General features: G+C 64.3%; 36 protein-coding genes and 1 rRNA gene. 9 read left to right on the forward strand and 28 right to left on the reverse strand.

Translation table 11 applies throughout. The features are described from left to right. Positions 1-356: 356 nt before the first annotated feature. The 4 genes from B0G57_RS31485 to B0G57_RS29030 all read right to left on the reverse strand — a co-directional run bounded on the left by B0G57_RS31485 (position 357) and on the right by B0G57_RS29030 (position 6,385). Positions 357-1,187, reverse strand: a complete 831-nt coding sequence (locus B0G57_RS31485) for a hypothetical protein (protein WP_199189657.1) — start codon at positions 1,185-1,187, stop codon at positions 357-359. Between the two features lie 12 nt (positions 1,188-1,199). Beyond that, the gene (locus B0G57_RS29020; RefSeq protein ID WP_020566423.1) at positions 1,200-1,802 is read right to left on the reverse strand and encodes a hypothetical protein; all 603 of its coding nucleotides are present in this window, start codon (positions 1,800-1,802) and stop codon (positions 1,200-1,202) included. 43 nt (positions 1,803-1,845) lie between these two features. Continuing rightward, positions 1,846-2,640 (reverse strand): TIGR04255 family protein, encoded by a 795-nt coding sequence (locus B0G57_RS29025; RefSeq protein WP_018442606.1) that lies wholly within the window; start codon positions 2,638-2,640, stop codon positions 1,846-1,848. 574 nt (positions 2,641-3,214) lie between these two features. Next, positions 3,215-6,385: a multidrug efflux RND transporter permease subunit gene (locus B0G57_RS29030; protein WP_018442607.1), complete on the reverse strand. Its 3,171-nt coding sequence runs from the start codon at positions 6,383-6,385 to the stop codon at positions 3,215-3,217. A gap of 217 nt (positions 6,386-6,602) precedes the next feature. Between B0G57_RS29030 and B0G57_RS29035 the strand changes: the two genes are divergently transcribed. The 7 genes from B0G57_RS29035 (at position 6,603) to B0G57_RS29065 (ending at position 13,259) form a co-directional block, all read left to right on the forward strand. Then, positions 6,603-7,898, forward strand: coding sequence for an HlyC/CorC family transporter (locus B0G57_RS29035; protein ID WP_018442608.1), 1,296 nt, complete (start codon positions 6,603-6,605; stop codon positions 7,896-7,898). Positions 7,899-8,005: 107 nt separating this feature from the next. Further along, positions 8,006-9,235: a GspE/PulE family protein gene (locus tag B0G57_RS29040; RefSeq protein WP_026230031.1), complete on the forward strand. Its 1,230-nt coding sequence runs from the start codon at positions 8,006-8,008 to the stop codon at positions 9,233-9,235. Between the two features lie 49 nt (positions 9,236-9,284). Beyond that, a complete protein-coding gene (locus B0G57_RS29045) occupies positions 9,285-10,517 on the forward strand; it encodes a type II secretion system F family protein (RefSeq protein ID WP_018442610.1) in 1,233 nt (410 codons plus the stop codon). A gap of 54 nt (positions 10,518-10,571) precedes the next feature. Then, positions 10,572-11,468: a prepilin peptidase gene (locus B0G57_RS29050; RefSeq protein WP_026230032.1), complete on the forward strand. Its 897-nt coding sequence runs from the start codon at positions 10,572-10,574 to the stop codon at positions 11,466-11,468. A gap of 7 nt (positions 11,469-11,475) precedes the next feature. After that, the gene (coaE, locus tag B0G57_RS29055; protein ID WP_018442612.1) at positions 11,476-12,123 is read left to right on the forward strand and encodes a dephospho-CoA kinase; all 648 of its coding nucleotides are present in this window, start codon (positions 11,476-11,478) and stop codon (positions 12,121-12,123) included. 89 nt (positions 12,124-12,212) lie between these two features. Next, on the forward strand, positions 12,213-12,968 hold the full coding sequence (zapD, locus tag B0G57_RS29060) for a cell division protein ZapD (RefSeq protein WP_018442613.1): 756 nt from the start codon (positions 12,213-12,215) through the stop codon (positions 12,966-12,968). Positions 12,969-13,055: 87 nt separating this feature from the next. After that, a complete protein-coding gene (locus B0G57_RS29065) occupies positions 13,056-13,259 on the forward strand; it encodes a DNA gyrase inhibitor YacG (protein ID WP_018442614.1) in 204 nt (67 codons plus the stop codon). A gap of 23 nt (positions 13,260-13,282) precedes the next feature. Here B0G57_RS29065 and B0G57_RS29070 read toward each other — a convergent pair whose 3' ends face one another. From B0G57_RS29070 to secA, 4 genes are all read right to left on the reverse strand, one after another. Beyond that, positions 13,283-13,708, reverse strand: coding sequence for an NUDIX domain-containing protein (locus B0G57_RS29070; RefSeq protein ID WP_018442615.1), 426 nt, complete (start codon positions 13,706-13,708; stop codon positions 13,283-13,285). Then, entirely contained in the window at positions 13,705-14,565 is an 861-nt protein-coding gene (locus tag B0G57_RS29075; protein ID WP_018442616.1) for an ATP-binding protein, read from the reverse strand. The genes B0G57_RS29070 and B0G57_RS29075 overlap by 4 nt, the downstream gene beginning before the upstream one ends. A 62-nt stretch (positions 14,566-14,627) precedes the next feature. Beyond that, positions 14,628-15,857, reverse strand: a complete 1,230-nt coding sequence (gene argJ, locus B0G57_RS29080) for a bifunctional glutamate N-acetyltransferase/amino-acid acetyltransferase ArgJ (protein ID WP_018442617.1) — start codon at positions 15,855-15,857, stop codon at positions 14,628-14,630. A gap of 225 nt (positions 15,858-16,082) precedes the next feature. Continuing rightward, positions 16,083-18,920 (reverse strand): preprotein translocase subunit SecA, encoded by a 2,838-nt coding sequence (secA, locus tag B0G57_RS29085; protein WP_018442618.1) that lies wholly within the window; start codon positions 18,918-18,920, stop codon positions 16,083-16,085. Positions 18,921-19,161: 241 nt separating this feature from the next. On the opposite strand from secA, the gene B0G57_RS29090 reads away from it, so the two are divergent. After that, the gene (locus B0G57_RS29090; protein ID WP_018442619.1) at positions 19,162-19,662 is read left to right on the forward strand and encodes a DUF721 domain-containing protein; all 501 of its coding nucleotides are present in this window, start codon (positions 19,162-19,164) and stop codon (positions 19,660-19,662) included. 102 nt (positions 19,663-19,764) lie between these two features. Here the strand turns inward: B0G57_RS29090 and lpxC are convergent, their stop codons facing one another. The 19 genes from lpxC to B0G57_RS29190 form a co-directional block, all read right to left on the reverse strand. Next, positions 19,765-20,682: a UDP-3-O-acyl-N-acetylglucosamine deacetylase gene (gene lpxC, locus B0G57_RS29095; RefSeq protein ID WP_026230033.1), complete on the reverse strand. Its 918-nt coding sequence runs from the start codon at positions 20,680-20,682 to the stop codon at positions 19,765-19,767. A gap of 633 nt (positions 20,683-21,315) precedes the next feature. After that, on the reverse strand, positions 21,316-22,524 hold the full coding sequence (ftsZ, locus tag B0G57_RS29105) for a cell division protein FtsZ (RefSeq protein ID WP_018442621.1): 1,209 nt from the start codon (positions 22,522-22,524) through the stop codon (positions 21,316-21,318). Positions 22,525-22,629: 105 nt separating this feature from the next. Beyond that, complete coding sequence (ftsA, locus tag B0G57_RS29110; RefSeq protein WP_018442622.1) at positions 22,630-23,862, reverse strand: cell division protein FtsA; 1,233 nt, start codon at positions 23,860-23,862, stop codon at positions 22,630-22,632. Positions 23,863-23,888: 26 nt separating this feature from the next. Further along, entirely contained in the window at positions 23,889-24,650 is a 762-nt protein-coding gene (locus B0G57_RS29115; protein ID WP_018442623.1) for a cell division protein FtsQ/DivIB, read from the reverse strand. Positions 24,651-24,660: 10 nt separating this feature from the next. After that, positions 24,661-25,599, reverse strand: coding sequence for a D-alanine--D-alanine ligase (locus B0G57_RS29120; RefSeq protein ID WP_035469223.1), 939 nt, complete (start codon positions 25,597-25,599; stop codon positions 24,661-24,663). 1 nt (position 25,600) lies between these two features. Next, complete coding sequence (gene murC / locus B0G57_RS29125; protein WP_018442625.1) at positions 25,601-26,992, reverse strand: UDP-N-acetylmuramate--L-alanine ligase; 1,392 nt, start codon at positions 26,990-26,992, stop codon at positions 25,601-25,603. Continuing rightward, the gene (gene murG / locus B0G57_RS29130; RefSeq protein ID WP_018442626.1) at positions 26,989-28,095 is read right to left on the reverse strand and encodes an undecaprenyldiphospho-muramoylpentapeptide beta-N-acetylglucosaminyltransferase; all 1,107 of its coding nucleotides are present in this window, start codon (positions 28,093-28,095) and stop codon (positions 26,989-26,991) included. Before murG ends, murC begins: the two co-directional genes overlap by 4 nt. Next, positions 28,092-29,384, reverse strand: coding sequence for a putative lipid II flippase FtsW (ftsW, locus tag B0G57_RS29135; RefSeq protein ID WP_018442627.1), 1,293 nt, complete (start codon positions 29,382-29,384; stop codon positions 28,092-28,094). Before ftsW ends, murG begins: the two co-directional genes overlap by 4 nt. Beyond that, the gene (gene murD, locus B0G57_RS29140) at positions 29,381-30,925 is read right to left on the reverse strand and encodes a UDP-N-acetylmuramoyl-L-alanine--D-glutamate ligase (protein WP_018442628.1); all 1,545 of its coding nucleotides are present in this window, start codon (positions 30,923-30,925) and stop codon (positions 29,381-29,383) included. The genes ftsW and murD overlap by 4 nt, the downstream gene beginning before the upstream one ends. 19 nt (positions 30,926-30,944) lie before the next feature. Continuing rightward, positions 30,945-32,114, reverse strand: coding sequence for a phospho-N-acetylmuramoyl-pentapeptide-transferase (gene mraY / locus B0G57_RS29145; protein ID WP_018442629.1), 1,170 nt, complete (start codon positions 32,112-32,114; stop codon positions 30,945-30,947). A gap of 13 nt (positions 32,115-32,127) precedes the next feature. After that, positions 32,128-33,582: a UDP-N-acetylmuramoyl-tripeptide--D-alanyl-D-alanine ligase gene (locus tag B0G57_RS29150; protein WP_018442630.1), complete on the reverse strand. Its 1,455-nt coding sequence runs from the start codon at positions 33,580-33,582 to the stop codon at positions 32,128-32,130. Beyond that, entirely contained in the window at positions 33,579-35,120 is a 1,542-nt protein-coding gene (locus tag B0G57_RS29155) for a UDP-N-acetylmuramoyl-L-alanyl-D-glutamate--2,6-diaminopimelate ligase (protein ID WP_018442631.1), read from the reverse strand. Before B0G57_RS29155 ends, B0G57_RS29150 begins: the two co-directional genes overlap by 4 nt. Further along, positions 35,117-36,946, reverse strand: a complete 1,830-nt coding sequence (locus tag B0G57_RS29160; RefSeq protein ID WP_018442632.1) for a peptidoglycan D,D-transpeptidase FtsI family protein — start codon at positions 36,944-36,946, stop codon at positions 35,117-35,119. The genes B0G57_RS29155 and B0G57_RS29160 overlap by 4 nt, the downstream gene beginning before the upstream one ends. Further along, positions 36,943-37,326: a cell division protein FtsL gene (ftsL, locus tag B0G57_RS29165; RefSeq protein WP_018442633.1), complete on the reverse strand. Its 384-nt coding sequence runs from the start codon at positions 37,324-37,326 to the stop codon at positions 36,943-36,945. Before ftsL ends, B0G57_RS29160 begins: the two co-directional genes overlap by 4 nt. Then, the gene (rsmH, locus tag B0G57_RS29170) at positions 37,323-38,264 is read right to left on the reverse strand and encodes a 16S rRNA (cytosine(1402)-N(4))-methyltransferase RsmH (protein ID WP_018442634.1); all 942 of its coding nucleotides are present in this window, start codon (positions 38,262-38,264) and stop codon (positions 37,323-37,325) included. The genes ftsL and rsmH overlap by 4 nt, the downstream gene beginning before the upstream one ends. Before the next feature lie 25 nt (positions 38,265-38,289). Next, complete coding sequence (gene mraZ, locus B0G57_RS29175; protein ID WP_020566426.1) at positions 38,290-38,718, reverse strand: division/cell wall cluster transcriptional repressor MraZ; 429 nt, start codon at positions 38,716-38,718, stop codon at positions 38,290-38,292. Between the two features lie 385 nt (positions 38,719-39,103). Continuing rightward, entirely contained in the window at positions 39,104-39,730 is a 627-nt protein-coding gene (gene coq7 / locus B0G57_RS29180) for a 2-polyprenyl-3-methyl-6-methoxy-1,4-benzoquinone monooxygenase (protein ID WP_018442636.1), read from the reverse strand. Between the two features lie 170 nt (positions 39,731-39,900). After that, positions 39,901-41,616: a long-chain fatty acid--CoA ligase gene (locus B0G57_RS29185; protein WP_018442637.1), complete on the reverse strand. Its 1,716-nt coding sequence runs from the start codon at positions 41,614-41,616 to the stop codon at positions 39,901-39,903. 133 nt (positions 41,617-41,749) lie between these two features. Continuing rightward, positions 41,750-43,828: a molybdopterin-containing oxidoreductase family protein gene (locus B0G57_RS29190; RefSeq protein ID WP_018442638.1), complete on the reverse strand. Its 2,079-nt coding sequence runs from the start codon at positions 43,826-43,828 to the stop codon at positions 41,750-41,752. Positions 43,829-43,988: 160 nt separating this feature from the next. Here B0G57_RS29190 and B0G57_RS29195 point away from each other — a divergent pair, with 160 nt between their 5' ends. Then, positions 43,989-45,188: a M20 aminoacylase family protein gene (locus B0G57_RS29195; RefSeq protein ID WP_018442639.1), complete on the forward strand. Its 1,200-nt coding sequence runs from the start codon at positions 43,989-43,991 to the stop codon at positions 45,186-45,188. Between the two features lie 102 nt (positions 45,189-45,290). Here the strand turns inward: B0G57_RS29195 and rrf are convergent. Further along, positions 45,291-45,381: ribosomal RNA gene (rrf, locus tag B0G57_RS32500) — 5S ribosomal RNA — on the reverse strand; the annotation flags it as partial.

Raw genomic sequence — 45,381 nt, forward strand, 5'->3', positions numbered from 1 at the left:
ATCTCGTATCTCCCTCGTTACCCGGTAACTATCGATTCGAAACATGTTACCCGGTAACGCGAAATCTACCGATGTGTGGCAGATTTAGCGCTTACAGTTCAACGAGGTTGGCCGAAGCGCCAGCGCCTGTAACGTGCGACGCCGCGTGCGACCCATACGAAGGCATCTAGTCTTGGCGCAATCGGCGACCGCGTCGCGTGCGTGCGACCGGCCCTGAGGCGAGACGGCGGGGCATCAGGCTATTGGCCCGAACGGCCGGAGCCCAGCGACTGTGCAAGGGCCTTTCCCACCACTTTTGAGAATTCCCAAAGATGGTGGGAATCCTTGATACAAACGGCAGCTGAGTTTGTCCCGTGTCACTCAGCCAGCACAGGCTGTTGAGGGTCAGCGGCGAGGCTGATGTGCTCCAGCCTCCAACGCTTCAGCTGCTTGAACATCTGATAGGTGAGCGCTGACTCCGACATCGGTTCGCAGGAACGCAGTTCGATGTGCTGCCATTTCTTTGAGGGGGCAAAAAGCTTTTCCCTGAAGGCGGTCTCGATGGTATCGGCAGCCGTAGTTGCCGCCTTTTCCGCCGCAAAAAAATCGGGGTCCGCCTGGTGCAGGATAGTGATGTCGAGCTTATAGGTGTCGTCCGGACCGTTCCGAGTGACTTCCGCGCCTTCGTCCACGTCGAAGAAGACGCCGATAATCAATTCCCCATGCGGCTTGACCGCCTTCGCGATTTTCTCCGCCAGTTTGGTTTCCTTGGTCAATCGACGCTCGAATTCATCCGCAAAGGCAGAGCGCCGGTACCGACTGGCCAGCCACATCTGCCAGACGGCGTGGTCCTCGGAACGAAGTCGGACGTCGGAGCGAGGCAGATATTCATTTAGCTTGAGCTTGACGACATCAACCTTGGCTGTCGCCTCGAACTCCGCCCAGAAGGGAGCATCGCCCGCAAACTCGATGTGAAGCTTGCGAGCGTTTTTGGCGTGGGTGCAGTTGCCATCCTTCGCGGCCAGACAACCCACGACGACCTCAACGACCGGCTCGAATTGCGGGTCCTGCGCGAGGTCACAGTCGTGAGTGGCAACGACGACTATCGTCTGGTCGGGGTCTTCCGCATGGCGAAGCCCCAAAGCATCAATGGCGTCGTCGCCGAGAGGAAAACCCTGGCGCCACGGTGTATCACGATTCCACTCCACCACGTCGCACCTTTACACCTGGTCGTTAGATGGGGGAAGGTCAAAGTCAGCAGTAGCTGGCGTCTTCGCGCGGTTGGCAAATCGAGCGTTCATGCGCTCGCGTTGAGCGACCTCGCGCCGGTGAGTCTGCACCAGCATTAGCGCCGCGTCACGTGCGGAGTCCCCTGCCTGTGCAACTTGCATGAGTGTCCGCCCGTTGGCGAACTTCCGCTTAAGCAATGCCGCATTTACGGCGACTCCCTCGTGGGCCAGCACATCGGCCGCCTGAGCAAGGTCCTGCAACCTGGCAGCATTTTCCTCCGCAACTTGCTCGCCATTGAGCCAGTTGTAGACCGACTGACGGGACACACCGAGAGTCGCGGCAAGGTCCGACACCGCCGGATGCAAAACTTCGCGAATCCGTGCAAGGTCTTCGGCGGGCGTCCGGACATCGTCGACCACCGCTACTTCGACGCCGGGAGTCGCATACAGGGCATGCTGCCCGCCTCGCTGGAGGTGTTCGGGTGACAGGTGACCGCCCGTGCCGATTACCGACAGCGCTGCGCCGGCCGCTACGAACCATCCCACCAGCCGAACAACGTTCGAAGTGTCGCCGGTTGCTGCCGGATGGTCCATTACCCATCCTCCGTACGTCGTTGCGCTGCTCATGATTCCTCCCTCAGGCCCAAGCGGCCAACGCGTGCTCGGTCACGATGGCTTTGAAGCACTTATCAATTTCGTCGTGAAGGGCTTTCAGCTGCGTCTCAACATTGCCCAAGTCGAATGCTTCTCGCTGAGTCGTAGAAGCATCGGTGTCGATTATGGCGTGCAAACCGGCCCCCTGCGTGAATCGCGGGTCGATTTTGGGGGCGAGTGCGGTTAGTTCAAGCGGCAGACCGACTAGCCCGTGCCGAATGAGCACGCGGGAGACAAGCTGGCCTGCAGGTGTCGCGACGATGGTTTCACTGACTGAGTGCTGGTGCTGAACATCCCCTCGCAGCGACAAACCAAGAACCTCCGGCACGAGGAAGTCTCGGAGCGACTCCCTTTCTTCTGACGGCCGTACAGCATCCAGGTAGCGCAGCCCGATTCGCTCAATAAAGTCGAGACGAAGGGCGTCATGCACGACGCCCAAACCCGCCAATAGCGCTCCTGAGAAAGCCTCGAACGTTTCATAAGCCGTGGTCTGAAACGACAAGGCGTTCGTCTCTAACACAAACCGCCTGTTGCCCGAGATATCACCGAACTGGTACCTCGACTGAGGCGTGACGGTCGGCGCCGTAACCCGACCGGGCTCCCCGCCGCCGAAGGGCAGCACCAGACGCTGGACGACCTCCGGCTTGTAGTCCGGATAGTGTCGCTCGCGCATCTTGGCCTGAATCGCGGGAATATACGCGTCCAAATCCAGGACGGGGTTGAACTGGACCTGAGCCACGGTGTAGTAGACCGGCGCATTGTTCAGTTTCTTTCCCATGACATCCTCAACGGTTGACTTGACAGGCAGGTTGACACTTTACACTGTACTTTACAGGTTAGCCATCGAAAAGTACTTTTGGCATCTCGTATGGTCGCGCGCCCTGCTGTGGTTTCGAAGCTAGCTGCCTCCGGCGCCAGACGCGCTCGCTCGCTGGGGGCAAATCGGTGGCAATTCTGATTCATTGCCGTGCTCGAAAAAACTGGTGGCAAATAAGTGGCAATTTTGTCCCGATTGCCACCAGCATCGCTGTCTATTGCGTGACCGTTGACTCCAATAAGTCATTGATTTGAATGAATCCCCCTCACCCCGGGGTACGGATATCTGAAGCGAAAGGGCGTTCGGGACGTAGAGGCCGGAGGTTCGAATCCTCTCACCCCGACCAGGTTCCCTTCAGAAACAGCGAGTTGCTTAACTCGCTGTTTTTGTTTTGTGCGGAGATCAGTGGCAGTCGCCCCGCAACAATTGCATTTCGCTGCCTACTTCGGCACCCAACGGCGCCTGCTACCTCGATGTCCCGAAGACATCTCTACGAAAAAGGGCGCTTTCGCGCCCTTTTCCCATTCGCGGATCGTCACGACGCCTCGACCTCAGGACCGGGTAGCGCCTCAGCATCGTCGCCTTCACGCTGCGGCCGATCGGCAGCCTCCTCCTGCACGGCTCGCCGCCGCTGCGTGACGCGCATCACAAAATAGAAGGCCACTGGCGTAAAGACGAGTCCGAGCAACGTCGCGGCGATGACGCCGCCGAACACGCCAGTCCCAAGCGAATGCCGGCTTTCCGCACCCGCGCCCTGCGAAAACACGAGCGGCACGACGCCGAGCAAAAACGCCGCCGATGTCATCACGATCGGCCTGAAGCGCATCGCCGATGCTTCGACGATTGAGTCGACAAGCGGCATGCCGCGCGCATGCAGATCGCGCGCGAACTGCACGATCAAAATCGCGTTCTTCGCCGCCAAGCCGATGACCGTCACCATGCCGATCTTGAAATAGATATCGTTCGGCAGACCGCGCATGAACATGGCCGCCACGGCACCCGTCATCGCGAGCGGCACGACGATCAGCACCGCGAACGGAATTGTCCAGCTCTCGTAAAGCGCGGCCAGCACCATGAACACGGCGAGCATCGACAAGCCAATCAAGAGCGGCGTCTCACGCGTCGCCGCTGTTTGAGCAAGCGACGCATCGGCCCAGTCATACGCGATGCCCTCGGGCAGACGGGCGGCGAGCCGTTCCATCTCGGCCATCGCCTCGCCCGAGCTGTAGCCGTCCGCCGCGCGGCCCGTCACGTCGAGCGACGGGTAGCCGTTGTAGCGCGTGAGCATGGTCGGCCCGCGCGTCCAATCAAGCGACGCAAAGGCCGCAAACGGCACCATCTGTCCACTCGCGTTACGCACATCGAGCTTGAGCAGATCGGCATCGGTCGCGCGCATCGACGCGTCGGCGCCGACCATTACGCGCAGCATGCGCCCGCCTGCCGGAAAGTCATCGACATATGAGGTGCCGAACGTGTTGGCAAGCACATCGTCGATCGCGTCGAACGACACGTTCATCGCGTAAGCCTTCGCGCGGTCGATGTTCAGTACGACGCGCGGCGCGTCGGGCAGCGTCTCGGAATGCACGTCCGCGAGAACGGGACTTCGCGCGGCCAGTTGCAACAGCTGCTCGCGTGCCGTATTGAGCACGTCATTGCCAGCGCCGCCCCTGTCCTCGAGATGGAACGTAAAGCCGTCCGACTTGCCGAGCCCTGGCACCGAGGGCGGCAACTGTGCGATTACCCGGCCCGCGGCAATCTTGTCGAACTTGGCATTGAGCCGGTCGCGCAACGTCTGTGCGTCGATGTCGCGATTCTTCCAATCCTTCATGTCGACAAACGCCATACCGACGTTCTGCCCGCTACCGTTGAAACTCCAGCCTATGACCGTCGTGACGTTCGAGATCGCCGATTCCTGCCGAAGGACATCTTCGACTTCGCGAATGACCGAAAACGTACGCCCTTGCGTAGCCCCCGGCGGAAGCTGGACCATGACGTGCAGCTGACCTTGATCCTCGGTGGGCAGGAATCCGTCGGGCAGCGATGCATACATCAGCGCCGCCGCACCGATCAACGCAACATGAACCCCGAAGACGGGCCGTGAACGCCGGAGCAATCGCGCGACCAGATTCCGGTAGCGGCCCGAAGCGCGATCGAACGACGCCACGAAACGACCGCCGAAACCCTTGGCATGATCGGCCGCCGGCTTGGGCGCCATGCGCAAGCTCGCGCATAGCGCCGGCGCGAGCGAGAGCGCCATGAACGCGGAAACGAGGATGGCCGCGATCATCGCAATCGCGAATTGCCGATAGATGCCGCCCACGCCCCCCGCGAAGAAAGCCATCGGCACGAATACGGTCGTCAGCACCGCCGTCACTCCGACTATCGCGCCGCCGATCTGCGTCATCGCCTTTTTCGTCGCCGCTCTCGCGCTCAAGCCCTCTTCCCGCATGATGCGTTCGACGTTCTCGACAACGACGATCGCGTCGTCGACGAGAATGCCGATCGCGAGCACGAGGCCGAACAGCGTAAATACGTTGATCGACAGCCCGCATACGGCCATCGCGGCGAGCGCGCCCATCAGCGCGACGGGAATCACGACACTCGGCACGAGCGTGTAGCGCAAGTCGCGCAGGAAAAGCCACATCACGCAAAAGACGAGCACGATCGCCTCGAGCAGCGTGACGACGACCTCGTCGATCGCAATCTTGACGAAGTGCGCGCCGTCGTACGGGATCGAAACGGCGACGCCGGGCGGTAGCTGTTTCGAGATCTCCGCGAGGCGCGCGCGAATGGCTTTCGAAGTCGCGAGCGCATTGCCGTCGGGCGCGAGCGAGATGCCGACCGTCGCCGCGTCGTGACCATTCAGACGCGACCAGAACGTGTAGTCGCTGCGGCCGAGCTCGACGCGCGCCACATCGCCGAGCCGCACGAGCGCACCGTTCTGCTGGGCTTTCAGCACGATATTGGCGAATTCAGCAGGGGTGCGCAGTTGGCCGCGCACGCTGACGGAGGCCGTGATCGCCTGCCCTGGCCCCGACGGAGTGTTGCCGATCGCTCCCGCCGTGACGGCCGCGTTCTGCGCGCGAATAGCTGCGTTGACGTCCGCCGGGGCAAGACCATACTCGCGCAGCTTCATTGGGTCGAGCCAGATCCGCAGCGCCTCGTCGGCATCCCAAAGCTCGGCATTGCCGACACCGGGCGCGCGCTTCAACTCGCGCAGCACATAGCGGCTCAGATAGTCGCCGAGCGCCGTGGAATCGCGCGTGCCGTCGGTCGAAACCAGACTCACGAGCATGAGGAACGTATTCGTCGCCTTGAAGACGCCGATACCCTGTTGCACAACCTGCTGCGGCAGCCGGGGCTCGACCTGCTTCATGCGATTTTGCACGCCGACCATCGCAATATCGGGATTCGTGCCTGGCGCGAAAATCGCGTCGATTTCGAGGTTGCCGAAACCGTCGCTCGATGTCGCGTAGTACTGCAGGCCGTCGACGCCATCGAGACTCTCCTCGATGACGCTGGCGACGTTGCTGTCGACCACCTCGGCGGAAGCCCCCGGGTACGACGCACTGATGACAATGCGCGGCGGCGTGAGCTTCGGGTATTGCATGACCGGCAACATCGGCATCGCGAGCACGCCGGCCAGCACGATTCCGAGCGCGACGATCCACGCGAATACAGGACGGTCGATAAAGAAAGAAGGCACGCGCTCACCTCACCGTGAAAGTAAATGGCGGGGCATTCGCAAAACGTGAACTTGCCGTTGCTCGGTGGATGCTAGCGAGCCAAATTACCGCCGTCAAACAAAGTTTGATGAAAACAAATCTTGTCTTCCCAGCCTTGGCCACTCGGCCAGTCGGGCTGACGAAAAGGTCTCTGCTATATTCTGTGCATCCTTATCCCTTCCGCTTTTTGCGTAACGCGTGGAACAAATTCCTTTATGGGCGCAGATCGGCGCCGTCATCGTTCTGCTCTTCTGCTCCGGCTTCTTCTCGATCTCCGAAACAGCCATGATGGCGTTGAACCGCCATCGCCTGAAACATCTCGCCAACAAGGGCGCGTTCGGCGCCAAAACGACGCAGGGCCTGCTCGCGCGCACCGACCAGCTGCTCGGCGTGGTCCTCATCGGCAACAATCTGCTCAACACGATCATCCCGGTGCTGACCACCTCGATCGCCCTGCGCACGTTCGGCAACGACAACGTCGTGCTTTCGGTCGCCACGGGCATCGTCGCGTTTCTCATCATCGTATTCGCCGAAATCACGCCGAAGATCGTAGGCGCCACTTATCCGGACAAAATCGCGCTCCCGGCCAGTTTCGTCATCGCGCCGCTCATGCGCGTGCTGAAGCCTGTGATCTGGTTCGTCAATCTGTTTTCGAACGCGATCCTCTTCGCGCTGCATATCAATCCGAGGGGAGGACGGGAACAACGGCTCACCACCGACGAGCTGCGCACGATCGTGCTCGAATCGGCCAGCTACATGCCGACCAAGCACCGCAGCATCCTGCTCAATCTGTTCGATCTCGAAGACATCACAGTCGACGACGTGATGATCCCGCGCCGGCGCATCGAGGCGCTCGATTTCAACGCGCCGTTCGACGAGATCCTTCATCAGCTCGAAACCTGCTATCACAACAAGCTCATCGTCTACGAGGGCGACATCGATCGTGTACTCGGCGTCCTCCACGTGCGCAAGACGCTCGCCGCTCTGCACAAGCAGGAGCTCGAGCGCGAATCGCTGCGCGAATTGCTCGCCGAGCCGTACTTCGTGCCCTCGGGCACGCCCGTCTTTCAGCAACTGCAATTTTTTCAGGAGTCGCGGCAGCGCACGGCGCTCGTCGTCAACGAGTATGGCGAGCTGCAAGGACTCGTCACGCCCGAGGACATCCTCGAGGAACTAATCGGCGAGTTCACGACGTCGATTCCGCGCGGCGTCGGCTCGCGACGCGGCTGGAATGAGCAAGGCGAGTGCATCGTCGCCGGCAGCATGCCACTGCGCGAGCTCAATCGCTGGCTTCAGCTTAGCTTGCCGACGGATGGCCCTAGGACATTGAACGGCCTCCTTCTCGAGACGCTCGAGGAGATTCCCGAAGGCGATGTCTGCGTGCAGATCGGCGAGGTGCAGATCGAGGTCTTGCAAAGCGACGACCAGACCATCCGCACGGTCAAAGTCTTCAAGCCCAGGGGCCTCGCCGTCGCGAAAAGCGCGCGCGCCTGAGTGCCGCCGCGAAAAGCGGTCCTGGCCATCCGGCCGAGTACCGGCCCGCCCCCGATCGCGCGATGATCGCGCCATCGTGTTTCAACGGCGGCGGTTGCCGACATTCGATGTCTTCCTCGCTTCTCTCTTCTTCGATCGCGGCCGCATTGCCGCAGTCGTCCGGAATGGATGACGCACCCGCGGTCCGGCTCCTCGCCGAGACCCTCGCGCAGGCCTGCGCACTCGGCGCATCGGATATCCACGTCGAGCCCGGCGAGCGCGGCTGGCGCATTCGACTGCGCGTCGATGGCACGCTGCACGAATCGGCCCGGCCGCCCGCGCATCTGCGCGACGCTTTCGTCACGCGCGTCAAAGTGCTGGCCCGCCTCGACATCGCCGAACGGCGCGTGCCGCAAGACGGACGGCTTCGGCTCGCCTCGGCGGCGGGCAAGACGGAAGATTACCGGGTGAGTTCGCTCCCCACCCTCTTCGGTGAAAAGCTCGTGCTGCGGCGTCTCGATACGTTGCCGGACGAGTTTTCGCTCGATGCGCTCGGCTTCACGACGCAGCAACGCGCCGTCGTCGAGGCCGCGATCCGCACACCGCACGGCCTCATTCTCGTGACGGGGCCGACCGGCAGCGGAAAAACGCTTTCGCTGCATTGCTTCATGCAGATGCTCAACGCGGAGTCGCGCAACATCTGCGCAGTCGAGGATCCGGCCGAGATTCAGCTTGCCGGCATCAATCAGGTCAATGTCCGGGAGAAGGCCGGACTGACGTTCGCCGTGGCGCTGCGCGCGTTTTTGCGGCAGGACCCCGATGTCATCATGGTTGGCGAAATCCGCGACGGAGAAACGGCGGACGTGGCGTTCAAGGCCGCGCAAACGGGGCACCTCGTCCTCTCCACGCTGCACACGAACGACGCCGCAGGGGCGATTGCACGCCTTCTCGACATCGGCGTCGCCCCCTATAACCTCGCCGCCGCGCTGAAGCTTGTAACGGCGCAGCGCCTCGTTCGGCGCCTTTGCACAAGCTGCAGAAAACCTGATCGAGCGGCGGATGCCTCGCTGCGCGCGGCAGGATTCGCGCAAGACAAAATCCGCGGCTGGACGCCTTATCTCGCCTGTGGCTGCGAAGACTGCCACGGTATCGGCTATAAGGGCCGCGTCGGTATCCACCAGGTCATGCCGGTATCGCCTGCCATGCGCGAGCTCATCATTGCGCGCGCAACGGGCGAGCCGTTAGCGCGCCAGGCCCGCGCGGAGGGGACCGAAACACTTCGCCAGGCGGCGCTTGCCCGCGTGCGCGACGGCACGACGAGCTTGACCGAGGCGGTCGCCGCGACGGAGGCCGGATGAGCGAGCGCACGCTCGCATTCCGTTGCTGGGCGGCGGGACGGGAGGCGATATGAACGCACGGGGCGAGTTGCTAGAAACAAGCGCGGTCCGCGCCGAGCGGCGCTTCGCGTGGCAAGGCATCGAACTCGACGGCCGGCGCCGGCGCGGCGTGGTCGTAGCTGTCGATTCAGCGGCGGCACGAGTGCGGTTGCGCAGGCGCAACGTCGTCGTGCTCGCGCTCGCCGAGCGCGGCGAAGCCCCTCGACCGAAAGCGACCCAGCGCGAGGTTACCGGCTTCACGCGGCAACTGGCGAGCCTGTTGCACGCGGGTGTGCCGCTCGCGCAAGCGCTCGATCTCATCGCGCAAGCGTCAGACGCAAGCGGCATGACGCGCATCGCCGAGGCGCTCGCACGCGGCATCACGGACGGAACCCGGTTCGCGGCGGCACTCTCGTCGTTCCCTATACAGTTCGACGCCTTTTACTGCCAGCTCGCCGCAGTCGGCGAGGCGTCGGGGTCGCTGGCCGCGACGCTCGGGCGGCTCGCCGAAGAGCGCGAGCGCGCCGCGGACTTACGTGCCAAAGCGCGGGCCGCGCTCGCCTATCCGATGGCCGTATTGCTTTTTGCAATCGCCGTCACAGCCGCGTTGCTCGTCTGGGTCGTACCGACGTTTCAGCAAGTCTTCGACAGCTTCGGAAGCAGCTTGCCCGCCCCCACGCGCATTGTCATAGCGATGTCCGAGGCGCTCGCTGAGGCAGGCGGCGCGATTGCCGCTGCGATCGCGGCGTGCTATCTGCTCGCGGCGCGCCTCGTGCGAACCTCGCGGCGCGCACGTCTTGCGTTGCATGAGATGGCCTTGGCCGCACCGATCGTGGGACCGCTTTGCACGGCGCTTGCCGCCGCACGCTTTTGCCGCGCGCTCGGCACGCTGCTCGCCGCGGGCACGCCCCTCGCCGAGGCGCTCGGCGCGCTCACGCAGGCAACCGGCAACGTTCATTTCGATCATGCGGGCACCGAAATCGCGGCCCGCCTGGCCCGCGGAGAACGGCTCGCTGCCGCGATACGAGCCGTGGGCCGTTTCCCACGCTCGATCGTCGAAGCCATCGCGATCGCCGAAGAATCGGGCGCGCTCGATAGGATGCTGCTCGACATGGCCTCGCTCGCCGAGCGCGAAGCGCGTCAAAAGCTGACCCTGCTTACTGCGCTGGCGGAGCCGGTCGTCGTCATTGTGCTGGGCGCGCTCGTGGGCGGCCTGGTCGTCGCGCTCTACCTGCCCGTCATCGAGCTCGGCAACGTGGTGTAGCATCCAGCCCATTCGACCCTCTGCTCGTCGCCACTGCCATCCGTGTACACCTTCATGTTCAGCACCCCGTTCTCGGAGCCGACCTCGAGCTTCGGCGTGGCCCTCGCCCATTTGCCGCCCGGCTGGCAATACGCCTTCGCGATCGTTTTCGGCCTGGTGATCGGGAGTTTTCTGAACGTCGTCGCGCATCGGCTGCCCGTCATGCTGGAGCGCGCCTGGCGCCTGGAAGTCAGCGAGGCGACGGGCGAGCCCCCGGATGCGGACGGACTGCCGGCCCGCTACAACCTTTGGGTGCCGCGCAGCGCCTGTCTTCACTGCGGACATGTGCTGCGCGCGTGGGAGAACATCCCGCTGCTCAGCTATCTGCTGCTGCGTGGACGCTGTTCGGCATGTCGGGCGCCGATCGGCGTCCGCTATCCCGCTATCGAGCTCGCGAGCGGTGCATTGGCGGCCCTCGCGCTCTTCCGCTTCGGTCCGTCCGGCGCCGCGCTCGCGGCTTTCGGGCTCTGCGCGGCGCTGCTTGCGATGAGCGCGATCGATATCGAGACGCGTCTGCTGCCCGACTCCCTCACGCTGCCGCTGCTGTGGGCCGGACTTATCGTGAATTTCGCCGATACCTTCGCTAACTTGCGCGAAGCCGTTGCCGGTGCCATCGTGGGGTATCTGTTCCTGTGGGGCGTCTATTGGGTGTTTCGGTTCGTGCGCGGCATCGAGGGCATGGGGTACGGAGACTTCAAGCTGCTCGCGGCGCTCGGGGCGTGGCTCGGCTGGGCGGCGCTGCCGCAGGTCGTTCTCATCTCGGCCGTGACAGGGGCGCTCGTCGGACTCCTGGCGACCGGGCTCGGCCGGATGCGCTTCCAGGAGCCGCTGCCGTTCGGCCCGTTTCTCGCGGCGGGCGGCGCGGCGACGCTCTTTTGCGGAACGCCGCTCTTTCACTTGTTCGGGACCTGAGGTGACGATGCGCTCGGTAGATGCTGATCGTTTCATCGTCGGGCTGACCGGCGGCATCGGTAGCGGCAAGACCTTCGTCGCCGATCTGTTCGCCCTGCATGGCGTCACGATCGTCGACACGGACGCGATCGCGCACCGTATCACGGCACCGCGGGGGGCCGCGATGCCGCGCATCGCGCGCGAGTTCGGCGAGGCATTCGTCGCGCCCGACGGCTCGCTCGATCGCGCGAAGATGCGCACGCTCGTGTTTGCGGATCTTCAAGCGAAAGCGCGCCTCGAGGCCATCACGCACCCGCTCATTCGTGAAGAAACACGGCGCGAGGTCGCTGCGGCAAGCGGTCATTACGTCATCACGGTCGTTCCGCTGCTCGTCGAAGCGGGCGAATGGCGATCGCGTTACGATCGGGTTCTCGTCGTCGATTGCAGCGTCGAGACGCAGATCGCGCGAGTCATGCGGCGTAACGGGTTCGCGCGCGACGAAGTCTTGGCTATCATCGCGCGTCAGGCCACCCGCGAAGCCCGGCTTGCAGCCGCCGACGACGTACTGGTCAACGAGGATCGGACACCGGAAGCCCTCGCCGACGAGGTACGTCGATTGCACGAAAGCTATTTGTCGTTGGCGAAAAGCACGTCCCGCCGGCACCCCGGTTCGTAAAAAGCGCTCGATTCCGCGATTGCGACGGTCAATGCACGGCATTAGAATGTCCTGCAATCCATCACCCACGACGCCAGAGGCGAGCGCGCTTGATCCTTTACGAGTATCCGTTCAACGAGCGAATTCGCACGCTGCTGCGTCTCGAAGATCTGTTCGAGCGCTTCACGTTCTTCCTGAGCCAAGACGACGCGAGAGAGCACCACGTCGCGCTGACGACGCTGTTCGAAATCGCCGAAGTCACGGGGCGGGCGGACTTGAAGTCGGACCTGATGAAAGAGCTCGAGCGCCAGCGCCAGACTTTGGCGCCGTTTCGCGGCAATCCCGGCATCGAACAGAACGCGCTCGAAACGGTGCTCACCGAGATCGAGCAGACCCTGAACGGCCTAGCGCAGATGCAGGGCAAGACGGGCCAGCACCTGACCGACAACGAGTGGCTCTCGAGCATTCGCAGCCGCGCCATCATCCCCGGTGGGACGTGCAAGTTCGATCTGCCGTCGTACTACGCCTGGCAGCAGACGCACCCTGACCAGCGCAGGCAAGACATCGCCAAATGGATCATGCCGCTTTTGCCGTTGCGCGATGCGGCGATGATCGTCCTGCGCCTCGCCCGCGAATCGGGGCAGGCGTCGAAGGTCATGGCAACGCAGGGCAGCTATCAACAGATGCTGTCGGGTCGCACCTATCAATTGATGCAGGTTCGGGTTTCACCGGAGTTGCGCGTCATACCCGAAGCGAGCGCCAATAAATACATGCTCTGGGTGCGCTTCACCGTGCAGGACGGCGACATGCGTCCGCGGGCCGTCGATGTCGACGTGCCGTTCCATCTGACGCTTTGCAGCCTCTGAAGCGTGCGGGCAGAATAGCCGGTTCGCCGGTCGCGGCCCCGCTCGACACGGCTCGACCGAACCTGTTTTTCGACGATTGCTTGAGCGATGATCACCGTTGTGAAATGCCCGACATGCGGCAGGGAAGTCCGCTGGGTACCTGAAAACCGCTTCCGCCCCTTTTGCTCCGAGCGATGCAAGCAAATTGATCTCGGCGCATGGGCCGCCGAGCGGTACCGGATCGGCGGGGCGGACGACGATGAAGCGCCGTCGGCCGACGATGCCCCGGGCGGCGACGATTTGAAGAACTGAAGCGCTAAGCGAGCCGCGCCAGCTCAGTCCGCCGCCAAGAGCTGGAGCACGGGAATCGCCGCCGGTAGCAGCGGCGAGACTGCCACGGGCAAACCCTGCCAGCTGAATGCCTGCCCCTCGCGGCCATGGGGCTCGCCGCGCCAGCGAGTGACTTTGCAGAAGTAGAGGCGCACGTAGGCGTGCGGGTAATCGTGCTCGAGCGTGTGCCAGAGATGGCATTCCTCGACGAAGATGCCCAGCTCTTCATGCAGCTCGCGCGCGAGCGCCGCTTCGACGGTCTCGCCGATCTCGAGCTTACCGCCAGGAAATTCCCAATAGCCCTCGTACGGCTTACCAGCCGGACGCTGCGCGAGCAAGTAGCGACCGTCCGGCTGCACGAGCACGCCGACCGCCACCTCGGTGACCGGCCTCGGCGACTTTTCACCCGGCATCGGGGCTGCGCTCGTCATTTCTTGCCCGACCGATCGCGCGCGAACTGCCAGGCCACACGTCCGGACCGCGAGCCGCGCTCGAGGGCCCAGACGAGCGCGTCGCCGCGAGCCGCCTCGATTTCCGCATCGTCGCAACCGAAATGGCGGAGCCAGTGCGCGACGATCGTCAGATAGTCGTCCTGCTTGAACGGATAGAAGCTGACCCAGAGGCCAAAACGTTCGGACAGCGAAATTTTTTCTTCGACGACTTCACCCGGGTGAATCTCACCGTCCGCCGTGTGCTTGTACGTCTCGTTGTCGCTCATGTACTCGGGCATCAGATGGCGGCGATTCGAGGTCGCGTAGATCAGCACGTTGTCCGACTGTGCCGAAACCGATCCGTCGAGTGCCACTTTCAGCGCTTTGTAGCCCGATTCGCCTTCTTCGAACGACAGATCGTCGCAAAAGACGATGAACCGCTCGGGGCGCGGCGCGATAAGTTCCGTGATGTCGCCGAGGTCATGCAGGTCGTCCTTGTCGACCTCGATGAGGCGCAGGCCATCGGCCGCGTACGCGTTCAGGCATGCCTTGATCAATGACGACTTGCCCGTGCCGCGGGCACCCGTCAGCAGCACATTGTTCGCGGGCCGCTTGGCCACGAACTGGCGCGTGTTCTGCTCGATCAGAGCCTTTTGCCGATCGATGTTCTGCAAATCGCCGAGCGTAATCGGCGAAATCGCCTGGACCGGCTGCAGATAGCCGCGCCCTTGGCGCTTGCGCCAGCGAAAGGCCACCGCGGCCGACCAGTCCACGTCGGGCGCGGCCGGCGGCACCATCGCCTCGAGGCGGCCGAGCAGGGACTCAGCGCGAGCGAGAAACTGTTCGAGTTTGTCCATGAGAGAAAGAGCCTGCGTGCCGCGGCGGCATGGGAAAAAACCCGCCGCCGGCGGCTTCGAGCTTACGAGCGGTAGTCGGCGTTGATGCTCACGTATTCGTGCGACAGGTCGCACGTCCAGACCGTCGCGTCGGCCGAACCGCGGCCCAGCAGGACGCGGATCGTGATCTCGCTTTGCTTCATGACGCGCTGGCCGTCCTCCTCACGATACTCCGGGTGGCGGCCGCCCGCCTTCGCGACATGAACATCGTCGAGATAGAGATCGATTTTCGCGACGTCGAGATCGGTCACGCCGGCGTAGCCGATCGCCGCGAGGATTCGCCCGAGATTCGGATCCGACGCGTAGAACGCCGTTTTGACGAGCGGTGAGTGACCTATCGCATAGGCGATCTGGCGGCACTCGGCAACGCTCGTTCCGCCCTCGACGCGCACGGTGATGAATTTGGTCGCCCCTTCGCCATCGCGCACGATCAATTGCGCGAGTGTCTGCGCGACTTCCACGACCGCGTTGCGCAGCTCGGCATAAGCCGGCGTTGTCGTCGACGTGATCGGCGGCAGGCTCGATTTGCCGGACGCGATCAGGATGAACGAGTCGTTGGTCGACGTGTCGCCGTCGATCGTGATGCAGTTGAACGAACGATCGGCGACCTCCTTCACGAGTGCGTCGAGCACGGGCTGCGCCACGGCCGCGTCGAACGCCAGAAAGCCGAGCATGGTCGCCATGTTCGGCTTGATCATGCCCGCGCCCTTGCTGATGCCGGTGAGCGTCACGCTATGACCCTCGATGCTCACCTGGCGTGAGGCGGCTTTCGGCTGCGTGTCGGTCGTCATGATCGAGTGCGCCGCCTCGTACCAGTGTGCGGCCCGCAGATTCGACAAGGCAACCGGCAAACCGGCCTTCAGTCGGTCGATCGGCAGCGGCTCGAGAATCACGCCCGTCGAAAACGGCAGCACCTGCTCGGGCGCGATTCCCGCGAGGCGCGCGAACTCGGCGCAGGTCTCGCGCGCGTGCGCGAGACCGGGCTCGCCGGTGCCGGCGTTGGCATTGCCCGTATTGACGACGAGCGCGCGAATCCCGTTGCCTTTCGCCAGGTGCTTGCGGCAGACCGTCACCGGTGCCGCGCAAAACCGGTTCGTCGTAAAGACGCCCGCCACCGTCGCGCCTTCCTCGATCGACATCACGAGGACGTCCTTGCGATTCGGCTTGCGAATGTTGGCCTCGGCCCACCCGAGCGTGACGCCCGCGACGGGATAAAGTTGCTCGGGATCGATCGAAGGAAAATTGACAGCCATCGTCTGAAGACCTATCGGAAGCCGTGAAAGGTGAAAACGTCTCGCGCCCTCAAGGGGCCAAATGAGTGCATGCGGGTGATTGCCAACGCCTCGGGCGGGCCGCCCCTAGCGAGGCGTCGCCCCCTCGCGCCCCGAAGGGCGCACCCTTTTGGGGGCTCCCTGAGGAAGTCCCCTTGCGGGAGGGGGCAGCGAACGCAGTGAGCGTGGGCGCAGCCCTCATCAACTTCATGCCAGCCTGCCGTGGCATTGTTTGTACTTCTTGCCGCTTCCGCACGGGCACGGATCGTTGCGCCCGACTTTCGGCACGCTGCCCGCGGCGGATTGCGCGCCTGCGGTGGCATGAGCACCGTGGCTCATCGCCTCGCCGACCATCTGGGCCGTTGCGTCGGCCGCCGTGGGCGCCGCGACCGCGGCCGCGGCCGCGGCCGTCGCCGTCGCGGCCTCATCGGCGAATTCGGCGTGGCGGAACTCGACGTTCTCGATGTGGCCGCCCTGCTCTTCGTATTGCTCCGTGGCCTCCTCGAGTTGCTCGGGCGACTGGATCCGCACGTTCATCACGATGCGCGTGACCTCGGTCTTGACAATATTGAGCAGCGCCTCGAAGAGCTCGAACGCTTCGCGCTTGTACTCCTGCTTGGGGTTCTTCTGCGCGTAGCCGCGCAGATGGATCCCTTGCCGCAGATGGTCGAGCGCGGCGAGATGCTCGCGCCAAAAGCGATCGAGCGTTTGCAGCATGATCGAGCGCTCGAATGCACTGAACGCTTCGCGCCCGACGAGGGTGACCTTCGCCTCGTAGGCTTCGTCCGCGGCCGCGAGCACGGCTTCGACGATGTCTTCGGCATCGAGCGACTGCGACTCGCTGATCATCTCCTGGACCGCGAGATCGAGCTGCCAGTCACTGCGCAGCGCCTCTTCGAGTTCGGGCGCCTGCCACTGTTCTTCGATGCTGCCCGCGGGGATGAATTGATGGACCACGTCCGTAATCACGGCATGGCGCATTGCCGCGATCGTTTCGGTGATGTCGTGCGCCTCGAGCAACTCGTTGCGCTGCTGATAGATAACCTTGCGCTGATCGTTCGCGACGTCGTCGTACTCGAGCAGTTGCTTGCGAATATCGAAGTTGCGCGCCTCGACCTTGCGCTGCGCCGATTCGATCGAGCGCGTGACGATGCCGGCCTCGATCGCCTCGCCTTCGGGCATGCGCAGGCGGTCCATGATCGCGCGCACGCGGTCGCCCGCGAAAATGCGCAGCAGCGGATCCTCGAGCGAAAGATAAAACCGCGACGAACCCGGGTCGCCCTGACGGCCCGCGCGGCCGCGCAGCTGGTTGTCGATGCGGCGCGACTCGTGCCGCTCGGTGCCGACGATATGAAGGCCACCCGCTGCCTTCACCTGATCGTGCAGCGCTTGCCACTCGTCATAAAGTGCCTGGGCCCGGGAAGCCTTCTCCTCGGGAGAGAGCGACGGATCGGCCTCGAGTAGCGCGGCTTGCTTCTCGGCATTGCCGCCCAGCACGATGTCGGTGCCGCGGCCCGCCATGTTCGTGGCGATCGTGATGCGCTTCGGCCGCCCCGCTTCCGCGACGATCCCGGCCTCACGCGCGTGCTGCTTCGCGTTCAGCACTTCGTGCGGCAAACCCGCCTTCGTCAGCAGGTTCGAGAGCAGCTCTGAATTCTCGATCGAAGTGGTGCCGACGAGGACCGGCTGCCCGCGCTCGTAGCATTCGCGGATATCGCGGATTACCGCGTCATAACGCTCCTTTGCCGTCTTGTAGATCTGATCCTGCAGATCGATTCGCTTCGGTGGCCGGTTCGTCGGAATGACGACCGTCTCGAGGCCATAGATCTCGTTGAACTCGTAGGCCTCGGTATCCGCTGTGCCCGTCATGCCCGAGAGCTTCACGTACATGCGGAAATAGTTCTGGAACGTGATCGAGGCGAGCGTCTGGTTCTCGCTCTGGATCTTCACGTGCTCCTTCGCCTCGACCGCCTGGTGCAGCCCGTCGGACCAGCGGCGGCCCGGCATCAGCCGGCCCGTGAACTCGTCCACGATGATGACTTCGCCGTTCTGCACCACGTAGTGCTGGTCGCGGAAGAACAGCGTATGCGCGCGCAGTGCCGCGTAGACGTGGTGCATCAGCGTGATGTTCTGCGGCGCGTAAAGACTTTCGCCCTCGGCGATCAAGCCCCACTCGAACAACATCCGCTCGGCCTTCTCATGGCCCGATTCGGTCAGATAGACCTGGCGCGACTTTTCGTCGAGCGTGTAGTCACCGGGCTTCTCGACGCCCGTCCCGTCGGCGCGCTCCTCGCCGATCTGCCGCTCGAGCAGCGGCGGCAGCGCGTTCATGCGGACATATAGATCCGTATGGTCTTCGGCCTGCCCCGAGATGATCAGCGGCGTACGGGCCTCGTCGATGAGGATCGAGTCCACTTCGTCGACGATCGCGAAGTTGAGCGAGCGCTGCACGCGCGCGCTCGTCTCGTAGACCATGTTGTCGCGCAGATAGTCGAATCCGAACTCGTTGTTCGTGCCGTACGTGATATCGGCCGCATAAGCCTCCTGCTTGGAGGCATGATCCATTTGCGACAGATTGACGCCGACGCCGAGGCCGAGAAAGTTATAGAGCTTGCCCATCCACTCGGCGTCGCGCTGAGCGAGGTAGTCGTTGACCGTCACGACGTGTACGCCGCGGCCCGAGAGCGCATTGAGATAAGCGGCGAGCGTGGCGACGAGCGTCTTGCCCTCACCCGTGCGCATTTCGGCGATCTTGCCGTAATGGAGTGCCATGCCGCCGATCAACTGCACGTCGAAGTGCCGCATCTTCAAGACGCGTCGGCTCGCCTCGCGACAGACGGCGAACGCCTCGGGCAGCAGCTTGTCGAGCGATTCCCCGCTCGCCACGCGCTGGCGGAACTCGTCCGTTTTGGCGCGCAGTTGCTCGTCCGTCAATTGCTCGATCTGCGGCTCGAGCGAATTGATCACCGCAACGGTCTTTAGGTACTGCTTGATCAGCCGCTGATTGCGGCTGCCAAAAATCTTTTGGAGAAAACCGGTGGTCATCGGTCGGTTTGCGTCGCGGCTTCGGTCGGTCCGCACGCGAAGTGCGGCTCGCGGAGAGGGCTCCGCGGGATGCCGAATCGTATGGCCTCGGCGGCTTATCCATGAGTGAATTCGAATCGCGGATTTTAGCACGCGAGACTTAATGTGCCGTGTCAGTAGCGGGGCAGGCCGGACGCGGCCGCGCCCCGCTCTGGCGGCGGCGAGCGCGGCGTGAAGCGACGGCAAAGGTACAATCGCGCCCATGAGCCGTTTTTCGCGATCATCCCCCCCCGCCGGGCCGGCCCGGCCGCAACCGCTCGCCGAGGTGCTCGGCCGTACCGATGCGTTCGCGGCGCTGCGCGCCGGCGTCGAGCAGATTTCGGCGCTCGAGCGCGATCTCGCGCAATTGCTGCCCGACTATCTGGCAACGAGCGTGGAGCCCGGCTTCATCAAGGACGGCGCGCTGACGCTCTTCGCCGCGCATAGCGCGCTCGCGGCGCGGCTCAGGCACCTCGAGCCCCGGCTCGTCGCCGAATTGCAGCAACGCGGCTGGAACGTGCGCACGCTTGCCGTGAAGGTGCGGCCCAAGACCGAGGCGCGGGCCCCGCGACCGAAAGAGGCACGCATGACGCCGATCGGCGCGGCGGCATTGCGCACGCTGAGCGAAACACTGCCGCCCTCGCCACTGACGGCCGCGCTCGCCCGCATGGCGGCGCGCCACGGCGCGGGCCAATCCGCCGGCGACGGCAAGAAAAACAAATAGGCGGCGATGCTCGGAGCAAGGCCGCCTTTGTGTGTCACGACTATCGCCGAATCAGTGGCTCAGCACTGTCGCAAAGCGTGCAACAGGCAATCCGCAGGGCTTTCAGGCGAATGCCGTCTGTGCGTCGTAGCCGAACCCGCGCGGCGCGTGTTGCGCATCCTCGAACGCGACGATCTCATAAGCGTCTTCGCGAGCGAGCAGCTCGCGCAGCAACGCATTGTTGAGGCCATGCCCCGATTTGTACGCGGTGTAAGACGCCAATAGCGGATGGCCGATGACATAAAGATCGCCGATCGCATCGAGCATCTTGTGCTTTACGAACTCGTCGTCGTAACGAAGTCCGTCGTTATTGAGGATGCGGTATTCGTCGAGCACGATCGCATTGTCCATGCTGCCGCCGCGCGCGAGGCCGAGCTCACGCATCATTTCGACTTCGTGCGCAAAGCCGAAAGTGCGTGCGCGGGCAATTTCACGAACATACGACGTCGTCGCGAAATCGACTTCGAGCGCCTGTCCCGTCTTGTCGACAGCCGGGTGATGGAAATCGATCGTGAATTTGAGCTTGAAGCCGAAATAGGGCTCAACGCGCGCGAACTTGTCGCCGTCGCGCACTTCGACAGGCTTCGTCACCTTGATGAACTTCTTCAGCGCGTCCTGCTCCTGAATGCCGGCCGACTGCATCAGGAAGACGAACGATGCCGCGCTGCCGTCCATGATCGGAATCTCTTCGGCCGTCACGTCGACATAGAGATTGTCGATCCCGAGGCCGGCGCAGGCCGACATCAGATGCTCGACGGTCGAAACGCGCGCGCCATCCTTTTGCAGCACGGAAGCAAGACGTGTGTCGCCGATCGCGAGCGCCGAAGCCGGAATATCGACGGGGCTCGGCAAATCGACGCGCGTGAACACAATGCCGGTGTTCGCGGCAGCGGGACGGAGCGTCAGATCGACCTTGCGTCCTGAATGGAGGCCAATGCCGACTGTCTTGACGATCGATTTGATAGTGCGTTGCTTCAGCATGGTCATTCGTCGATTGGAAATATCAATCGCGCTTCTTGTTTCATAGTACGGATTATACCGTATTGGCGTGCCGCTGTCTTGCTGCCGTACGTATCAGTGTGTTTCTTCCCGTTACCCGAGGGCGTAACGGCATCCGGCGCCCGGAACGGAGGCATTCCCGGGCGCCGGCGATTCGCTGGCGGTACATCGAACGTTAGAAAGCGACTCGAAAGAGCAGGGCAGACGTGGCCTCGGCGCAACGCTTTGCGCCGGTTTTTTCGTCGAAGCGACGGCCGTCGACGTCTTCCGTCCGCGCGATCGCACTCCGCGCATCTTGCCCGAGATGCGCGCCTTTCGCACGGCAGGGAGCCTCGACGCAGACCGCGCGCCGCCAACCTATCTTGCGGCCCGCTGCCAGATCCGTCTGTCGCAGGGCGCTTCGCAGACTCGCGTGCGCCGTGCGCCGCCGCGCGCCGCCACCGGACGCATACGAGCCGACAGCCTGCCGACCCGCTTCGCCGATGTGCCGCGCACGGTCGCCCCGGCCGCGCGTCCGAGAAGACGCGGCCGTCTTGCGCCGTTGCCGTTCAACATGCTCAGCCCTTCGTGCGCTCGCAAGCGCTCATCGCGCGACGCCGTCCGGCGCCGCGCGCGTCAGTCCGCCTGCTTGCGCAAAAACGCCGGGATGTCGTACGTGTCGACGCCCTTTTCCTGCAGCGCCTGCACGTGCGAAGCGGCGGTTTCGCGCGAGTTGCGCCAGACGGCCGGCGTGTCGAACGCGCCGTAATCGGCCGACGACGTCGCGTGCGGCGTCGCATAGCCGTGATGCACGGCGCTGACGGGCTGGTTGTCCGTGCCCGTGCGCAGGAGCGTCATCGGTGCCGATTGCTGCTTTTTCGCGGCGCTCGCGGCGGTACGGCCAAGACCCGTCGCGACGACGGTCACGCGCAACGCATCGCCCATCGCGTCGTCGTAGACGGCGCCGAAGATGACGGTCGCGTCTTCAGCCGCGTAGCTCTTGATCGTGTTCATGACTTCGCGCGTTTCCGACAGGCGCAGCGAACGGCTCGACGTGATGTTGACGAGCACGCCGCGCGCACCCGACAGATCGACGCCTTCGAGCAGCGGGCTCGCAACGGCCTGCTCGGCGGCGAGCCGTGCCCGATCGACGCCGGCCACGGTCGCCGTGCCCATCATCGCCTTGCCCTGCTCGCCCATCACCGTCTTCACGTCTTCGAAGTCGACGTTCACGAGACCGTCGACGTTGATGATCTCCGCAATGCCGGCCACCGCGTTGTTGAGCACATCGTCAGCGCACTGGAAGCACTTGTCCATTTCGGCGTCATCGCCCATCACCTCGAACAGCTTGTCGTTCAGGACGACGATCAGCGAGTCGACGTGATCCTCCAGTTGCTGCGAACCTGCTTCCGCCACGCGCATCCGCTTGCCGCCCTCGAACTCGAACGGTTTGCTGACGACGCCGACGGTCAGGATGCCCATCTCCTTGGCGATTTGCGCGACCACGGGCGCCGCGCCCGTACCCGTGCCGCCGCCCATGCCGGCCGTGATGAAGACCATGTGCGCGCCGCGCAGCGCATCGGCGATCCGCTCGCGCGCCTCTTCGGCCGCCGCGCGCCCCATCTCGGGCTTCGCACCGGCGCCGAGGCCCGTGTTGCCGAGCTGGATCACGTGCGACGCGCGCGAGCGCGCGAGCGCCTGCGCATCGGTGTTCATGACGACGAAATCGACGCCTTGCACCCCCTTGTTGATCATATGCTGCACGGCGTTGCCGCCGGCACCCCCAACGCCGACCACCTTGATGATGGTGCCGCTGGTTTCCGTTTCCAACATCTGGAATTCCATATTGCCTCCGTCAAGAAAAAATCCCGCTCTCGGCCGTTATTCGGCAAGGGATCGGGCAATCCCCTGTCGCGCGCAAGCCGCCGGCGCCGGCGCGAATTCAAAAATTCAAAAATTGCCCAAAAACCAATCCTTCATGCGCGAGAAGACCTGCCCCATCGATCCCGACTGCACGGCGACCTTGCGGCCGCGCATGCGCTGCGACGAGCCTTCGACGAGCAGCCCCATCGCCGTCGAATAGCGCGGATTGCGCACGACGTCGGCCAGGCCGCCCGCGTACTCGGGCACGCCGATGCGTACCGGCTTCAGGAAGATGTCCTCGCCGAGCTCGACCATGCCCGGCATCATCGATGCGCCGCCCGTCAGCACGACACCCGAGCTCAAGAGCTCCTCGTACCCGGACTCGCGCACGACCTGATGCACGAGCGAGAAGAGTTCTTCGACGCGCGGCTCGATGACGGCCGCGAGCGCTTGGCGCGACAGCGTGCGCGGCCCGCGCTCGCCGAGCCCCGGCACTTCGATCATTTCGTCTGGGTCGGCGAGCGCCTGCTTCGCGATGCCGTAGCCGACCTTGATGTCCTCGGCGTCGGGCGTCGGCGTGCGCAGCGCCATCGCGATGTCGCTCGTCACCTGGTCGCCCGCGATCGGGATCACGGCCGTATGGCGAATCGCGCCCTCGCTGAAGATCGCGATGTCGGTCGTGCCGCCGCCGATGTCGACGAGCACGACGCCGAGCTCCTTCTCGTCTTCGGTCAGCACCGCGAGCGACGACGCGAGCGGCTGCAGGATCAGATCGTTGACCTCGAGGCCGCAGCGGCGCACGCACTTGACGATGTTCTGCGCGGCCGACACGGCACCGGTCACGATGTGCACCTTCACCTCGAGGCGGATGCCGCTCATGCCGATCGGCTCACGCACGTCTTCCTGCCCGTCGATGATGAATTCCTGCGTGAGGATGTGCAGCACCTGCTGATCCGTGGGAATGTTGATCGCCTTGGCCGTTTCGATCACGCGCGCGACGTCCGTCTGCGTGACCTCCTTGTCCTTGATCGCGACCATTCCGCTCGAGTTGAAACTGCGGATATGACTGCCCGCGATGCCGGTAAAGACGTTTGTGATCTTGCAATCGGCCATCAGTTCCGCTTCTTCGAGCGCGCGCTGGATCGATTGCACGGTGGCCTCGATATTGACCACCACGCCTTTCTTGAGCCCCTTCGATTCGCTTTGCCCAAGACCGATCACTTCGTAATGGCCTTCGCCCCGAAGCTCGGCGACGATCGCGACGACCTTGGCCGTGCCGATGTCGAGAGCAACCAGCAGATCTTTGTAGTCTTTACTCATAGCGTGCTCATGTGTGGTTCTTTCTCTTACTTCTTGGGCTGCGCGGCGCTCGATGCATCGCCGATGAAACGCATCCCCGCCGCGCGAATCGCAAAGCCGTTCGGATAGCGCAAGTCCGCATATTCGATGTCGTTCCCCCAGCGCGCCGTCACTGCCTTCCATGCCGCGGTCAACCGCCGGCTGCGCTCCTCGAGCGTCGACGCGTTACGCTCACGGCCGTATTCGATCTCGGTGCCGTTCGACAGTTTCACGGTCCACGCATAACGCGGCGACAGCGTCACTTCCTCCGGCGTCGCCCCGATCGGCGCCAGCCACTGCTTGAATTCGAAGTAGCGCGCGACGACTTCCTTCGCCGTGCCCGGCGGACCGTCGAACGCGGGCAGTTCGTTATCGAGCTCGCCCTGGTTCGCCGTGAAAAGCTCCCCGTCGGCGGAAACGAGCTGATCGCTGCCCCACGTTCCGAGCGGCTTGTACTCCTCGAGGGTGACGGCGAGCGCGTTCGGCCACACACGCCGCACGCTTGCGCGTCGCACCCACGGCATCTGCTCGAACGCCTGCCTCGCCGCGTCGAGATCGACCGTGAAAAAGTTGCCCTTCAGGTGGCCGATCACACTCGCGCGCACGGTCGGCGTGTTGATGTGATCGGTATCGCCGCCGATGAGAATGGCGGAAAGCGCAAACGACGGACGTTGCGCGAGCCAGATCCCGCCCGACGCGACGAGCGCGGCGAGCGCCAGCGCATAAAGCGCGTTGGCGGCGAGATTGAGCTGGCGAACGTTGTTCCACATGATGTGTGCGTCAGTCCTTGTCGAGCGTCAGCGCGAGCACCTCGACGACGAGCGCCTCGTAGCTGATGCCGACCGCGCGCGCCGCCTTCGGCGGCAACGAGTGATCGGTCATGCCAGGCGCCGTGTTCACTTCGAGGAAGTACGGGTTGCCGGCCGCGTCGAGCATGAAATCGGCCCGGCCCCAGTCGGTACAGCCGAGCACGTCGAACGCGCGACGCGAAAGCGCCTGCAGGCGCGCCTCCTCTTCGGGCGCGAGGCCGCACGGAATCAGGTATTGCGTGTCCTTCGCGACATACTTCGCGTGATAGTCGTAGAACTCGCCGGCCGGCACGATCTTGATGATCGGCAGCTCGAGCTTGCCCGCGATGCAGGCCGTGTACTCGCCGCCCTCGATGCTCTTCTCGACGAGCACGATCTTGTCGAACTTCGCCGCCTCCGCGAGCGCGGCCGGCAGCGTATCGGCGCTCTTCACCTTCGTCACGGCGACGCTCGACCCCTCACTCGCCGGCTTGACGAAGAGCGGCAAGCCGAGCTTGGCGACGATGGCCTGCGCCCGCGCCGCGTAATCGTCGCCGCGCATCACCGCCTCGAACGGCGGCGTCGGAATGCCGAGTTGCTGCCAGACGAGCTTCGTGCGGAACTTGTCGAGACCGAGCGCCGAGCCGAGCACGCCGCTGCCCGTATAGCGAATGCCGTAAAAATCGAGCGCGCCCTGGAGCTGGCCGTTTTCGCCATAGCCACCGTGCAGTGCGTTGAACGCGCGCACGAAGCCCTCGTCTTTCAACGCGGAGAGCGGACGCTCGGACGGATCGAACGGATGCGCGTCGATGCCGGCCGCGCGCAGTCCCTGCAAGACCAGGCGCCCGGAATTGAGCGAGACCTCGCGCTCGGCGGATTCGCCACCGAGCAGCACCGCCACTTTGCCGAAACGTTTTGGATCGATATTCATGTCATGCCTTTGCATCTTGGACGAGCCGCGCCGGCACCGTGCCGATCGAGCCCGCGCCCATCGTGATCACCACATCGCCGTCGTGCACGAGCGCCGCGAGGGCCGCCGGCACGTCGTCGGCCGTTTCGACGAATACCGGCTCGACCTTGCCCGCCACGCGGATCGCGCGCGACAGCGCGCGCCCGTCCGCCGCGACGATCGGCGTCTCGCCTGCCGCATAGACATCCGTCAGCACAAGCGCATCGACGCTCGAGAGCACGCTGACGAAGTCCTCGAAGCAATCGCGCGTGCGCGTGTACCGGTGCGGCTGAAACGCGAGCACGATCCTGCGCTCGGGGAACGCGCCGCGAGCGGCCGCGATCGTGGCCGCCATCTCGACCGGGTGATGGCCGTAGTCGTCGACGAGCGTGTAGCGGCCGCCCGAGCCGATCTCGATTTCGCCGTACCGCTGGAAGCGCCGGCCCACGCCCGTGAACTCGGCGAGCGCACGCTGGATGTCGGCATCGGCGACTTCGAGTTCAGTGGCGATCGCGATCGCCGCCAGCGCGTTCTGCACGTTGTGCATGCCCGGCATATTGAGCACGATGTCGAGCGCCGGCGCGTCCTCGCGCATCGCCGTGAAATACATCTTGCCGTCGCGCGCGAGCACATTGACGGCGCGCACCTGCGCGTCGGCCGCGAAGCCGTAGCGGATGATCGGCTTCGAGACGAACGGCAGGATTTCCCGCACGTTCGAGTCGTCGACGCAGAGGACCGCGATGCCGTAGAACGGCAGCCGCTGCGTAAACTCGATGAAGGCCTGCTTGAGCCGCGCGAAGTCGTGCCCGTACGTATCCATATGGTCCGCATCGATGTTCGTCACGACTTCGATCACGGGCAACAGATTGAGGAACGACGCGTCGGATTCGTCCGCTTCGGCCACGATGAAATCACCTGTGCCGAGCCGAGCGTTCGCACCGGCGCTCGTCAGGCGCCCGCCGATCACGAACGTCGGGTCGAGCCCGCCGGCGGCGAGGACGCTCGCGACGAGGCTCGTCGTCGTGGTCTTGCCGTGCGTGCCGGCGATCGCAATACCCTGCTTCAGGCGCATCAGCTCGGCCAGCATGACCGCGCGCGGCACGATCGGCACGCGCAGGCGGCGTGCGGCGAGCACCTCGGGGTTGTCGCTGCGCACGGCCGTCGACACGACGACCGCGTCCGCGCCTTCGATATGCGCGGCGTCATGGCCGAGCGCGATGCGCGCGCCGAGCGATGCCAGGCGATCGGTCGTGGCGCTGCGCGCGAGGTCCGAGCCGCTCACCCGATAGCCGAGCGTCACGAGCACTTCCGCGATGCCGCTCATGCCGGCACCGCCGATCCCGACAAAATGAATGTGTTTGACGATGTGTTTCATTGCTTTCCTTGCTGGCGCGCTTGCGCCACGGCCGCGCAAACCTGCGCGACCCGATCCGTCGCCTCGGGCTTCGCGAGCGAGCGCGCGCGCCCGGCCATCTCGGCGAGCGTTTCGCGCGTTTGCGCGCGCAGCCAATCGGCCAGAGCTTCGGGCGACAAGTCGCGCTGCTGCACGAGTACCGCCGCCTCACGCTCCGAGAGAAACTCTGCGTTCGTCGTCTGATGATCGTCGACCGCGTAGGGAAACGGCACGAAGAGCGCCGCCACGCCGATGGCCGCGATTTCGGCCACCGTCATCGCGCCCGAGCGGCAGATGACGAGATCGGCGTCGGCGTAAGCCGCGGCCATGTCGTCGATGAATGGAACGAGCTGGAGCCCTTCGCCCGTCGCGAGGCCTGCCGCTTCATAATTGGCGTGCAACGCGTCGATATGCTTCGCGCCCGCCTGATGCACCACGCGCGGACGCGAATCCGGCGACAGCAACGCGAGCGCGCGCGGGACGACTTCGTTCAATGCGGCGGCGCCGAGACTGCCGCCGACGACGAGCAGGTTCAGCGGACCGATGCGGCCCGCATAGCGCGCCTTCGGCTCGGGAGCATGCGTGAACGCATCGCGCAGCGGATTGCCGGTCCACTCCGCGTTCGGCAGCGCGTCGGGAAACGCAACGAGCACGCGCCGCGCGAGCTTTGCCAGCACCTTGTTCGCGAGACCGGCCACCGAGTTCTGCTCGTGCAGGACGAGCGGCCGCCGCTCGAGCGCCGTCATGACGCCGGCCGGAAACGTGATGTAGCCGCCCATGCCGAGCACGACGTCGGGCCGCACGCGCCGCAATGCGCGCCGGCTTTCCAGGCAAGCGCGCAACAAATTGACGGGCAACATCAGCAGCGTCTTGAGCCCCTTGCCGCGCAAGCCGCCGAAGCGCACGTACTCCATCGGAATCCCGTGCTTCGGGACGAGCGACGCCTCCATGCCGGCCGGATTGCCGAGCCAGACCACTCGCCAGCCCCAGGCGCGCATGCGGTGGGCGACCGCGAGCCCGGGGAAGACGTGTCCCCCGGTGCCGCCGGCCATCACCATGAGCGTGCGCTGTGGCGTGGAAGTCATACCTTCCCCCCGCGCATCAGCACACGATTTTCGTAATCGACGCGCATGAGGAGCGCGATCGCCAGGCAATTGAGCACGATGCCCGAGCCGCCATAGCTGACGAGCGGCAGCGTCAGGCCCTTCGTCGGCAAGATGCCGAGATTGACGCCGATGTTGATGAACGTCTGCACGCCGAACCAAAGTCCCACGCCCTTGGCCACTAGGCCGGCAAACGTACGGTCGAGCGCGAGCGCCTGCCGGCCGATCTCGAACGAGCGGCGCACGATCCAGTAGAAAAGCAGGATCACGGCGAGCACGCCAACGAAGCCAAGCTCTTCGCCGATAACGGCGAGAATGAAGTCGGTATGCGCTTCGGGCAAGTAATTGAGCTTCTCGACGCTGCCGCCGAGCCCCACGCCGAACCATTCCCCGCGGCCGAACGCGATCAACGAGTGGGTGAGCTGGTAAGCCTTACCCTGCGCGTAGCGATCGTCCCACGGATCGAGGTAGGCGAAGATCCGCTCGCGCCGCCACGGGGACGCCCAGACGAGCAGCCCGAACGTGCCGACGGCCGTGGCGACGAGCCCGCCGAAGAGCTTGCCGTTCACGCCCCCCAAGAAAAGCAGGCCCATTGCGATCGCCGCGATCACCATGAACGCACCCATGTCGGGCTCGAGCAGCAACAGCGCGCCGACGACGCCGACGGCGAACGCCATCGGCAAAAAGCCCTTCGCGAAACTGCCCATGTACTCCTGTTTGCGAACGGTGTAATTCGCCGCGTAGATCGTCACCGCAAGCTTCATGATCTCGGACGGCTGCATGTTCATGAGGCCGAGCGGCAACCAACGGCGCGCGCCGTTCACGCCCTTGCCAATGTGCGGAATCAGCACGATCACGAGCCCGACGAGGGCGATCAGGAAGAACTTCGGCGCCTGCTTGTCCCAGACCGAAATCGGGATCTTGAACGCGACGACGGCGGCGATCGTCGCGACGGCGATCGAAGCAATGTGACGCACGAGGAACGCGTACGTGTGATACGACGCGTACTTCGGCGAGTCGGGCATCGCGATCGAGGCCGAGTAGACCATGACGACGCCGAGCCCGAGCAAGGCAATGACAGCCCACAGCAGCGAATGATCGTAATCGAGCATGCGCGAGCGCGTCGGCCGCATGCCGCTCACGACGCTCGCGAGGCCGCCCGTGCGCCTGCTCGCGTCCGACTCCGCGCCTGCCTTGGGGTCGCCACGCCGTAGCGATGCGCCGCTGCGTTCGGTGAAGAACCGTTGTCCGGTGCGCTCGGTCCAGCTCATAGCATCGTCCCCCGTTCCGCCGCGATGTCGTCGACCGCGCCGCGAAATACCTCGGCGCGATGCGCGTAGTGCTTGAACATGTCAAAGCTCGCGCAGGCGGGCGAAAGCAGCACGGCGTCGCCGGCTTGCGCGACGGCGGCCGCCGCGCGCGTCGCCGCTTCGAGCGTCGGATGCGTTTCGAGCGGGACGCCGGTCTCGGCGAGCGCCGCGCGAATAAGCGGCGCGTCGCGGCCGATCAGCATCACGGCGCGGCACCAGCGCGCCACGGGCCGCGCAAGCGGCGCGAAGTCCTGCCCCTTGCCCTCGCCGCCCGCGATCAGCACCGTCCGTTGCGCGAGCCCGTCGAGGGCCGCGACAGTCGCGCCGACATTCGTCCCCTTGCTGTCGTCGACAAAGTCGACACCGTCCAGCGAGCCGATCAGCTCGACGCGATGCGGCTCGCCGCGATACTCACGCAGACCGTGCAGTACGGGCGCGGCAGGCAGGCCGATTGCCCGCGCGAGCGCAAGCGCGGCGAGCGCATTCGCCGCGTTATGCAAACCGCGGATGCGCAGGGCATCGGCGGGCATCAGGCGCTTCAGGGTGAGATCGACCGGGGCCGCCGACGCGGCGCCCTCGTGCCTGCGCCGCCGCGACGACGAGGCCGGCTCGTCGGCGGGATCCCGCTCTTGCGCTTGCGCAAGCCAATTGATGCCGTTCTCGCGCACGAGGCCATAGTCGCCGACGCGCTGCGGCTCGTCGAGGCCGAATGTGATCACGCGCTCGGCGCCGCTTGCTTTCGCCGAATCCGCCGCGCCCGCGAGCGTCATCGCGCGAGCGTCGTCGCGGTTGAGCACGCGTGTGGTATGCGGGCCGAAAATGCGCCCTTTCGCGGCCGTATAAGCATCGAAGCTGCCATGCCAGTCGAGGTGATCCTGCGTGATATTGAGCACGGCGGCCGCGTCGGGGTCGAATGTCAGCGCGGTTTCGAGCTGAAAACTCGAGAGCTCGAGCACCCAGACATCGGGCAGCGCGGTGTTGTCGATCGCCTCGGAAAGCGTATCGAGCATCGTGGGACTGATGTTGCCGGCGACGGCGACGCGCTTGCCGGCGCGCCGGCAGAGCAGCCCGGTGAGGCTCGTGGTGGTCGTCTTGCCGTTCGTGCCCGTGATGGCGATCACCTTCGGCGCATAGCCGCTCTCACCGAGATGCCGCAGCGCGCATGCGAAGAGTTCGAGCTCGCCCCACACGGGAATGCCGCGCTCGCGCGCGCTCGCGAGCAGCGCGGCGAGATCGGGCGCGAGCGGAGAAAGACCGGGGCTCACCGCGATGAGTTCGATGCCGCCTTCGATGAGCGCGGGCGTGAACGCACCGCCGACGAATTCGGCCTCGATGCGCTCGGCATCGAGCAGCGACAGATTCGACGGCGCCTCGCGCGTGTCGGCAACGCGCAGCCGGCACCCGTGGCGCGCGCACCAGCGCGCCATCGCGAGGCCGGATTCACCGAGCCCCAGTACCAGCACCGTCGGACTTTGCCGATCACGAAACATCTCGCCGAACATCGCTTGCTTTTCCTTCCTATCAACGCAACTTGAGAGTGGAGAGTCCGAACAGGCACAGCATCAACGTCACGATCCAGAAGCGCACGACGACCTGGGTCTCCTTCCATCCGGAGAGCTCGAAGTGGTGATGCAGCGGCGCCATCTTGAAGATGCGCCGCCCTTCGCCGTATCGGCGCTTCGTAAACTTGAACCACGTCACTTGCAGCATCACGGACAGCGTCTCGGCAACGAAAATGCCGCCCATGATGAACAGCACGATCTCCTGGCGCACGATCACGGCGACGGTGCCGAGCGCACCGCCCAGGGCCAGCGCGCCGACGTCGCCCATGAAGACCTGCGCGGGGTGCGTGTTGTACCAGAGGAAGGCGAGCCCCGCGCCGCCCATTGCGGAGCAGTAGACCATCAACTCGCCCGCGCCCGGGATGTGCGGGAACAGCAGGTACTTCGAGTAAACGGAGCTGCCCATCACATAGGCGAACACGCCGAGCGAAGCGCCGACGAGCACGACCGGCATGATGACGAGGCCGTCGAGACCGTCCGTCAGGTTGACCGCGTTGCTCGCGCCGACGATGACGAAGTACGTGAGCGCGATGAAACCCCATACGCCGAGCGGATAGGTGACCGACTTCAGAAACGGCAACAACAGGTCCGCCTTCGCCGGCAATCCCATCGAAAGCCCGCTTCTCACCCATGCCATGAACAGATCGAAGACGCGCACATTGCTCGCCTCCGAAACGCTGAATGCGAGGTAGACCGCCGCGAAGAGCCCGATCACCGATTGCCAGAAATATTTTTCGCGCGAGGACATCCCGCGCGGATCCTTGTAGACGACCTTGCGGTAGTCGTCGACCCAGCCGATCACGCCGAAGCCGAAGGTCACGAGCATCACGATCCAGATGAAGCGATTCGTGAGGTCGGCCCAAAGCAACGTCGACACCGCAATGCCGATGAGGATCAGCACGCCCCCCATCGTCGGCGTGCCGGACTTGACCAGGTGTGACTGCGGCCCATTCGTCCGTACCGCCTGGCCGACCTTCATCGCAGTGAGCTTGCGAATGACCCACGGGCCACAGACGAGCCCGATCAAAAGCGCGGTGATCGTTGCCGCCACCGCGCGAAACGTCAGATAGTTGAACACGCGCAAAAAGCTTGCGTCGTTCTGCAGCCATTGCGCCAACACCAGCAGCATGCTCGTCCTTCTCTCAGTGCGTACCGGGCTCGGCGCCCGGCACATTCGGTTGTAATTGAGTCAATGCATCGACGACGCGCTCCATGCGCATGAAGCGCGACCCCTTCACGAGCAACGTCGCGCTCTCGTCGAAGCCGGCCTGCCGCAACGCGTCGATCAACGCGGCCACTTCGTCGAAATGGCGCGCTCGCCGCGCCGAGGCCTGCGCGGCGGCAGCGCCGACCTCGAAAGCCGCGCAGGCGTCGCGCGTCGCGTCGCCGAGCCCAAAGAGCGCATCGATGCCGCGCTCGCGCGCGTACGCGCCGATCTCGCGATGAAACGCCGGCCCGTGATCCCCGACCTCGCCCATATCGCCCATCACGAGCACGCGCGGCGCCGGTCCGGCGGCTAGCACGTCGATCGCCGCGCGCATCGAATCGGGATTCGCGTTGTAGGTGTCGTCGATGACGGTCGCGCCGGCAAGCGAGCCCGAAACGGCACGCTTCACCTGCAGCCGGCCTTTGACAGGAGAGAACGCCTCCAGGCCTCGACGGATCGGATCGAGCGCGACGCCGGCCGCCAACGCCGCCGATGTCGCCGCGAGCGCGTTGCGCGCGTTGTGCGCGCCCAGCACCTGCAGCGCCGCTTCGAACTCGCCGGCCGGCGTGCGCACTCGCAAACGGTTGCCGGCGAATTCGCCGGTGACGGCGGCGGCATGCGCGGGTTGCGCCTCACCGGCCGTCAGCAGCGCGAAATCGACGATCCGGTTGCCCGTCGCCGCGACACGCCAGATCCCCGCGTAAGCATCGTCGGCGGGAAACACAGCAATGCCGTCCGGCCCGAGCGCATGAATCACGCTCGCATGCTCGAGCGCGACGGCTTCGACCGTCTCCATGAATTCCTGGTGCTCGCGCTGCGCGTTATTGACGAGCGCGATCGTCGGCTCGGCGATCTTCGCGAGCGTATCCGTTTCGCCGGGATGATTCATCCCGAGCTCGACGACGGCGAGCTTGTGCGTAGCGTTCAGGCGCAAGAGCGTGAGCGGCAGCCCGATATCGTTGTTGAAGTTGCCGGCCGTCGCGAGGCGGTCGTTCGCGCCCACCGCCGCCGCGAAGATCGACGCGATCATCTCCTTCACCGTCGTCTTCCCGTTGCTGCCCGTCACCGCCACGAGTGGGATCGGGAAGCGCCGGCGCCAGCCGCGCGCGAGGTCCGCCAGTGCCGCGCGGGTGTCGGATGCGACGATCGTCGGCAGGTTCCAATCGGACGAGGGGATGCGCGCCGCGAGGACGGCCGATACGCCGCGCGCGGCGACGTCGGCAAGAAAGTCGTGCGCGTCGAAGCGCTCGCCTCTCAAAGCGACGAATAAGTCGCCGGGGCCGGCCGTGCGGCTATCGGTGCAAATGCGTTCGAACGCGGCTGCACCGTTGCCCACGATCGTTGCGTCGGGAATGAGACGCGCTGCTTCGGTCAGCGTCAGCATCGTCATTCGCCGCCTCCGCGCGTGTGTGTCGCCCGGGCCGCGAGTGCGAGCCGTGCGTGGTCCTGATCGGAGAAAGCGCGCTTCTTGCCCATGATTTCCTGTGTTGCTTCGTGCCCCTTGCCGGCCAGCACGACGACGTCCTCGCGCGCCGCACCGCGCACCGTTTGCAAGATCGCGTTCGCGCGATCCTCGATGGCGCGCGCGCGGCTCGCGTCGCGCATGCCGGCGACGATCTGCTCCATGATCGACTGGGGCTTCTCGCTGCGCGGGTTGTCGCTCGTCACGACGACCACGTCGGCAAGCCGCTCGGCGATCGCGCCCATCAGCGGGCGCTTCGTCGCATCGCGATCGCCGCCGCAGCCGAACATACAGACGAGCTTGCCGCCGCGCGCCTCGGCGATCGGCCGCAGCGCCTCGAGCGTTTTCTCGAGCGCGTCGGGCGTATGCGCATAGTCGACGACGATGAGCGGCTCGTCGCTCGCGAGCCGACCGCCGAGCCGCTGCATGCGTCCGTTGACGGGCTCCAGCTTGGCGAGCCGCACCAGCGCATCGGCAAGCGGCACGTCGGCCGCGAGCAGCGCGCCGAGGACCGCGAGCAGATTGCTGACGTTGAATGCGCCGAGCGTTCCGACTTCGACATCGGTGTCGCCCCAATCCGACGACAGATGAAACGCCGTGCCCGCCGCCGTCGCGCGGACGTTCGTCGCGATGAGCCGCGCGTCGGCGCCCGGTGCGTCGAGGGCCTTTTCGGCGCTATCGGCGCCTATCCCATAGGCGATCGTGCGGACACGACCTTGCGTGCGCGCGATCAAACGGCGGCCGGCCGCGTCGTCGCGGTTGACGATGGCCGCACGCAGCGTGGGCCAGTCGAAAAGTCGAGCCTTCGCCGCTTCATAGGCCTCGAAGGTCCGGTGATAGTCGAGGTGGTCCTGCGTGAGATTCGTAAAAACGGCGATGTCGAACGCGGTTCCGTTCACTCGCCCCTGATGGAGCGCGTGCGACGACACCTCCATCGCCACGGCGCGCGCACCGCCGGCAAGAAGCTCGGCGAGACTGCGTTGCAGCTGTGGCGCATCGGGCGTCGTAAATCCCGTCTGCACCAAATGACCCGGCATCCCGCTACCGAGCGTGCCGATCAGGGCGCACGGCGTATCGAGCGCGGTCAGCGCCGCCGCGATCCAATGCGAGCACGATGTCTTGCCGTTGGTCCCCGTCACGCCCACCGTCAAGAGCCTCTCGCTGGGGGAACCGTACCAGCGGCTCGCGATCTCGCCCGCCCATTCGTTCAGCGCGGGCACCGCGAGCATGCGCGTCGCATCGACGTTGCCTGTAAAGCCTTCCGGCTGATAGAGCGCGGCCGCCGCGCCGGATTCGAATGCTCGGGCGATATGGGCACGATTGTCGGCGCCCTCGACGGCGTATGCGAGGAACGCGTCCCCAGCGGCGAGCGTCCGTGTATCCGAATGCAGGTGCGAACCCGGCGCGACGTGCGCGCGCAGCCAGCCGAGCGCGTCGGCGATTTGCCGTTCGGCCGGCGCCCTCATCGGACGACTCCCGGATTGTTGCGCGGATTCGCCGATACCGCGAGCGGCCGTCCACCTGCCGCCGCCATCGTGGCCGTCTTGGCCGTATCGTCGGAAACGACCAGCTGCTTGACGGGCATATCGGGCGGCACGTTCAAGGTGCGCAGCGTATCGCCGACGATCGACGCAAACACGGGCCCGGAGACATAGCCGCCGAAGTGGCTGCCCGAGGTCGGCTCATCGATCGAGACAGCGACGACGATGCGCGGATTGGGCATCGGCGCCATCCCGACGAAAGAGGCACGATATTTCGAGTGGTCATAACCGCGGCCCGCGTGTTTGTAGGCCGTGCCGCTCTTGCCGCCGACGCGATAGCCGGGCACCGCGGCCTCGGGCGATGTACCTTGCGCGGAGACGACCGATTCGAGCATCGCCCGCACTTCGCGGGCCGTCGTCGGGGAAAAGATCTGCGGCCCGGTCACGGGCTGGGTTGGATCGACTCTGAAAATGGAGACGGGCAGCAACATGCCGTCGTGCGCGATCGCCGTATAAGCGCGCGCGAGCTGGAACAGCGATGCCGAAAGCCCATAACCGTACGACATCGTCGCCTGTTCGATGCGGCGCCAGCTTTTCCATGGGCGCAACCGCCCCGCGGCAGCGCCGGGAAAACCGACCTTCGGCGGCTGGCCAAGGCCGATGCTCGTATACATATCCCACATTTCCTCGGGCTTGAGCGTCATGGCGATCTTCGTCGCGCCGATGTTGCTCGACTTCTGGATCACGCCGCCGACCGTCAGCACGCCAAAGCCGGAATCGTCAGTGATCGTCGCGCCGTCGAGCGTGAAGTGGCCGTTACCTGTGTCGACGAGCGTGTTCGGGGTGACGCGGTGCAGGTCGAGCGCGAGCGAGACGGTAAACGGCTTCATGATCGAGCCGGGCTCGAACACGTCGGTCAGGATCCGGTTGCGCAACTGCTCGCCGGTCAGATGCGAGCGATCGTTCGGGTTGTAGGTCGGATAGTTGACGAGCGCGAGCACCTCGCCCGTCCGCACGTCGATAACCATTGCGGCTCCGGCCTTAGCCTTCGACTTCTCGACGGCCGCCTTCAGGTTCGCGTAGGCGATGTACTGGATCTTGCTGTCGATCGAGAGCTCGACGTCCTTGCCGTTGCGCGGCGGGACCTGCTGGTCGACATCCTCGACGATGCGGCCGATGCGGTCCTTGATGACATGGCGGATGCCGGGCATCCCCGAGAGGATCTTCTGATCGCCCAGCTCGATGCCCTCCTGACCCTCGTCCTCGACGTTCGTGAAGCCGACGAGGTGCGCCGTGATCTCGCCTTCGGGATAAAAGCGCTTGTATTCGTCCCGCTGATAGATACCGGGAATGTCTAGCGCGATGACTTTCTCGGCGACATCGACGGGAACCTGCCGCTTGACGTAAGCAAACGTCTTGTCGCCGGAGAGCTTCGAGCGCAACTCCTTCTGACTCAAGCCTAACAGGGATCCGAGCGCCGCGAGCTTGCCGGGATCGATGTCTTCGGGCACCGATTCGGGAATGGCCCAGATCGCGCGCACGGGTAGGCTCGTCGCAAGCACGAGCCCATTGCGATCGAGAATCTTGCCGCGTGTGGCGGCAAGCTCGATCGTGCGCTGATAGCGGCTCTCGCCCTGCTTCAGATAGAACGCGTTGCCGGGCCCCTGGATCCAGAATGCACGGCCGGCGAGCGCGACGAACGCCATGAACAGCAGGAACACGACGAGCTTGGAACGCCACATCGGCAGCCTCACGGAAAGCACGGGGCTGGCGGAAAACGTGACGCTCTTGCGATTGCCCGGCAGTTTCATCGCGCGCCTCCGCGGCTCGTCGGCGCCGGGCGCTTCGTCGCGCGAGGCGCCGTATTGGCGAAGGTCGGCGCGCTGGCAGCCGTCGGGATCGCGGCATCGCGCGCCTCGGCTGCGCCGGCGCCAAGCGTCAGATATTGGGTGCTGCCGCTCGCGACCGAGCGCATCTTGAGCGAATCGGAGGCGAGCCCTTCGATTCGCGACGTCTTCGACAGCGCGCTCTGCTCGTATTGCAGTTGCGCGTAGTCCTGCTGAAGCTGACGCTCCTCGGCCTGCGCGCGCTCCAGCTGGACGAAAAGACGCCGCTGCTGGTTCGTCGCGTTGACGACGGACAACGCACAACCCAGAAGGACGATCAACAGAAGGATGTTGAGACGGCTCATGGCGCGACGCGCTCCGCGACGCGCATCACGGCCGAACGAGCTCGCGGGTTGGCCTCGACCTCAGCGGCGCCGGCAAACACGCGCTCGATGATTTTGAGCGGGGGACTCGGCAGATCGGCGGCGCGAATCGGCAAGCGACGGTCGACGGCAGGCGCTTTCGCGTGCGCCTGCATGAATCGCTTCACGATTCGATCCTCGAGCGAATGAAAGCTGATGACCACCAGCCGCCCCCCTTGCTCCAACAACGACAATGCAGCCTCTAAAACGACTTGCAGCTCCGCAAGCTCTTGATTGACGTGAATCCGTATAGCCTGAAAGGTGCGGGTTGCCGGATCCTTACCCTTCTCGCGTGTCTTGACGGCGTGAGCCACGATTTCGGCAAGCTCGCCCGTGCTGACGAGAGGCCCGAGACGGTCGGACTCTGCCCGGCGAGCAACAATCGCCTTTGCAATCTGAACAGCAAACCGTTCTTCCCCATAATCTCGTATCACCTCCGTCAGTTCCTGCTGCGTTGCTCGCGCGAGCCACTCGGCCGCCGATTCTCCACGCGTCGGGTCCATCCGCATATCGAGCGGACCGTCGGCGCGAAAGCTGAACCCCCGCTCCGGATCGTCGAGCTGCGGCGACGACACGCCGAGATCGAGCAATACACCCGAGACCCGCGCGATACCGCGAGCGGCAAGGGCGGACGAAAGCGCGGCGAAGCTGTCGTGCACGATCTCGAAACGCCCATCGCCGATCGAGCGCGCCGTCTCGATCGCCTGCGGGTCTTTGTCGAACGCGATCAACCGACCGGCGGCACCGAGCCTGGCCAACAGCGCCCGACTGTGCCCGCCGCGCCCGAACGTGCCGTCGACATAAATGCCATCGGTGCGCGTCACGAGCGCATTTACCGCTTCCTCGAGCAACACCGTCTGGTGTCGCAGCTCGTTTCCCATCGCAGCGTCCTTCGATAAACCGCGATCAGAACGTGAAATTCTTCAACGCTTCCGGCATACCCTGCGCCATCGCGGCTTGTTCCTTGGCCGCGTACGTCTGCGCGTCCCACAGTTCGAAGTGGCTTCCCATGCCGAGCAACATGACTTCTTTTTCCAGCCCCGCGGCCATACGCAATTCAGGAGAGACAAGGATGCGGCCCGCGCTATCGAGATCGACGTCGGACGCATTGCCGAGAAAAATCCGCCGCCACCAATGCGCATCCATCGGCAGCGCCGCGATCTTCGTGCGAAAGACTTCCCATTCGGGGCGGGGAAACAGCAAAAGGCAGCCGTCCGGGTGCTTCGTCAGCGTCACCCGCCCTTGTGCCTCGCCTTGCAGCGCTTCGCGATAACGAGAAGGCACGGACATACGGCCTTTCGCATCGAGCGTCAGCGCTGACGCCCCTTGGAACACGTCCTTTTCCCCTCGGGGCACCCTGCCCCGCTCCGCTCTCGAAATTCGGCCGAAATGGTCCGATCAATCCACAAAAATACACTTTCTCACACTGTCTCCCACTTTAGAGTAACGCTCTAGGCGGGTCAAGGGAGAAACACCGTTTTTTCGAGCGGTTTTATTTGAAAGAACAAGGACTTACGTGCCCTTCCTCACATAGAGCCAAAACCGAAAAACGTTATAAATGAATGAACTACTGCATGTTCTGAAGGTGAAACCTGAGAAGCGTTCGGCAAGCGCCGGGGTGATAAGCGCGAAAGCGGCTCGAACGAGGGAAGGATGAGCGGGTGACGAACAGTGACAGCGAGTGACGGGCGATGCGCGGGCGCACCGCCGGGACGACACTTCACACGTAGTAGGCGGTACGGGTCATGACCTTCGACGCGACCCGCATCAATGCGCGGACAGGCCGCGGCAGATCGACACCGCCCGCGTCCATTGCAGCCTTTGCGTGCGCCGTTTCGTCGGCGCGCATCTGCTCCACGATCGCGCGCGATTCGACATCCGCCTCGGGCAGCGCCGACAAATGCCCGTCGAGATGATGCTCGACCTGGCGTTCGGTCTCCGCCATGAATCCGAGGCTGACTTTGTCGCCGAGGCACCCGGCCGCGAGGCCGATGGCAAGCGAGCCCGCGTACCAGAACGGATTGAGGAGACTCGGGCGCGAATCGAGCTGCTTGAGCCGGTGCGTGGTCCACGCAAGGTGGTCCTCCTCCTCGCGAGCAGCTCGATCGAATGCGGCCTTGAGCGCAGGTGAGCGCGCGGCGAGTTTTTGCGCCTGATAAAGCGCCTGTGCGCAGACTTCGCCGACATGGTTGACTCGCATCAATCCGGCGGCGTGGTTCTGCTCGGCGAGCGTCATTTCCGTGCCGGCCTCGGCCGATGGCGATGGAACAGGGCGGCTCATCCGGCTCACGCCGGCCATCGAGCGCAGGCCCCGATCGAATTCGGTGATCAACTCATCCAACGTCATGCATCTCTCCGTTGCCCCGCCATCCAACGCCCCCTTCCACGACGCACGTCCGCCCCGCGACTACGGGCGGCCGCATCGGCGCAAAGCGAAGTTGCTGGCAAAAAGGCGGCTAACCGTGCATTTTAGACGATGTTGAGCAAGCCAGACAGTCGCGTCTAGTCGCTACCGCGTCAGTCGTTGCGCGCGGTTGCGAGCGGCGCCCTTGCGGGAGCCGAGGCCGCCGTTTCACGGAGTTCACGCCGGAGGATCTTGCCGACGTTGGTCTTAGGCAATTCGCTGCGGAACTCGACGAATTTCGGGCGCTTATAGCCCGTCAACTGCTCCTTGCAGAAGGCCAATACGTCCGCCTCAGTGAGCGCGGGATCCTTCTTGACGACAAAAAGCTTCACCGCCTCGCCCGAGTGCACGTCGGGCACGCCGACGGCCGCCACTTCGAAGACGCCGGGATGCTTCGCGACCACATCTTCGACTTCGTTCGGATACACGTTGAATCCCGAGACGAGAATCATGTCCTTCTTCCGATCGACGATCCGGAAATACCCGCGCGCATCCATGACGCCGATGTCGCCGGTCTTCAGAAAGCCGTCGGCCGTCATCACTTTCGCCGTCTCGTCGGGCCGGTTCCAGTAGCCGGCCATGACCTGAGGACCGCGAATGCAGACTTCGCCGGGCTCGCCCATCGGCACGGGATTGCCGCCATCGTCGCGGATCGAAACTTCTGTCGAAGGCAGCGGTACGCCGATGGCCCCGCTGTATTCGGTCGCGGTAACCGGATTGCAGACCGCGGACGGCGATGTTTCCGACAAGCCATACCCTTCGACGATCGCTTTGCCCGTGCGCTCGTACCAGCGCCTCGCCACCGCTTCCTGCACGGCCATGCCGCCGGCGTTCGCGCACCTCAGCTTCGAGAAATCGAGCTGGCCGAAGTCCGGATGGTTGAGCAAAGCGTTGTAGAGCGTGTTCACAGCCGGGAACGTGCTGATCGCGTAGCCCTTCAGCTGCTTGATCATGCCGCCTATATCGCGGGGATTGGGAATGAGAATGCCGAGACCGCCGCCGCGCACCGTCAACAGAAAACAGACGGTCAATGCGTAGATGTGATAAAGCGGCAGGGCGACGACGTTGATGATCTGCTCCGCCTCGGCCCCTTCCGGATGCGCCGGCTCGTGCCAGGCCGCGGACTGCAAGACGTTCGCCACGACGTTGCCGTGCGTCAGCATCGCACCTTTGGCGACGCCCGTCGTGCCGCCCGTGTATTGCAGGAAGGCGAGGTCCGAATGCGTCGGCCGGGCCGGCACGAACGTTTGCCGGGCCCCTTCGGCTACGGCATCGTTGAACTTCACATGGCCCGGCAGGCTCCAGGCCGGAACCATCTTCTTCACGCGGCGCACGACGAAATTGACGATGAAGCCTTTCGCGCCCATCAGATCGCCCATCGATGCCACGACGAGGTGCTTGACCGACGTGTTGCGCACGACGGCCTGCACCGTCGCCGCAAAATTCTCGAGCACGACGATCGCCTCCGCGCCGCTATCCTTGAGCTGGTGCTCGAGTTCGCGCGGCGTGTAGAGCGGATTGACGTTCACGACGACATATCCCGCTCGCAACACCGCCGCGGTGGCAACCGGATATTGCAGCACGTTGGGCATCATCAGCGCGATCCGCGCGCCGCGGGCGAGCCCCTTCGATTGGAACCAGGCGCCGAGCTTGCGCGAAAGATCGTCGAGCTCGCCGTAGGTGATCGCCTTGCCCATGCAAACAAAAGCGCGCCTTTCCCGGTAATTGCGAAAGCTCTCTTCGAGCAGTTCGCCGACCGATGCATAAGCGGACGCGTCGATTTCCGCAGGGACACTGGGCGGATAAGACTTGAGCCAGATTTTTTCCATGCGGCGCCCTCCCGTGATTTTTGAATGTATTTCGAATGATCGTGCGGAAGTCGGCATCCTAGCCGGTCGCCCTCGATCGAACAATTGGATTAGACCTCGACTTCCAATTCAAGGCGCCGAACCACATACGCATTCAGACGCGTTCGACCTCGACGAGGCAATCGTAGAACGTGGCCGATCCGCCGAGATCCGTCAGTGCCTGACTGGTGACCTGGTTGGCGTTGCGACCATCCGGGGAGAGCTTTTTCCACCAGATTGATAGTCCGACGACGACACCCTCGCGCGCGCGATCGGTGACACGGGCACGTGCCGTCAGCGAGCCCCGGTCGTTACGGACGCGCACATAGTCACCTTCATGGATTCCGCGCGGCGCCGCGTCCGCGGGATGGATGTCCAGATGAGGCTCGCTTTCGGTTGCGCGAAGGCTTTCGACGTTCACGAAGCTGCTATTGAGGAAGTGGCGCGCAGGCGGCGAAATCATCGCGAGCGGGTAGCGTGAGGCGAGTTCGGGTGAACCGTCCGGCGATTCGTAAGGCGGCAGGTAGTCGGGCAAGGGGTCCGCGCCGAGGCCGGCGAGCAGTGTGCTGGCAAACTCGCATTTGCCCGTGGGCGTCTGAAATCCCCCCTCGGCAAATGGCGCATCGGGCAGCCGCAGCTTCGCCCAGCCGGCCGCGGCGAGCTTCTCCCAGCTCATGCCAGCGAGCGTCGGATCGTCCCAACGCAGGGACACCCGCGCCACCGCTTCGTCGCTCTCGTAGAGCGTTGGCTCGTCGATGCCCATGCGCCGGGCGATTCCCCGAAAAATTTCGGTATTCGACCGCGCTTCGCCGATGGGGGCCATGAACGGACGATTGACCATCACGTAGGTGTGTCCATAGGACTTGTGGACGTCGAGGTGCTCGAACTGCATCGTCGCCGGCAGCAGGAGGTCGGCGTAGTCAGCGGTGTCCGTTTGGAAATGCTCGAGCACCACGGTGAAAAGGTCTTCTCTCGCGAAGCCGGCCGCGACACGCTCCGAATCGGGAGCGACGGCGACGGGATTCGAGTTGTAGACGACGAGTGCCTCGATTTTCGGGCCGAATGTTCCGCCGCCCGGATGAAGCAAGACGTCGCCGATCGCATTCATATTGACGACGCGCGGCAGACGGTTCGGCCAGCCCGGCAGCAGATCGGGCCGCTGCAGCGCCTGATGATCGATCGGAGCCCAGTTCGACGACGAGAGCAGTAAGCCGCCCGCACGGTCTCGCCACGCGCCGGTAAGCGATGGGAGACAAGCGATCGCGCGCGTGGCGTTGCCGCCCCCACGTACGCGTTGCATGCCGTAGTTCAGGCGAATAGCGGCCTTGCGAGTCTTGCCGTAAAGGCGCGCAAGATCGACGATTTCGCGCTCTTCGATACCGCAAATCTCGGCGACGCGTGCCGGCGGATAGGCGCGCGCCCGCTCCGCGAGCGCTTCGAAGCCGGAGGTATGCGCTTCAATATACGCGTGATCGAGCAGGTCTTCGTCGATGAGCACGTTCATCATGCCGAGGGCGAACGCCGCGTCGGTGCCCGGGCGCAAGGCGATGTGCTGATGACACTTCTCGGCGGTGAGCGATCGATAAGGATCGATTGCAACCAGCCTCGCCCCGCGGCGTTTCGCTTCTTGGGCGCGCGTCCAGAAATGGAGGCTGGAGGCGATCGGGTTCGCACCCCAAATGAGAATGAGCTCGCTTTCCTCGAAGGACTCGACATGCATGCCGAGACTGCCGCCATACGTATATTTCAGACCGGCCGCGCCGGCCGCCGAGCAGATCGTCCGGTCGAGCCGCGACGCGCCGAGCTTGTGAAAGAAACGCTGTGCGATGCTTTCGCCCTGCACGAGGCCCATCGTGCCCGCATAGCTGTAAGGAAGCAGCGCTTCCGGTTCCCGGCGCACGATGTTCGAGAGGCGTTCGGCCGCGATCGAAAACGCTTCGTCCCAGCCGATCGGCTCGAACCGCCCTTCGCCTTTGCGCCCGATTCGCTTCATCGGCACGGTCAAGCGGTCTCGGTGATGAACGCGCTCCGCATAGCGGCTGACTTTCGTGCAAAGCACGCCCTGCGTCGGCGGGTGATCGGGGTCGCCGACCACTTTGACCGCCACCCCGTCCTTGACGGTCACACGCATTGCGCAGGTATCGGGACAGTCATGCGGGCAAACGGCACGGGCGAAGTCGGTCGGGGCGTTCATCGTGGGGTTAGATCTTTGAGCGGGCAGGCGAAGTTGCCGGGCCACGCCAAAATTCTAACCGCTTGCGGCACCCTGCCGGCCCAAAACGTCGTCTTGCCGGTTGGGCGTAGAATGGCTCAGACAGTCATATATCTTCGATACTCCGTCGGCAAACCCAATCATGAAGCTCATTCCCGAAGTTCTCGCGGCACGAGACGAAATTCAGGCAATTCGACGAACGATCCACGCCCATCCTGAACTGCGCTACGAGGAGGTCCGCACGGCGGAACTGGTTGCGCAACGCCTCGAACAATGGGGTATCGAGGTGCATCGGGGCTTGGGGAAAACGGGTGTCGTCGGTGTGCTGAAGCGCGGGACGAGCCAGCGTGCTGTAGGTCTGCGCGCCGACATGGACGCATTGCCGATCCATGAGCTGAACACGTTCGAGCATCGCTCGCAAAACAACGGAAGAATGCATGCCTGTGGTCACGACGGGCACACCGCAATGTTGCTCGGAGCGGCGCAATATCTCGCCAGTCGGGGCGAGTTCGATGGGACGATCGTCTTCATCTTTCAGCCCGCCGAGGAAGGGGGCGCCGGCGCCCGCGCGATGATCGAAGACGGGCTTTTCTCGAAGTTTCCTGTCGATGCGGTATTTGGTATTCACAACTGGCCAGGGTTGCCGCAGGGGACGTTCGGTGTCAAAGAAGGTCCAATCATGGCCTCGAGCAACGAATTCCGAATCGACATCAAGGGAGTCGGTGCCCATGCGGCCATGCCGCACAACGGACGAGACCCCGTGTTTGCCGCCGTGCAGGTTGCCAGTGCTCTGCAAAGCATCATCACCAGGAACAAGAAGCCGATCGAGACGGCCGTTCTGTCGGTGACGCAAATACATGCCGGCGACGCCGTCAATGTCATCCCCGACGACGCGTGGCTCGCCGGAACGGTTCGCACATTCACGATGGCGACGCTCGATATGGTCGAGGACAAAATGCGCAAGATCGCGGAAGCGACCGCTGCCGCCTTCGACTGCTCGGTCAACGTGGCCTTTCATCGCAATTACCCACCGACCGTCAACAGTGCGGAAGAGGCAAAGTTTGCTGCTGAAGTCATGCGGGAGATCGTCGGCGCGGAGAACGTCAATACGGCCGTCGAGCCGACGATGGGCGCGGAGGATTTTTCATTCATGCTGCTTGAGAAACCGGGATGCTACGCGTTCCTCGGCAACGGCGACGGCGCTCATCGCGAGATAGGGCATGGCGACGGACCCTGCATGCTTCACAACGCCAGTTATGACTTCAACGACGAGCTGCTGCCGATCGGGTCGACCTATTGGGTAAGGCTCGCGCAGCGGTTCCTCGTGCCAACTCAGGCGTAGCGGCGATCCTTGTAGCGCTGCTTGCGCTACACCACTTGCGCGACGCCCCAAAACACAAACCCCCGCGAGCGAGAGCTGGCGGGGGTTTGATGGGGTTGGGGAGCCTGACGATTACCTACTTTCACACGGGGATCCGCACTATCATCGGCGTGGAGTCGTTTCACGGTCCTGTTCGGGATGGGAAGGGGTGGTA

It is taken from the genome of Trinickia symbiotica, assembly GCF_002934455.1.
Lineage (GTDB): Bacteria > Pseudomonadota > Gammaproteobacteria > Burkholderiales > Burkholderiaceae > Trinickia > Trinickia symbiotica.

Bases quoted from the DNA above. Each gene is read 5' to 3' on its own strand.
- B0G57_RS29185 (WP_018442637.1), bottom strand. From the start codon at position 41,616: ATGGAAAAAATCTGGCTCAAGTCTTATCCGCCCAGTGTCCCTGCGGAA.
- ftsA (WP_018442622.1), bottom strand. From the start codon at position 23,862: ATGAGTAAAGACTACAAAGATCTGCTGGTTGCTCTCGACATCGGCACG.
- B0G57_RS29195 (WP_018442639.1), top strand. From the start codon at position 43,989: ATGAAGCTCATTCCCGAAGTTCTCGCGGCACGAGACGAAATTCAGGCA.
- rsmH (WP_018442634.1), bottom strand. From the start codon at position 38,264: ATGGGAAACGAGCTGCGACACCAGACGGTGTTGCTCGAGGAAGCGGTA.
- B0G57_RS29150 (WP_018442630.1), bottom strand. From the start codon at position 33,582: ATGACGATGCTGACGCTGACCGAAGCAGCGCGTCTCATTCCCGACGCA.
- B0G57_RS29120 (WP_035469223.1), bottom strand. From the start codon at position 25,599: ATGAATATCGATCCAAAACGTTTCGGCAAAGTGGCGGTGCTGCTCGGT.
- ftsL (WP_018442633.1), bottom strand. From the start codon at position 37,326: ATGAGCCGTCTCAACATCCTTCTGTTGATCGTCCTTCTGGGTTGTGCG.
- B0G57_RS29040 (WP_026230031.1), top strand. From the start codon at position 8,006: ATGTCTTCCTCGCTTCTCTCTTCTTCGATCGCGGCCGCATTGCCGCAG.
- ftsW (WP_018442627.1), bottom strand. From the start codon at position 29,384: ATGAGCTGGACCGAGCGCACCGGACAACGGTTCTTCACCGAACGCAGC.
- B0G57_RS29070 (WP_018442615.1), bottom strand. From the start codon at position 13,708: ATGACGAGCGCAGCCCCGATGCCGGGTGAAAAGTCGCCGAGGCCGGTC.
- coaE (WP_018442612.1), top strand. From the start codon at position 11,476: ATGCGCTCGGTAGATGCTGATCGTTTCATCGTCGGGCTGACCGGCGGC.
- B0G57_RS29025 (WP_018442606.1), bottom strand. From the start codon at position 2,640: ATGGGAAAGAAACTGAACAATGCGCCGGTCTACTACACCGTGGCTCAG.
- murD (WP_018442628.1), bottom strand. From the start codon at position 30,925: ATGTTCGGCGAGATGTTTCGTGATCGGCAAAGTCCGACGGTGCTGGTA.
- B0G57_RS29090 (WP_018442619.1), top strand. From the start codon at position 19,162: ATGAGCCGTTTTTCGCGATCATCCCCCCCCGCCGGGCCGGCCCGGCCG.
- mraY (WP_018442629.1), bottom strand. From the start codon at position 32,114: ATGCTGCTGGTGTTGGCGCAATGGCTGCAGAACGACGCAAGCTTTTTG.
- B0G57_RS29075 (WP_018442616.1), bottom strand. From the start codon at position 14,565: ATGGACAAACTCGAACAGTTTCTCGCTCGCGCTGAGTCCCTGCTCGGC.
- B0G57_RS29160 (WP_018442632.1), bottom strand. From the start codon at position 36,946: ATGAAACTGCCGGGCAATCGCAAGAGCGTCACGTTTTCCGCCAGCCCC.
- murC (WP_018442625.1), bottom strand. From the start codon at position 26,992: ATGAAACACATCGTCAAACACATTCATTTTGTCGGGATCGGCGGTGCC.
- ftsZ (WP_018442621.1), bottom strand. From the start codon at position 22,524: ATGGAATTCCAGATGTTGGAAACGGAAACCAGCGGCACCATCATCAAG.
- B0G57_RS29050 (WP_026230032.1), top strand. From the start codon at position 10,572: ATGTTCAGCACCCCGTTCTCGGAGCCGACCTCGAGCTTCGGCGTGGCC.
- murG (WP_018442626.1), bottom strand. From the start codon at position 28,095: ATGACTTCCACGCCACAGCGCACGCTCATGGTGATGGCCGGCGGCACC.
- argJ (WP_018442617.1), bottom strand. From the start codon at position 15,857: ATGGCTGTCAATTTTCCTTCGATCGATCCCGAGCAACTTTATCCCGTC.
- B0G57_RS29045 (WP_018442610.1), top strand. From the start codon at position 9,285: ATGAACGCACGGGGCGAGTTGCTAGAAACAAGCGCGGTCCGCGCCGAG.
- B0G57_RS29155 (WP_018442631.1), bottom strand. From the start codon at position 35,120: ATGAGGGCGCCGGCCGAACGGCAAATCGCCGACGCGCTCGGCTGGCTG.
- B0G57_RS29190 (WP_018442638.1), bottom strand. From the start codon at position 43,828: ATGAACGCCCCGACCGACTTCGCCCGTGCCGTTTGCCCGCATGACTGT.
- B0G57_RS29065 (WP_018442614.1), top strand. From the start codon at position 13,056: ATGATCACCGTTGTGAAATGCCCGACATGCGGCAGGGAAGTCCGCTGG.
- coq7 (WP_018442636.1), bottom strand. From the start codon at position 39,730: ATGACGTTGGATGAGTTGATCACCGAATTCGATCGGGGCCTGCGCTCG.
- B0G57_RS29115 (WP_018442623.1), bottom strand. From the start codon at position 24,650: ATGTGGAACAACGTTCGCCAGCTCAATCTCGCCGCCAACGCGCTTTAT.
- secA (WP_018442618.1), bottom strand. From the start codon at position 18,920: ATGACCACCGGTTTTCTCCAAAAGATTTTTGGCAGCCGCAATCAGCGG.
- lpxC (WP_026230033.1), bottom strand. From the start codon at position 20,682: ATGCTGAAGCAACGCACTATCAAATCGATCGTCAAGACAGTCGGCATT.
- B0G57_RS29020 (WP_020566423.1), bottom strand. From the start codon at position 1,802: ATGGACCATCCGGCAGCAACCGGCGACACTTCGAACGTTGTTCGGCTG.